49 protein-coding genes and 2 pseudogenes (2 of these 51 running past the window's edge) are annotated in these 57671 nt (G+C 41.9%); 25 read left to right on the forward strand and 26 right to left on the reverse strand.

Translation table 11 applies throughout. The features are described 5' to 3' along the window. The 8 genes and pseudogenes from hisC to ACU6U9_RS04780 form a co-directional block, all read left to right on the forward strand. A protein-coding gene (gene hisC / locus ACU6U9_RS04745; RefSeq protein WP_446733914.1) for a histidinol-phosphate transaminase crosses the window boundary here: on the forward strand, nt 1-1093 show its 3' portion. Its footprint begins 17 nt before the window's first position; 1093 of the gene's 1110 nt are visible here — the last part of the coding sequence; its start codon lies off the left edge, out of view; the stop codon is at nt 1091-1093. Next, nucleotides 1093-3317: pseudogene (locus ACU6U9_RS04750) on the forward strand (bifunctional prephenate dehydrogenase/3-phosphoshikimate 1-carboxyvinyltransferase). The gene hisC and the pseudogene ACU6U9_RS04750 overlap by 1 nt, the downstream one beginning before the upstream one ends. 80 nt (nt 3318-3397) lie before the next feature. Continuing rightward, complete coding sequence (gene cmk / locus ACU6U9_RS04755) at nt 3398-4087, forward strand: (d)CMP kinase (protein WP_446733915.1); 690 nt, start codon at nt 3398-3400, stop codon at nt 4085-4087. Between the two features lie 208 nt (nt 4088-4295). Continuing rightward, nucleotides 4296-5981, forward strand: coding sequence for a 30S ribosomal protein S1 (gene rpsA, locus ACU6U9_RS04760; RefSeq protein ID WP_446735055.1), 1686 nt, complete (start codon nt 4296-4298; stop codon nt 5979-5981). A gap of 123 nt (nt 5982-6104) precedes the next feature. Next, nucleotides 6105-7265 (forward strand): capsular polysaccharide export protein, LipB/KpsS family, encoded by a 1161-nt coding sequence (locus ACU6U9_RS04765; protein WP_446733916.1) that lies wholly within the window; start codon nt 6105-6107, stop codon nt 7263-7265. After that, entirely contained in the window at nt 7231-7644 is a 414-nt protein-coding gene (locus ACU6U9_RS04770) for a capsular biosynthesis protein (protein ID WP_446733917.1), read from the forward strand. Before ACU6U9_RS04765 ends, ACU6U9_RS04770 begins: the two co-directional genes overlap by 35 nt. Next, nucleotides 7641-9227: a hypothetical protein gene (locus ACU6U9_RS04775; RefSeq protein ID WP_446733918.1), complete on the forward strand. Its 1587-nt coding sequence runs from the start codon at nt 7641-7643 to the stop codon at nt 9225-9227. The genes ACU6U9_RS04770 and ACU6U9_RS04775 overlap by 4 nt, the downstream gene beginning before the upstream one ends. Beyond that, nucleotides 9227-9958, forward strand: coding sequence for a capsular biosynthesis protein (locus tag ACU6U9_RS04780; RefSeq protein WP_446733919.1), 732 nt, complete (start codon nt 9227-9229; stop codon nt 9956-9958). The genes ACU6U9_RS04775 and ACU6U9_RS04780 overlap by 1 nt, the downstream gene beginning before the upstream one ends. Here ACU6U9_RS04780 and ACU6U9_RS04785 read toward each other — a convergent pair. After that, nucleotides 9947-10981, reverse strand: a complete 1035-nt coding sequence (locus ACU6U9_RS04785) for a hypothetical protein (protein ID WP_446733920.1) — start codon at nt 10979-10981, stop codon at nt 9947-9949. The genes ACU6U9_RS04780 and ACU6U9_RS04785 overlap by 12 nt on opposite strands. Nucleotides 10982-11093: 112 nt before the next feature. Here ACU6U9_RS04785 and ACU6U9_RS04790 point away from each other — a divergent pair, with 112 nt between their 5' ends. The 5 genes from ACU6U9_RS04790 (at nt 11094) to ACU6U9_RS04810 (ending at nt 15476) form a co-directional block, all read left to right on the forward strand. Next, nucleotides 11094-12164 (forward strand): CDP-glycerol glycerophosphotransferase family protein, encoded by a 1071-nt coding sequence (locus tag ACU6U9_RS04790; RefSeq protein WP_446733921.1) that lies wholly within the window; start codon nt 11094-11096, stop codon nt 12162-12164. A 3-nt stretch (nt 12165-12167) separates the two neighbouring features. Then, nucleotides 12168-12563 carry an adenylyltransferase/cytidyltransferase family protein gene (locus tag ACU6U9_RS04795; protein WP_446733922.1) on the forward strand — a complete coding sequence of 132 codons (396 nt, stop codon included), beginning with the start codon at nt 12168-12170 and terminating at the stop codon, nt 12561-12563. Between the two features lie 160 nt (nt 12564-12723). Beyond that, on the forward strand, nt 12724-13008 hold the full coding sequence (gene ihfB, locus ACU6U9_RS04800; RefSeq protein ID WP_446733923.1) for an integration host factor subunit beta: 285 nt from the start codon (nt 12724-12726) through the stop codon (nt 13006-13008). 42 nt (nt 13009-13050) lie between these two features. Continuing rightward, the gene (gene pgi / locus ACU6U9_RS04805) at nt 13051-14724 is read left to right on the forward strand and encodes a glucose-6-phosphate isomerase (protein WP_446733924.1); all 1674 of its coding nucleotides are present in this window, start codon (nt 13051-13053) and stop codon (nt 14722-14724) included. Nucleotides 14725-15098: 374 nt separating this feature from the next. Then, a complete protein-coding gene (locus ACU6U9_RS04810) occupies nt 15099-15476 on the forward strand; it encodes an MAPEG family protein (protein WP_446733925.1) in 378 nt (125 codons plus the stop codon). Between the two features lie 23 nt (nt 15477-15499). Here the strand turns inward: ACU6U9_RS04810 and ACU6U9_RS04815 are convergent, their stop codons facing one another. The 3 genes from ACU6U9_RS04815 to hisA all read right to left on the reverse strand — a co-directional run bounded on the left by ACU6U9_RS04815 (nt 15500) and on the right by hisA (nt 19890). Further along, on the reverse strand, nt 15500-18100 hold the full coding sequence (locus ACU6U9_RS04815; protein ID WP_446733926.1) for a hypothetical protein: 2601 nt from the start codon (nt 18098-18100) through the stop codon (nt 15500-15502). Between the two features lie 376 nt (nt 18101-18476). Continuing rightward, nucleotides 18477-19130 (reverse strand): alpha-ketoglutarate-dependent dioxygenase AlkB, encoded by a 654-nt coding sequence (locus ACU6U9_RS04820; RefSeq protein ID WP_446733927.1) that lies wholly within the window; start codon nt 19128-19130, stop codon nt 18477-18479. Further along, entirely contained in the window at nt 19123-19890 is a 768-nt protein-coding gene (gene hisA / locus ACU6U9_RS04825; RefSeq protein ID WP_446733928.1) for a phosphoribosylformimino-5-aminoimidazole carboxamide ribotide isomerase, read from the reverse strand. The genes ACU6U9_RS04820 and hisA overlap by 8 nt, the downstream gene beginning before the upstream one ends. A 195-nt stretch (nt 19891-20085) precedes the next feature. On the opposite strand from hisA, the gene ACU6U9_RS04830 reads away from it, so the two are divergent. After that, entirely contained in the window at nt 20086-22557 is a 2472-nt protein-coding gene (locus ACU6U9_RS04830) for an ATP-binding protein (protein WP_446733929.1), read from the forward strand. Between the two features lie 83 nt (nt 22558-22640). Beyond that, complete coding sequence (locus ACU6U9_RS04835) at nt 22641-24074, forward strand: DEAD/DEAH box helicase (RefSeq protein WP_446733930.1); 1434 nt, start codon at nt 22641-22643, stop codon at nt 24072-24074. A 142-nt stretch (nt 24075-24216) separates the two neighbouring features. Here the strand turns inward: ACU6U9_RS04835 and ACU6U9_RS04840 are convergent, their stop codons facing one another. From ACU6U9_RS04840 to ACU6U9_RS04855, 4 genes are all read right to left on the reverse strand, one after another. After that, a complete protein-coding gene (locus ACU6U9_RS04840) occupies nt 24217-24423 on the reverse strand; it encodes a cold-shock protein (RefSeq protein ID WP_283786167.1) in 207 nt (68 codons plus the stop codon). Nucleotides 24424-24740: 317 nt separating this feature from the next. Next, nucleotides 24741-25679, reverse strand: coding sequence for an acyltransferase (locus tag ACU6U9_RS04845; RefSeq protein ID WP_446733931.1), 939 nt, complete (start codon nt 25677-25679; stop codon nt 24741-24743). 110 nt (nt 25680-25789) lie between these two features. Continuing rightward, nucleotides 25790-25957 (reverse strand): DUF2956 family protein, encoded by a 168-nt coding sequence (locus ACU6U9_RS04850; protein WP_446733932.1) that lies wholly within the window; start codon nt 25955-25957, stop codon nt 25790-25792. Then, nucleotides 25884-26126: a DUF2956 family protein gene (locus tag ACU6U9_RS04855; protein ID WP_446733933.1), complete on the reverse strand. Its 243-nt coding sequence runs from the start codon at nt 26124-26126 to the stop codon at nt 25884-25886. The genes ACU6U9_RS04850 and ACU6U9_RS04855 overlap by 74 nt, the downstream gene beginning before the upstream one ends. 190 nt (nt 26127-26316) lie before the next feature. On the opposite strand from ACU6U9_RS04855, the gene ACU6U9_RS04860 reads away from it, so the two are divergent. Beyond that, nucleotides 26317-27327, forward strand: coding sequence for a zinc-binding dehydrogenase (locus ACU6U9_RS04860; protein ID WP_446733934.1), 1011 nt, complete (start codon nt 26317-26319; stop codon nt 27325-27327). A 145-nt stretch (nt 27328-27472) separates the two neighbouring features. On the opposite strand, the gene ACU6U9_RS04865 is transcribed toward ACU6U9_RS04860, so the two are convergent. From ACU6U9_RS04865 to ACU6U9_RS04875, 3 genes are all read right to left on the reverse strand, one after another. Next, complete coding sequence (locus ACU6U9_RS04865; protein ID WP_446733935.1) at nt 27473-30262, reverse strand: bifunctional aconitate hydratase 2/2-methylisocitrate dehydratase; 2790 nt, start codon at nt 30260-30262, stop codon at nt 27473-27475. A gap of 682 nt (nt 30263-30944) precedes the next feature. After that, nucleotides 30945-34100 carry an efflux RND transporter permease subunit gene (locus tag ACU6U9_RS04870; protein ID WP_446733936.1) on the reverse strand — a complete coding sequence of 1052 codons (3156 nt, stop codon included), beginning with the start codon at nt 34098-34100 and terminating at the stop codon, nt 30945-30947. Between the two features lie 2 nt (nt 34101-34102). After that, a complete protein-coding gene (locus ACU6U9_RS04875) occupies nt 34103-35344 on the reverse strand; it encodes an efflux RND transporter periplasmic adaptor subunit (protein WP_446733937.1) in 1242 nt (413 codons plus the stop codon). Nucleotides 35345-35542: 198 nt separating this feature from the next. Between ACU6U9_RS04875 and ACU6U9_RS04880 the strand changes: the two genes are divergently transcribed. Continuing rightward, entirely contained in the window at nt 35543-36493 is a 951-nt protein-coding gene (locus ACU6U9_RS04880) for a LysR family transcriptional regulator (RefSeq protein WP_446733938.1), read from the forward strand. A gap of 66 nt (nt 36494-36559) precedes the next feature. Here ACU6U9_RS04880 and ACU6U9_RS04885 read toward each other — a convergent pair whose 3' ends face one another. The 6 genes from ACU6U9_RS04885 to ACU6U9_RS04910 all read right to left on the reverse strand — a co-directional run bounded on the left by ACU6U9_RS04885 (nt 36560) and on the right by ACU6U9_RS04910 (nt 42319). Next, nucleotides 36560-37357 carry an oxidoreductase gene (locus tag ACU6U9_RS04885; protein WP_446733939.1) on the reverse strand — a complete coding sequence of 266 codons (798 nt, stop codon included), beginning with the start codon at nt 37355-37357 and terminating at the stop codon, nt 36560-36562. 1 nt (nt 37358) lies between these two features. After that, entirely contained in the window at nt 37359-38720 is a 1362-nt protein-coding gene (locus ACU6U9_RS04890; RefSeq protein WP_446733940.1) for an aldehyde dehydrogenase family protein, read from the reverse strand. A 122-nt stretch (nt 38721-38842) separates the two neighbouring features. Continuing rightward, nucleotides 38843-39148 carry an ArsR/SmtB family transcription factor gene (locus tag ACU6U9_RS04895; RefSeq protein WP_446733941.1) on the reverse strand — a complete coding sequence of 102 codons (306 nt, stop codon included), beginning with the start codon at nt 39146-39148 and terminating at the stop codon, nt 38843-38845. Nucleotides 39149-39410: 262 nt separating this feature from the next. Next, complete coding sequence (ccoG, locus tag ACU6U9_RS04900; protein ID WP_446733942.1) at nt 39411-40736, reverse strand: cytochrome c oxidase accessory protein CcoG; 1326 nt, start codon at nt 40734-40736, stop codon at nt 39411-39413. A gap of 136 nt (nt 40737-40872) precedes the next feature. Next, on the reverse strand, nt 40873-41448 hold the full coding sequence (locus ACU6U9_RS04905) for a sigma 54-interacting transcriptional regulator (RefSeq protein ID WP_446733943.1): 576 nt from the start codon (nt 41446-41448) through the stop codon (nt 40873-40875). Continuing rightward, nucleotides 41411-42319 carry a sigma 54-interacting transcriptional regulator gene (locus ACU6U9_RS04910; protein WP_446733944.1) on the reverse strand — a complete coding sequence of 303 codons (909 nt, stop codon included), beginning with the start codon at nt 42317-42319 and terminating at the stop codon, nt 41411-41413. The genes ACU6U9_RS04905 and ACU6U9_RS04910 overlap by 38 nt, the downstream gene beginning before the upstream one ends. 207 nt (nt 42320-42526) lie before the next feature. Here ACU6U9_RS04910 and ACU6U9_RS04915 point away from each other — a divergent pair, with 207 nt between their 5' ends. After that, nucleotides 42527-43408 (forward strand): Dyp-type peroxidase, encoded by an 882-nt coding sequence (locus ACU6U9_RS04915; protein WP_446733945.1) that lies wholly within the window; start codon nt 42527-42529, stop codon nt 43406-43408. Nucleotides 43409-43493: 85 nt separating this feature from the next. On the opposite strand, the gene ACU6U9_RS04920 is transcribed toward ACU6U9_RS04915, so the two are convergent. After that, complete coding sequence (locus tag ACU6U9_RS04920; protein ID WP_446733946.1) at nt 43494-43772, reverse strand: hypothetical protein; 279 nt, start codon at nt 43770-43772, stop codon at nt 43494-43496. Between the two features lie 140 nt (nt 43773-43912). Here ACU6U9_RS04920 and ACU6U9_RS04925 point away from each other — a divergent pair, with 140 nt between their 5' ends. Further along, complete coding sequence (locus ACU6U9_RS04925; protein ID WP_446733947.1) at nt 43913-44824, forward strand: LysR family transcriptional regulator; 912 nt, start codon at nt 43913-43915, stop codon at nt 44822-44824. A 115-nt stretch (nt 44825-44939) separates the two neighbouring features. After that, nucleotides 44940-45770 (forward strand): pirin family protein, encoded by an 831-nt coding sequence (locus tag ACU6U9_RS04930; RefSeq protein ID WP_446733948.1) that lies wholly within the window; start codon nt 44940-44942, stop codon nt 45768-45770. Between the two features lie 64 nt (nt 45771-45834). On the opposite strand, the gene ACU6U9_RS04935 is transcribed toward ACU6U9_RS04930, so the two are convergent. Beyond that, the gene (locus ACU6U9_RS04935) at nt 45835-46032 is read right to left on the reverse strand and encodes a hypothetical protein (protein ID WP_446733949.1); all 198 of its coding nucleotides are present in this window, start codon (nt 46030-46032) and stop codon (nt 45835-45837) included. A gap of 166 nt (nt 46033-46198) precedes the next feature. On the opposite strand from ACU6U9_RS04935, the gene ACU6U9_RS04940 reads away from it, so the two are divergent. Continuing rightward, complete coding sequence (locus tag ACU6U9_RS04940) at nt 46199-47308, forward strand: ATP-NAD kinase family protein (protein ID WP_446733950.1); 1110 nt, start codon at nt 46199-46201, stop codon at nt 47306-47308. Between the two features lie 109 nt (nt 47309-47417). Here the strand turns inward: ACU6U9_RS04940 and ACU6U9_RS04945 are convergent, their stop codons facing one another. From ACU6U9_RS04945 to ACU6U9_RS04955, 3 genes and pseudogenes are all read right to left on the reverse strand, one after another. Further along, nucleotides 47418-47930, reverse strand: coding sequence for a glycine cleavage system protein R (locus ACU6U9_RS04945; RefSeq protein ID WP_446733951.1), 513 nt, complete (start codon nt 47928-47930; stop codon nt 47418-47420). 134 nt (nt 47931-48064) lie between these two features. Further along, nucleotides 48065-49093, reverse strand: coding sequence for a methyl-accepting chemotaxis protein (locus tag ACU6U9_RS04950; RefSeq protein ID WP_446735056.1), 1029 nt, complete (start codon nt 49091-49093; stop codon nt 48065-48067). Nucleotides 49094-49282: 189 nt separating this feature from the next. Next, nucleotides 49283-49612: pseudogene (locus tag ACU6U9_RS04955) on the reverse strand (PAS domain-containing protein); the annotation flags it as partial. Nucleotides 49613-49744: 132 nt separating this feature from the next. Between ACU6U9_RS04955 and glpK the strand changes: the two are divergent. Both glpK and ACU6U9_RS04965 read left to right on the forward strand, forming a co-directional pair. Then, nucleotides 49745-51223, forward strand: a complete 1479-nt coding sequence (gene glpK / locus ACU6U9_RS04960) for a glycerol kinase GlpK (protein ID WP_446733952.1) — start codon at nt 49745-49747, stop codon at nt 51221-51223. Between the two features lie 1069 nt (nt 51224-52292). After that, complete coding sequence (locus tag ACU6U9_RS04965; protein WP_446733953.1) at nt 52293-53420, forward strand: diguanylate cyclase; 1128 nt, start codon at nt 52293-52295, stop codon at nt 53418-53420. A gap of 3 nt (nt 53421-53423) precedes the next feature. Here the strand turns inward: ACU6U9_RS04965 and ACU6U9_RS04970 are convergent, their stop codons facing one another. Further along, complete coding sequence (locus ACU6U9_RS04970; protein ID WP_446733954.1) at nt 53424-54323, reverse strand: hypothetical protein; 900 nt, start codon at nt 54321-54323, stop codon at nt 53424-53426. Nucleotides 54324-54594: 271 nt separating this feature from the next. Here ACU6U9_RS04970 and ACU6U9_RS04975 point away from each other — a divergent pair, with 271 nt between their 5' ends. Continuing rightward, nucleotides 54595-55755, forward strand: a complete 1161-nt coding sequence (locus ACU6U9_RS04975; RefSeq protein ID WP_446733955.1) for a Na/Pi symporter — start codon at nt 54595-54597, stop codon at nt 55753-55755. 10 nt (nt 55756-55765) lie between these two features. Further along, the gene (locus ACU6U9_RS04980) at nt 55766-56026 is read left to right on the forward strand and encodes a hypothetical protein (RefSeq protein ID WP_446733956.1); all 261 of its coding nucleotides are present in this window, start codon (nt 55766-55768) and stop codon (nt 56024-56026) included. Nucleotides 56027-56098: 72 nt separating this feature from the next. Here ACU6U9_RS04980 and ACU6U9_RS04985 read toward each other — a convergent pair whose 3' ends face one another. The 3 genes from ACU6U9_RS04985 to yfaE all read right to left on the reverse strand — a co-directional run. Further along, the gene (locus tag ACU6U9_RS04985; RefSeq protein ID WP_446733957.1) at nt 56099-56737 is read right to left on the reverse strand and encodes a hypothetical protein; all 639 of its coding nucleotides are present in this window, start codon (nt 56735-56737) and stop codon (nt 56099-56101) included. 139 nt (nt 56738-56876) lie between these two features. Then, a complete protein-coding gene (gene bcp, locus ACU6U9_RS04990) occupies nt 56877-57344 on the reverse strand; it encodes a thioredoxin-dependent thiol peroxidase (protein ID WP_446733958.1) in 468 nt (155 codons plus the stop codon). Between the two features lie 23 nt (nt 57345-57367). After that, nucleotides 57368-57671: the 3' portion of a class I ribonucleotide reductase maintenance protein YfaE gene (gene yfaE, locus ACU6U9_RS04995; RefSeq protein ID WP_446733959.1), read on the reverse strand. It continues 167 nt past the right edge of the window; 304 of the gene's 471 nt are visible here — the last part of the coding sequence; the start codon falls outside the window, past its right edge; it ends in the stop codon at nt 57368-57370.

Below are 57671 nucleotides of genomic sequence, written 5' to 3' on the forward strand. Positions count from 1 at the left end.
AAAGTACGCCGTTTCAGGTATTCAAAAATTAAGTCCCTATCAGCCAGGAAAGCCAATTGATGAGCTTGCTCGTGAATTTGATTTGAACCCTGAAGATATCGTAAAGCTAGCAAGTAATGAAAACCCTTTGGGGCCAAGTGCCAAGGCACTTGTGGCGATCGAGAAAGAACTAAAGGGTCTGACCCGTTACCCGGATGGTAATGGTTTTGAATTAAAAAAAGCATTAAGTGATAAATTAAATGTTTCAATTAAACAGCTGACACTTGGTAATGGCTCCAGTGACATACTTGAATTTATCGTCAAAACGTTTGTAAATCCAGGAGACGAAGTGATCGTTTCTCAGCATGCATTTGCTATTTATAGTTTGGTTACGCAAATGCAAAACGGTAAAACTGTTCAGGTGTCGGCTAAAAACTGGGGTCATGATCTTCAGGCTATGGCGAAAGCGGTTACCGATAAAACAAAAATAATCTTTGTTACAAATCCTAATAATCCAACGGGTACTTATAGTTCTAAGGCTCAACTGGATGCCTTTTTATCTAAGGTTCCGAGTCATGTAATTGTTTTATTGGACGAGGCCTATTTTGAATATGTTGATAAGTCGGATTACCCTAATGGCATTGATTACCTGTCTGCCCACCCTAATTTAGTTGTTACTCGTACATTTTCAAAAGCTTATGGTTTAGCTGCATTACGAGTTGGTTTTGGTGTAAGTAGTGAAGAACTTGCGGATTTGATGAATCGCGTACGCCCACCGTTCAATGTTGATTCACTTGCATTGGCCGCAGCCGTGGCTTGTATAAAAGATGAGAGTTATGTGCGTCAAAGTAAAGAATTAAATGATCAAGGCATGTCGCAACTGGAGGCGGGTTTTGATCAGTTAAATGTAAATTGGATACCTTCAGTCGGTAATTTTATTTGTTTCGAAATTCCTGGCCGAGCCATGAGTATTTTCCAAGGGTTATTGGAAAAAGGTGTGATTATTCGCCCTGTGGCTAATTATGAAATGCCAGATTACTTGCGTGTTTCAATTGGTACGCAACAAGAAAATCAACGATTTTTGTTGGAGTTAAAAGGCTTGTTGGCAGGGTAATGGCGCATTCTATTTCGACGGTTGCTATTATTGGTCTGGGTCTCATCGGAGGCTCTTGGATTAAATCACTGCGAGTGCATTGTGCTGGGTTAGACGTTGTTGGCTTTGATCGTAATATTGACTCAATGGAACAAGCTCGGGCACTTGGTATAATTGACCGTTTTAGCTTAAGCGCAAAAGAAGCGGTAGTGGGTGCTGATCTTATTATTTTGTCAGTTCCTATTTTGGCTGTTCGCGATATATTGGTCGAGATTAAGTCAGGGCTATCAAAAAGTGCACTGCTTACTGATGTGGGGAGTGTGAAAGGTTGTGTAGCTGAAGATATTCGTGATGTTTTTGGTTTTGATCTCCCTAATTTTGTTCTTGGTCATCCTATTGCTGGAAGCGAGAAAAGTGGCATTCAGGCTGCTGATAGTCTGCTTTTTAAAAACCATAAAGTTATTTTAACACCACTGCCAAGTACCAATTCAGAGGCGGTTAGGGTCATTGCTGACTTGTGGGAGATTGCTGGTGCTAAAGTTGAATTGATGGATGTTGAGCACCATGACGAAGTGTTAGCGGCAACCAGTCACTTGCCGCACTTGCTGGCGTATTCATTGGTTGATACGTTAGCGCATAATCATGAAAATAAAGAAATATTTAATTATGCCGCAGGTGGATTTAGAGACTTTACTCGAATCGCGGCGAGCAGTCCCAAAATGTGGCACGACATCTTTACTGCAAATAAACAGGCTGTGCTTGACGCTTTAGATCTCTTTACCCATGATTTGGGAAATCTAAGACAAGCAGTGGCTGAATCAGACAGTACAACCATGATGGGTGTTTTTACCCGGGCCAAGGTTGGGCACGTGATCATTTCTCTAAAATTTTGGCCCGCAGAGCCTATGTGGAACCTATGAAAACCCAACAAATTAATTATATAGCAAGCCCAGGTGGCAGCCTGACTGGAACTTTTCGAGTGCCTGGTGATAAATCCATTAGCCATCGCTCGATTATGCTTGGCTCTCTTGCCAATGGGACCACTGAGGTTTCTGGGTTTTTAGAGGGGGAAGATAGCCTCGCTACGTTACAAGCTTTTCGTGATATGGGGGTTGTAATAGAAGGCCCTCATCGAGGTCGTGTGACAATTCACGGTGTAGGCTTACATGGCCTGCAGGCGCCACCTAATACTTTATACTTAGGGAATTCAGGCACGTCTATGCGTTTGTTGGCTGGATTGATGGCTGGTCAAACATTTGATGTGGAAATGACAGGTGATGAGTCGTTATCAGGTCGTCCGATGAATCGTGTGGCTAACCCATTGCGAGAAATGGGGGCGCAAATTGAGACGGCGGCTGAGGGTCGTCCGCCTATGTTGATAAGGGGTGCAAAACCTCTTACCGGAATTACTTATACGCTGCCAATGGCAAGTGCTCAGGTTAAGTCATGCCTACTATTGGCCGGTTTATATGCAGATGGAAAAACAGTGGTTACTGAGCCTGCTCCAACACGGGATCATACGGAGCGTATGTTAAAAGGGTTTGGTTATAACGTTGAAGTTAATGGTGATACTGTGACGGTTGAATCTGGTGGTGAGCTTACGGCTACTAATATTGATGTTCCTGCTGACATCTCCTCTGCGACTTTTTTTATGGTAGCAGCGAGTATTGCACCGGGTAGTGATATTACCCTAGAGCATGTGGGGATTAATCCAACTCGTATAGGCATTATTAATATTTTAAAGCTAATGGGTGCAAATTTAGAGCTGTTGAATCAACGCGAAGTAGGTGGGGAGCCGGTTGCCGATATTCGCATTCGTCATGCGCAGCTTAAGGGTATTAATATTCCCGAAGATCAGGTGCCGCTAGCGATAGATGAGTTTCCTGCTATTTTCATTGCAGCTTCATGTGCTCAAGGTCAAACCGTTTTAACTGGCGCTGAAGAATTGCGTGTTAAGGAGAGTGATCGTATACAGGCCATGGTTGATGGCTTGCAGGTTTTGGGTGTTGATATTAAAGGCACGGAGGATGGTGCTATTATTAACGGCTTTGGCGACAGTGGGGCGTTTGGTGGTGGTGAAATCGTCACTCATCATGATCACCGCATCGCAATGTCTTTCGCAATTGCATCTTTGAGGGCTTCTAAGCAAATAAAAGTGCTTGATTGTGCTAACGTGGCAACGTCATTTCCAGGGTTTATTGAATTGGCATGTAACAGTGGTATGAATGTGGTTGTTGAGTCATAAAATATCGCTCACCCTGATTTATATTGGTTTATGGGTGTAAAAAGAATAACAGGTCAGTGTGATGACTATAAGGATGCAGCATGAGTCAGGTTAAGTCGGTACCTGTATTGACAGTGGATGGCCCTGGTGGGGCCGGTAAAGGTACAATTTGTTATATGGTTGCCAAAAAGTTAGGTTGGCACCTTTTAGACAGTGGCGCGTTATATCGGTTGACTGCGGTTGCGACTCAAAAGCATGGTGTTGAGCTTGAAAATGAAGCATCGGTAGCGGTTTTGGCTAAGCACTTGGATGTGCAGTTTATCCCTCAAGAAGATGGTTTGGTTAAAACTATTTTAGAGGGAGAGGATGTAAGTCAAGATATTCGAACAGAAGAAGTAGGCTCAATGGCCAGTAAAGTGGCGGCATTGCCCCAGGTGCGTCAGGCGCTGCTTGAGCGCCAGCGTGATTTTGCACAGTCACCTGGTGTTGTAGCCGATGGTAGGGATATGGGAACCGTCGTGTTCCCTAATGCGCCAGTAAAAATCTACTTAACAGCCTCTCCAGAAGAGCGCGCGAAGCGTCGCTTTTTGCAATTACAGGAAAAAGGGTTTGATGCTGATGTGGTTAAGATATTAGCTGAAATACAAGAGCGCGATGAGAGAGACATGAATCGTGATATCGCTCCTCTTAAACCTGCCCAAGATGCACTTGTAGTTGAGTGCACTAATATGAGTATCGATCAGGTGTTGGACATTGTGATGACTGAACTGAAGCGCAATAGTCTCCTTTGATTTAACATAAGTTTAGCGAGCAGCTACTGGGTATGATTGAGTGATTTGCCTTGGATGGCTAATTACTTGGTTTTCCTTACTTTCTGCTGTACAATTCGCGCCCATATCTATTTGCATTTGACACACCTTGCCAGAAACGGTGTGTCAGGTGCTATTTAAAACAGACCCACTAACTGGCGTAGTGGTTGAGAACCTTTTAGGTAAATTAATGACTGAATCTTTTGCTGATCTTTTTGAAGAATCCCTTGTAGAGCTTAATATGCAAGCTGGCAGTATCGTTACTGGTACTGTTGTTGATATCGACTCTGACTGGGTAATCGTTAACGCTGGACTGAAATCTGAAGCGGTAATTCCACGCTCACAGTTCCTTGACGACAAAGGCGAGCTAGAAGTTAAAATTGGTGATGAAGTTCCTGTTGCACTTGAAGCGGTTGAAGATGGCTTTGGTGAAACGAAACTTTCTCGTGAAAAAGCAAAACGTGCTGAATCTTGGATTGAACTTGAGAAAGCATTTGAAGCGCAAGATGTTGTTACCGGTGTAATCAACGGTAAGGTTAAAGGCGGCTTCACTGTAGATGTAGCGACTATCCGTGCGTTCCTACCAGGTTCTTTGGTAGATGTTCGTCCAGTACGTGATACTGCGCATCTTGAAGGTAAAGAATTAGAATTTAAAGTTATCAAGCTAGATCAGAAACGCAACAATGTTGTTGTTTCTCGTCGTGCTGTTCTTGAAACTGCAAACAGCCAAGAGCGTGATGAGTTGCTAGCTAACCTTCAAGAAGGTCAAGAAGTGACGGGTATCGTTAAGAACCTAACTGACTACGGCGCGTTCGTAGATCTAGGTGGTGTTGACGGACTTCTACACATCACCGATATGGCTTGGAAGCGTATCAAACACCCAAGTGAAATCGTTAACGTTGGTGATGAGACGCTAGTTAAAGTTCTTAAATTTGACCGTGAGCGTAATCGCGTATCTCTAGGTCTTAAGCAACTTGGCGAAGATCCTTGGGTTGCAATCAAAGCTCGTTACCCAGAAAACACCAAAGTTACAGCTAAGGTTACAAACCTTACTGACTACGGTTGTTTCGCAGAGCTTGAAGAAGGCGTCGAAGGTCTTGTTCACGTATCTGAAATGGATTGGACTAACAAAAACATTCACCCATCTAAAGTTGTACAAGTTGGTGATGAAGTTGAAGTTATGGTTCTTGATATCGACGAAGAGCGTCGTCGTATCTCTCTAGGTGTTAAGCAGTGTCAAGTTAACCCTTGGGAAGAGTTCTCTAGCAAATGCAACAAAGGCGATAAAATCAGCGGTAAGATCAAATCGATCACTGATTTTGGTATCTTCATCGGTCTTGATGGCGGTATCGACGGTCTAGTTCACTTATCTGATATCTCTTGGCACGAAACTGGCGAAGAAGCCGTTCGTAACTACAAGAAAGGCGATGAGCTAGAAACGATTATTCTTTCTATCGATCCTGAGCGTGAGCGTATCTCTCTAGGCGTTAAACAGCTAGAGCGTGACCCATTCGCTGAATACGTAGCAGAAAACGATAAAGGCACCATCATCAAAGGTAAGGTTCTATCTGTAGATGCGAAAGCAGCTATTGTAGAAATTATGGAAGGTGTTGAAGCGACTCTTAAAGCATCTGAAATTAGCAAAGACCGTGTAGAAGATGCACGTAATGTGTTGAAAGAAGGCGATGAAGTTGAAGCTAAGATCATTATGGTTGATCGTAAGAACCGTACTATCGCAGTTTCAGTTAAGAGCAAAGACGAAGTAGAAGAGAAAGAAGTAGTTAAAGCTCACGGCCAAAAAGCAGCGCCTGAAGCAGCGGGTCCAACCACCATTGGTGATTTGATCAAAGAACAGCTTAAGTCTCAAAACGATTAATAGTTAACTCATTAGCTATTTAGTTGTAAAAAAACCCAGCTTAAGCTGGGTTTTTTTATGGCTTATAAATGAAATAAGGTATGATTAATACTTATTTATCCCTACTAGTAGAGGAGGTAAACATTGAGTTTAGATGTGCTATTTATCTCATCAAGAGGTTCGCAATATCGCTATTATCAGTCTTTGGCTGAAAATACAGGTTTTACTGCTTTAGTTGCTACACATTTCCCAGGCTATGGCTTTAAGTTATTTAATACCGGATTGACGCGATCAATAATTGATGAAGGTATTGCATTTCATTTAGAGCGTAAATACAGAAAATACGGTAGCCATTTACCAAGCAAACTTTTTTTTAGTGCATATAGGTTCTTTTCAATTTTTTATTTTTCAATTATCTATTTAAAATTTCGTTATTATTTTGGGAAAAAGAAGCCGAAAATAATTTGTATTTGGAATGGGCATCGTTTGCCTGAAATGGCAATAAAAGCAGCAGCAAAAGGTTTCGGTATTAAAATAGCCTATTTTGAAAATGGATTGCTGCCAAATACAACGACAATGGATTTCTCCGGTGTCAATTCACATTCATCTCTGCCTAGCGATCCTAATTTTTATTTAGATTATTACCGTAGTTTGAGTGGCACTGATTTAGTTGATATCGATAAAACACTCGTTGCAAGAAAACCACACAAAAAAAGGGAGTCTTTAGTTTTTAAGGAATTTGACTTATCAAAAGACTATTTTTTTGTACCGTTTCAAGTGAATTTCGATAGTCAGGTTATTATTAATTCACCGAGAGTGAATTCAATGGAAGCTTTTTATCGTTTACTAGAACGTGCTATTGACGTGATGGGGGAGGGTTCCCCTGTTTTCTTGGTTAAGGAGCATCCGTCTGATGTAAGGACGTATCCAGAACTACATTGTAAAAACCCAAAAATTATATTTGTAAATAATAATACTGAAGAATTGATTGAAAATGCTCAGGCTGTAATTACATTAAATTCTAGTGTGGGTATTGAGGCTGTATTACTTTCTAAGAGGGTAATTGTATTGGGAAGTGCTTGCTATTCTGTAGCTGGATTAACCGATGTGTGCACATCAAAAGAGGAGTTTATTAGCTATTTAAGTGAGGTCGATGTCGTTGAGCCTTTAGCTGAGTTGAGGCTTGCATTTTTTACCTATCTCATTAAGGAATACCTGTTGCCCGGTGCATGGCAGGGGATGCAGAATAAAATAGAGCAAAGTCATCTTTGTGAATTTGATAAAAAAATTAATTTGGAAATTTAATTTGAAGCGTTTAGTGATGGATTTAGATGACACAATTACATCTGGATTTGATGGAGATTATACCGCTGTGGGTGTTAATAATGACGTAGTTGAAAAACTGCATGAATATAAGGATTTAGGCTTTGAAATTGTGATTAATACTAGTCGAAATATGCGCACATATGATGGTAATGTTGGAAAGATTAATGCTAATACTTTACCTGTAATATTGAAATGGTTAGAAGATAATAATATTCCATACGATGAAATATACACGGGAAAGCCCTGGTGTGGTACGGAAGGATTTTACGTTGATGATAAATCAATACGGCCATCTGAGTTTGCTAAGTATTCTTATGAGGAGATTCAAAGGTTGCTTAATAATGAGACTCAAAAGTGATTATTATTGCTTCTGGAAATTATATTAAAGATGAGATGGCTGCAGAATTGGGGCGGATTCCTCCTGCTTTTCTCCCTGTTGGGAATCGTAGGCTGTATGAACATCAAGTTTCATTATTAAAGGGTCTCCAAGAGGAAATAGTTTTAACTTTGCCATGTGATTTTGAAGTTCCAGTTTATGATCAATATTGGCTTAGCAGAGCTGGTGTTACCGTCATACAAGTTGATTCAGATTTGGCACTTGGAGAGTCCTTAGTGCAGGTTTTGTCTCAGGTTCTGGGCAGCAAGAAGCAAGCTTGTTTATGTATATTATTTGGGGATACGTTATTCCCTGAAATTTCAAGTCAAGATGATGTCTATTCAATTGGATATCAGGAAGAATACTATCCTTGGGGAGTTGCTATTGGCATTGGTAATGAACTGAAATTTACTGATGGAGTTGAAAGTGTAGATCTTTCGTCTGGAGTCCTCAGCGGTTGGTTTAAGCTATCAAGTGTGACTGATTTTTTTGAAGCGTTAAGTAATTCAAACGGTTCTTTCTTTAGTGCTTTGACTCAATATGCAAAGAATAATAGGATGAATGCGATTGAATTTTCTGATTGGTTGGATTTTGGACATTTGCACACTTATTTTCATTCAAAAGCTAAACGTACTACTGAGCGAAGCTTTAACACTTTAAGAATTCAAAATAGGCGCGTTTTAAAGAAGAGCGAGGTTGATTCTAAGTTAGCTGCTGAGGCGAGCTGGTTTGAAAATATACCTAGCCAATTAAGGTTGTATACGCCTGTTTATCTTGGTAAGAATAAAAAAGACACAGGGGTCTCTTATGAAACTGAGTATATGTATCTATCTACTCTTAGTGAGTTGTTCGTTCATGGAAGGCTTCCTGATAAAGTTTGGACAAAAATTTTTTTATCTAGCTATGAATTTTTGCAAGAAGCGTCTAGTTTCAAGCCTACAGAAGATATAAATGCTAGCATTAAGCTTTTACTTGTCGATAAAGCTCTATCTAGAATTGAATTGATTGCTTTAGATGAGGCACTTGATATAAATTTACCTGTTGTTGTTAATGGTAAAAGCTTGCCGTCAGTTTCAGGTCTAGCTGAAATGTTAATTTCTAATGTGATAATTAAAGATAGCTTTCAGTGCCTGATGCATGGTGATTTTTGTTTTAGTAATATAATGTATGATTTCCGTGTGGGTTCAATAAAATTAATTGATCCTAGAGGAACGCTTGATGGTGAAACTTCGACTGTGTATGGAGATCTACGCTATGATTGTGCGAAATTTTTTCACTCAATTGTTGGATATTATGATTTAATTGTTGCTGGTCGTTATGCAATTACCAATCATGGGAATAATGAATTCGATTTCTTAGTTTATGTTGATGAGCGGCAGGTTTCGATTAAGGACTTATTTTTAGAGTCCAGTTTTAGTTTGTTAATTTCGACAAAAGAAGCATATATTCACACAATACTTTTGTTCTTATCTATGGTTCCTTTGCATTCAGATAGCTCCTCTAGGCAGCTGGCTTTGTTGCTTAATGCATACCGTTTATACATTCAATACGAAGATTTAAAATAATGATCGTTATACCTATGGCAGGGCAAAGCTCTCGCTTTTTAAAGGCTGGATATAGTAAGCCTAAATATCAGCTTGAAATTAATCACAAGCCTTTGTTTGATTATTGTATTTCTAGTTTTGAGTATTACTTTCATACTGAGTGTTTTATTTTTATTGTGCGGTCATGCGATGAGAAAAATTTTGTAGAGACTCGTTGCAAAGTACTAGGTGTGCAGAAGTATAGGGTTGAAGTATTAAGCGCATTGACAAGAGGACAGGCAGAAACTGTTTATCTTGGCATTAAGGGAAGTAAAAAACTTGATGATAACCTGATTATTTTTAATATTGATACGATAAGGCATGGTTATCGTATACCTGAAATGGATGATGATGTTATGGGTTATCTAGAGGTATTTGAAGGTGAAGGTGAGGGTTGGTCATTTGTTGAACCTATTCTAGGGACAAATAAAGTGGCTAGGACAACTGAAAAAGTAAGAATTTCAACTCTTTGCTCTACAGGGCTTTATTTTTTTAAGCGAGTCGATTTATTTAATGAGTTTTTTGAAAAGTTCTCTGAGATTGAAACAAGTTCTTTGCAAGGTGGCGAATATTACGTTGCACCAATGTACAATTTATTGATAGAAGCCAGTATGAATATTACTTTCCATCAAATAGGTTTAGATGATGTCATATTCAGTGGTATTCCATCTGAATATGAGGCGATATTAAATAACCCTAAGCTATTGTTTTGAATATAGCTCGGGGAATTTTAATTTTATGTATTCCTGTATATTTTTGTTTCTAGCTAGATTAGTCAAATTACTTTTTATTGGGATTTCATGGCTTTTAAGTGACGTAAATTCATGTCTAAGTAAGCGTGTTTCGAAATCATGATTAATGACTTTTAATTTGCATACGTTTTCTAGATATTCTTTCAGTATTCTTTCTGGAAGAAATCCTTTTTTTCCGAAGTCGTAGCTAAAAGATTTAGGGAACCAGTCATAAAGGTTGAAGTACTGCTCCATTGATTCAGGATTACCTATAGCAAATTGATCGGAGTAGCCTCCGTGTTCATTGTAGTTTGGGTCAATAAATACAGTGGATTTCGAAAAGGATTCTAGCTCAAGTTGCTTCCTGAAAAATGTATCAAATCGGCATCTGCAGATAGCATCATATTTTTTGATATTTAGCGTGTTCTCTTTTAATGCATGAAAGCTTTTTTGAATGCCAAACCACATTGGATATATATTTGTATTAGCGACGGGTATTGTTACATTATGCTTTAAATGTAGGAACCCAAAGGATTTGATGCCTTTTATTTCAAGCTCGTTGAAGTCATTATCTGAATATTCTAGTAAATATTTAGGTGAATAGTTTTCTCTGATAATACTTGAGGTTGCATGTGATTTATTGGCTATAAAAATGTCTATTTTATGTCCATGAAAAAATCGATGAAATGAACTTATGCAGTGTTCAAAGGTTCTGGGTTCACCACTAATGCATACTGCTATTTTTAGCTGTTTCTTGGGGGTTGTTAGTTTTTCCTGATCGGATGCCGTTATGATAGCAAGAAATTTAGAGTAATTGCTGTTAGAGAGGTTATCTTTGTGTTTTCCTAGCCATTGGTAAAGCTTGTTAGGGTGTGCGTATTTAGTTAATAGATCAATTGTATTGATTGTTGGTGTACTTAAGGACATGTAGGTATCGGTAATTTTGGTAATTGCTTGGTGTTTTTGTCTTTTTTTAAGTTTGAAAAGAAGTTTTTCTAGAAGCATGTAATTACCATTTAAGAGTATTTATTTTAATACGTTTCTTTCATTTATATCATGTTTAAGTTGAAACTCAGCTATTATAGTAACAATTTCGATAGGAAGTTAGGGTGTAAAATTGAAAGTTTATTTTGATGTACAAGAATTGTACTATCTGCCCCAGTATATGCCTATTAATAAAGAATTGGGTAAGCATGGTATTAGCTGTGTATTTGTATTGCATTCAAGTGTTTCTGAGGCCATGCCTTCTATACTGGCTGATGCTGGGGTGTCAAATGATTCGGTAGTTCGGGTTAATAATTATAGTGATGCAGTGACTCTTTATATGAAGCAGAAGCCTAACTGGCTGATACTTGGAAATAGTTTCGATGATATCAACCTGCTTTCAGATCAGACAAAAACAGCCCTAATTAGTCATGGAGTTGGGCCGAAGGCTTGTTATTATACAGTATCTGACACACATACTGATGTTCGCTTTGTTGAAGGCCCTTATAGAACTGAACGTTTGAAAAATATGTACCCTGAACAAGTCTTTATTGATACAGGGTACGCAAAATTAGACCCTGCCGTTAATGGTGAGTTATCTAAACTAAAGCCTTCTGATTATGGGTTAGACGACGCTAAAAAGACGATTCTCTACGCGCCAACCTTTTATCCTAGTAGTATTGAATGCTTTAGTCGTTCTTTTCCTGAGGATTTTGAAGATTATAATATCATTTTAAAGCCTCACTATTTCTCACTTTCAATTTTAAAATATAAGAAGCAAAAGTCTTTATTAGAGCACTGGTCTTGTTACGATAATGTGTATTTAGCGCCTAAAGAAGAGTCAAATATACTTCCATTTATGGCTGTTTCTGATGTGTTAATTAGCGATGCATCCTCTACTTTATTTGAGTTTGCGGCGTTAGATAAGCCGGTTGTATGGTGTGATTTTTTAAAATTGCGTTGGGGCTATCGTGGTATTTTGAAGTTTCGTTTTAAAAAGAGAATGGATCAAGATCTTTATAAATACGCTGATATTGCTGTTCATGCTAAGTCTTACCGTGAGTTAAAAAAAGTTGTAGAGTCTCAAATAGACTATCCAGAGCAATATTCTGCCCAGAGATCTAAGCATACATTGTCATTAGTTGGCGTTGTGGATGGAGATGCAAGTAAGCGTATTGTTGAGTACTTGCTTAAATATAAGTGATTTATGACCAAACGAATTATTACTTTTGGCACCTTTGATGTATTTCATGTCGGTCATGTAAATATTTTAGAGCGAGCAAAATTAGAAGGCGATTACTTAGTTGTAGGCGTGTCTTCTGATGAATTAAATTTTAAAAAAAAGAAGCGATATCCTATTTATAGTCAACAAGATCGCATCAAAATTTTGCAATCGTTAAAATTTGTTGATGAGGTTTTTGTTGAAGAGTCATTAGAGCTAAAGGGTGAGTATATTCAGCAATTCAATGCGGATCTCTTGGTTATGGGTGATGATTGGGTTGGAAAATTTGATGATATGAAGCGTTTCTGTGATGTTAAGTATTTGGCAAGAACCCCTTCTATCTCTACAACTGAAATAATCGAAGTGGTTAAAAGTATTTAGCTTTATAAAGTTAAAATGCGAATTCATCAATAAATTCAGCCACTTAGCTTGTATCCTGTATAAAAATAAGGCAAAGTTTGAAAAGTGGCTAAATAAGCTGGTTTTAAGATGTACAACTTGGCAGCCTGATTTATGTAATTTATAAGGGAGTGGCCCTTCTATGACAAAATCTGAGCTAATAGAGCGTATTACAGATAAACATCCAGAGTTATCGAATAAAGATATCGAGCTGGCTGTTAAAACCATCCTGGACACAATGTCACAAGCATTGAGTCAGGGCGATAGAATCGAGATTCGAGGCTTTGGAAGTTTTTCATTACATTTTCGTAATCCTAGGGTGGGTCGTAATCCTAAAACGGGTGAATCCGTGCATTTAAAAGGTAAGTACGTTCCACATTTCAAGCCTGGTAAAGAATTAAGAGAACAAGTTAATCACCCTGAATAATTATAATAGGGTGTCTTAACACTTATAAAATTGAGTGGATATATGGATAATCCGGCGTTTAGCCTTTTGACATCTTTACCTGAATATTTAGCTTTAAAGACGCATTTTACAGATATATTGCCGCTGAAGATGCGTGAACAATTTATTGATAACCCTGATCGATTCCATGATTTCACTCTATTTGCCGCTGATCTGAACCTTGATTACTCAAAAAATCGCATAACCGACAAAACAATCCCCCTTTTATTACGTCTTGCTCATGCTCGTGAATTGCCGTCAGCGATTACCGCAATGTTTGAAGGTCAATTAGTTAATCGAAGCGAACAGCGGCCTGCTCTTCATACTGCGTTGAGAAATTTTTCAGACGAACCTGTATTTGTCGATGGTATAGATGTGATGCCTGAGGTAAGAGCAACGCTTACACGTATGAAAGAGTTCTGCTGGCGTATTCGAAACCAGCATTGGCGGGGGTTTAGTAATAAGCCATTTACCGATGTGGTATCAATCGGAATCGGCGGCTCGTTTTTAGGCCCTAAGCTTGCCTCTCAAGCGTTAAAACCTTATTGGGGTAAAAAAATTAATTGTCATTATTTGGCCAATATTGATGGGTCAAACCTAACGGAAGTTCTTCAAGATTTAAATCCTGAAACCACTCTATTTATTGTACAAAGTAAGAGCTTTGGTACCCAAGAGACCCTAAAAAACGCAACAGAGTGTCGTCAATGGTTTTTAGATAATGGCGGTAAGGACAGTGATTTACCGCGTCACTTTACTGCGGTTACCGCCAATGTCAAAAAAGCCAAAGAATTTGGAATAAGTGAAGATAATATCTTTCCAATGTGGGATTGGGTTGGTGGTCGTTATTCACTTTGGAGTGCGATTGGCCTGCCTTTGATGTTAACAATTGGACATGAGAATTTTCGTCAGCTTCTACAAGGAGCGTACGAAATGGATTGTCATTTTAAGACAGCGCCTTTTGAAGAGAATATGCCTGTAATTATGGGGTTATTAGGTGTTTGGTATGTGAACTTTTTTGATGCGCAGAGTCACGCGATTTTACCTTATGATCATTATTTACGTGGCTTGCCTGCGCATATTCAGCAATTGGATATGGAGAGTAACGGTAAATCGGTTAACGTCAATGGTGTTAAACTTGATTATCAAGCTGGCCCGATTATCTGGGGTGGCGTTGGCAGTAATGGTCAGCATGCGTACCACCAGTTATTACATCAGGGAACACAGTTTGCGCCATGCGATTTTATTTTACCCTTGATGACTCATAATCCTGTGGAGCATTTCCATGAATTACTTGTTAGTAATTGCTTAAGTCAAAGCCAAGCTTTGATGCAGGGGAAGTCGTTAGAAGAAGCACAAAGTGAACTATTAAGTGCAGGCTATAGCGGGGCCGAGCTCGATGTGTTGGCTGCCCAAAAAGAAATCCCAGGGAATCGACCAAGTAATACCATTTATTTTGATAAAGCGACCCCAAAAGTAGTAGGTGCATTAATTGCACTTTATGAGCATAAGGTGTTTGTTCAGGGTCAAATCTGGGGTGTAAATAGCTTCGATCAGTGGGGTGTTGAATTAGGGAAGCAGTTGGGCGACCAAGTGCACTCAGCATTATTGAATGAAGCGGAAGAGGGAGTTGAGGATAAATTTGATGCTTCAACAGCGGGTTTGATCAAAGCCTTTCGCAGTATGAAAAATAAACTTTAATCTACAGATATAACCGCCTTGGTTACTTGCAATAAAATACTGGCTAAATTGGGCCAGTATTTTAATTATATGTGTAATAATCAAAGCGTTGACCAGCCCTTATAATCTTAACTTTTCTGATTCATCAAAATTCAACCTATTCATTTTCTGCTTTATTGGAATAACTAATATTCATTTCTATTTTTGATTTCAAAAAATCATGTGCCATGTTTTGTGAATGACGTAACTTCAAGCGTTTTATATATCATAGAATAAGTCAGAGTTTTTATTCTATGAGTCGTTAATTTTTGAGGAAAAAATGATTACTTGGCTGATGAAGTGATATTTGATAGTTTGATTGATCATTTTTAATAATAAAATAAAAAGGAATACAAATGACGATTGCTTATTGGTGCGTGTTTACCGCCATTGTATTACCACTGCTGTTTACGTCTTTAGCTAAATTCACTGGCAGGTTTGGTCCTCGTGCTAATTTGGCGCCTAGAGAGTATTTGGATTCGCTCGACGGTTATCGTAAGCGAGCAAATTGGGCGCAATTAAATACTCATGAATCGACTCCTGGTTTTATGGCTGCGGTGATTATTGCTCAGCAAATGCAGGGTGTTCAAAATATGATTAATAGCCTAGCGATAGCGTATATCATATTAAGGATTGTTTATGGTTTTTTATATATGGCGAACAAAGGTGTACTGAGAACACTGGTGTGGACGGCTGCTCTAGGATGCGTACTTGGGTTGTTTTTTACTTTCTAACAATAATTATGTGTCTTATGCGGTTATTCAATATCACTAAAATTAAGTGAGTTTAAATCAATACCGTCGCTAGAAGGGCTGCTGCTAGGGGTTTTATCCTTGATGATTAATTGTTTTAGCTGGCAGCCTTCGTAAGATAGGCCTGTGTCATTGTGCGTAAAATCATAAGTAAAGTATTCGCTGGTATTAATTGTACCAAGCTGGATGCGCCCGTTGAGTTCGTCTTCTAAGCAATTACTTAATTTGACAGAAATGCGTCCTTGCTCTGGGTAAGTCTCAGCTGTGACGTTGCCCCATGAGATTTCATTTAGCGATAATCGTTTGTTGTAGATAGGGAATAAAGCAGGATAGCCATCAATTAAGCAGCGTGTGGTTAATTTTCCGTTTTTACCTAGGCTTACAAAATTAATATGGCTTGTAGTCGCGGGCTCTTGTAAAAATAAATTTTCAGTGTGCATTCGAGAAAGGGCTACATTGTTTGGCTGATAATTTATGCTCATAGCTTCAATTTCACAAATTTGGTTGGTATCTACTTCTTGCTTAATGCATTTTTTAAAGCCCTTTGAATTTTGTGCGAATATTGTAGAGCAAACATTATAGTGAGCCACTTTGCCTAAGTTTTCGATTTGAATGTTGTCGATTAATATGCCGTAGCTATCAGGCAGCCCATTATCTAATAATATCATTCTGCTGAATTTGTTAGTGGCTGTAATTTCTATGTTTACGTTTTCAAAATCATTAAAGGCGGGTGGGAAGTGCTCCACCGTGCCTGCAAAGCCCATGACAAAATGACGATATGCATTAGCCGGTTGGTTATTGTAAGTGCGCATACTATAAGCAGCACTTAAGCGATAACGATAGCCAACCTGTGTCGGGATGAAAGAGCGCAGCTTAACGGAAGCCGGTTCATTACCATTGATATTGCAGTGATATAGATCGCTGTCTAATTCAGCAATCATATTATCAGATGTACCTGCTTGGTAAGTGCTTGCGCGACCCACTTCTATTTTAGGAGGGCATAATAGGTTGGCTAATGCTTTTGTCATCTCGCTGCGCTCATATCCAAGTGCATCAGCAAGCAGTTTACGAGTTCGATTCGTCCATTGTAGATCGAATAAAATTTCGCCATCATGTATATAGTCAGATTTATTAGGGCTATCAGGTAAGTTGAAATCAGTTAAATACCAACTGCTACCATTTTCAAATGAATCGAAATCTTGTACAAACATTAATATGCTAGATTCAGGTAGTGTAGGATCCAGTGGCGCAATATCATCTTCATTTAAATAACCGTCACCATCAATATCGCCATCACTGTTATTGCCGACCCCGTCGTTATCTAAGTCAGCCCACTCTGTGGCATCGATCGGGAACAGGTCATTATCATTTAAATAGGTATCACCATCTATATCATCATCGCTATTATTGCCGATTCCATCGTTATCTAGATCAGCCCATTCTGTTACATCGTTAGGAAATACATCGTTGTTATTTAAGTGTGTGTCGCCGTCTATATCGTTATCGCTATTATTGCCGATGCCGTCGTTATCTAAGTCAGCCCATTCTGTTGCATCGTTAGGGAATGCATCATTGTTATTTGAGTGTGTGTCGCCGTCTATATCATTGTCGCTATTATTGCCGATGCCATCGTTATCTAGATCAGCCCACTCAGTTATATCTCTAGGAAATGCATCGTTGTTATTTGAGTATGTGTCGCCGTCTATATCATCATCACTATTATCACCGATGCCATCGCTGTCTAAATCACTCCACTCTAACGGGTTATTAGGAAAGGCATCCATATCATCATTTATACCGTCGTTATCTTGGTCTGAGTCATTAGGCGCGGCTAAAGGCAGTGCTGGTTCATCCCCTTGTGATATGAAGTTTGAAGCTAAAGCTTGACCGAGCTTTTGTTGTATTTCTAACTCACTTAACCCTGGGAATGCCTGTTTTATAATGGCTAATATTTCATCTGTATTTAGAATCTCTTCTTTACTGTCTAATGTTGCATCCAAATTAATAGGCGAAGAGGTATCTGTATTAAAGTTAGCAATACTCGAATTATCATGAATTCGTTGAAATGAAATTGCCATGCTAGTGTTCGAAATCTTAAGGCTATTTGCATTATCAGTGCAGTCGAGTATTAAATCATGAGTGGTCGTGGTGAGGGTTTCGTCTGTGCATTGCGGAGTAGATGATTCATTAACCTTGCCCTCATACTCAGTTATGCAGCTATCAATTAATTTTAATGAACCCGATGTTGCTTTGTTTTCACTGGTTAACGTAGCTACCCAAGACTCCGTGACTGCATCAGTGGTTTGGTTATTCTCACTGATCCATGTTCTTAGTTTTAAACCTGCATAATTAATTGAATCTTCGCCTAGATTGACGAATTCACTAATATCTTTAGGTTCGGTAATAATAATAAATGTTTGGCTTGGTGCGATGGAATAGGTTTGACCATCTATATTGATGAACTGAGTATCTGCTTGCCACGTGCCTTCTAAGCAGGCGTGCTGATCTAAAATGTCTTTTGCATTCTCAAGTAACTCACTTGTGCTCGAACCGTCGCTACAGGCGGTCAGTATAAGCAGTATGCAGAGCGTACTTAATAATTTCATGCAGGCCTCTCAATTAATTCTCAGCATATTTGTGATCTGGGTTTGTTTGAAATAACACTAAGCTATATAAAAAATTCTGTTAATTTCGTTTTCATGTAAATATTTGTAATACTTTGTAAATCAGTTACTTACAAAACTTTAAAAAGATAAAAACTGAGGGAGGTTGTCTATATCAGTTAGTTATATGCGAGTCTAAGAACTATGAGGCGCTTGATGAGATACAGAAGGTTGTTCGTAGAGGGTTGAGACGGTTATTACTGCTAAATGTAATGTGCGTAAGTTTGTTGTGCGCTTTGGTATGCTCAGGGCTTAATTTTTTACGTTGGCTAGGTAATGAATAAGGTGTTTAGGCATTGTATTAATATGGATAAGCTGATTAATGGCTTTTACGCAGGGTGAGATTAAAGCGCTGTGAAAGGTTGGGTTGTAATATGTCGGCTTTGATGGGTTTTACACCGTGATAAAATGAACGCGATTGGCCTGATAAAATAATAACATCGCCATCCTCTAATAGAATATTTTTAGCTGGGCTATTTCGTTGCATTGAAAAAACTTGGAACACGGCAGGTAAGCCGATGGAAATAGAGACAATTGGCCATGATAAGTCCAATTCGTCTTTGTCTTGATGGCGGCCCATAGCGAGTCCAATATCATAGTGGTTAATTAAACAAGCGTCGGGTTTGAATGAGGTTAAACCGGCAAGTTCACAAGCTTCTTTATGAATTTTTAAAAGTGCATCAGGCATGGCGGGCCATGACTTTTGGCTTGTAGGGTCGATAGGACTGTAACGGTAGCCATTTGAATCTGAGATCCAGCCATATTGTCCGCAATTGGTCATCTTCACTTGGGTAAGATGGCCCATTGGTGTCATCATTTGGCGTAACGGTGCTTGCTCTGTAATAAGTGAAATTAAATGTAAACATAATTCACTGGGTGCGAATTGTTTGATGTGAAATATGCCATCCCCTAAGTTGTGTACCTCAGGCTGACTGCCTGAGGGTTGAAGGAGGGGAGTGAATAAATCAGCCATGATTATGCTGTTGATTCCATTCTATGCATTGGTTAAGCGATACGCCATTGCCACCAAAAATATCTAATGCGCTGCCAATGGTGAGATCAACCTTGCCGTTCGAAAGTTTGTTTACGAGTTTCAAGTCATCAAGGCTACGGGCACCGCCTGCGTAAGTGGTGGGGTTGTATGAGTGTTTACCAAGCAAGGTAACTAAATCTTTATCAATACCTCCTTGTAGCCCTTCGACATCCGCAGCGTGAATTAAAAACTCAGCGCAGTGCGCGCTTAATTCTTTTAATGTTGCGGCATCGATGATGGTTGAGGTAACGGTTTGCCAGCGATTTGTTGCAATCTGCCAGCCTTGTTTCGTGCGGCGGCAGCTTAGGTCAAGAATCAGTTTGTTCTTGCCAGTTTCTTGCTTGATCGCTTCTAGGCGCTTAAAGCTGAATTCATTATTGTCAAAAAGAGCAGAGGTCACTATTACATGGCTGGCGCCTGCATTTAGATAGTGCGCAGCATTTTCTTTGTTTACGCCTCCGCCAAACTGCAAGCCATTAGGCCAGCTTTTTAGAGCGGCGACAGCCGCTTGCTCATTACCAGCCCCTAGGGCAATAACATGCCCACCTGTTAGGTTATGCTCACGGTAAAGGTTTGCGTAATAAGCACTGTCATATGAGCTAACAAAGTTAGTGGTGGCCCCTTTATCATTCAGGCTGCCGCCTACTATTTGTTTTACTTGGCCATCATGTAAGTCTATGCAAGGGCGAAATTGGGTCACAGAAGGTACTCACTACTGAATTTTCTTGATTATAACGAACTACTAGGGCTTTTTCAGGCTTCTTATGTGCTTGCTGTCTTGGTTTTATTGTTTTTTAAAAGCCTAATTATGGCTTTTAAAGTCTACTTTTAGCTTGAATTGGAGCAATAGGTGCATTCAGGTCTTCTATAATATTAATGTGTTTATGAAAAGATAATGAAGCAGGTGTTTGTGTCTTCAAAAGAATCACTATTAGGGCGAGCCGCAAACGCCATGAACTTAAAATGGGTGTATGTCGACGCCCAAATGATTTATAGGCAAGTGAGCGAGCAATACTGTGCTTGGCATAACACAACTAGGCAGAATGTGTTGAATCGCCCTGTGCGGGATGTGGTGACACCAGAAACGGCTAAATGCCTAGAGCCTAAGTGGTTGATGGCGTTATCGGGTGAAATTGTTAATTTTGAAACCACTATATTCAGAGTGGGTAGCCATTATGGATCCCATGTGAAGGCCACGTATGTGCCACGTAAACATGACGGTAAAGTGATTGGGTTTTATGCATTTTATGATGATCAAACAGAAGAAAGTAAGGCGATTGATACGCTGAGAAAGCTTCATATGATCACTGCGGATTTTAATTTATCCCGCGATGACAAGATTTATAAAATACTAAAGCTGGGTACCGAGGTGTTTTCTCTCCCACTTGCTTTGATTAGTCATATTGTGGACCAAAATTATGAAGTGATGTATGCGGTCGTACCTGATGATGCTGTAAAGCCTGGCGATACCTTCGATTTGGGCGTCACTTATTGCACCCATACCATGGCAGCCGATGGTCCCATCGCATTTGATCACGCTGGTAAAAGCAGGATTCGCTCACACCCATGCTATGAAAACTTTGGGTTAGAGAGTTATATCGGGATTCCAATTTTAGTTAACGGCGATTGCTATGGCACGCTAAATTTTTCTAGCCCTGATATCCATGATACGTCGTTTACTAAGCATGATTTTGAGTTGATTCGTTTGTTCTCACAGTGGATTGGTAACGAGCTTGCACGAGCTGAAGAGCAGCGGGTTTTGAATATTCAAAAGCAGCTGCTTGAAACAATGAGCGATAAGGCCCGAATTGGTACTTGGGAATTAATCGTGGCAACCGGAGAGTTATTTTGGTCTGACATGACAAAAAAAATTCATGAGGTGCCAAGAGACTTTATACCTCAGTTGGACTCTGCAATTCATTTTTATAAAGAAGGCCGGCAGCGTCAAAATATAATGGATGCAGTCGATCGCTCCATGACAAATGGCGGTGCTTGGAATTTAGATGTTGAATTAACAACGGCTAAAGGAAATTTAATTTGGGTTAACGCCATGGGTCAAGCAGACATGGTAAATGGCGATTGTGTTCGCTTATTTGGTTCTTTTCAGGATATTGATGAGCGAATAAAGAGCCGTAATGCGTTAGAGCAAGCCATGTTGCAAGCAGAAGCGGCAGTAAAGACGAAGGGTGAGTTTCTCGCCAATATGAGTCATGAAATTAGAACACCCATGAATGGTGTTTTAGGCATGCTCAGCAGTGTGTTGGATGGATCTTTATCCGATGACCAGCGTTACAAGCTTGGTTTGGCTCAGCGTAGCGCAGAATCATTATTATCCGTTATTAATGACATTCTTGATTTTACTAAGGTAGATGCTGGTAAGTTGGATCTTGAAAGTGTTGAGTTTGACTTATTGGGTTTTTTAGCTGAATTCAGTGAGTCAATGGCCCCGCAAATATTAAAAAAAGGTTTGCGGCTAAAGCAAGAATTCTCGCAAATAACACAGCGCAATGTAAAAGGGGATTCAAATAGATTACGGCAAATTTTAACTAATTTAATGGGTAACGCGATTAAGTTTACCTCTTATGGCGAAATTACGTTTGACGTTGCGCTTGAACATGCTGATCAAAAAGAGCGGTGTACCATAAAAATTAGCGATACAGGCATTGGTATTCCTGAAGAAAAAGTTGGTTCTTTGTTTGAGGCCTTCACTCAGGCTGATGCCTCTACAACGCGAAAATTTGGCGGTACCGGTTTGGGGTTGGCAATCTCAAGACAATTATGTCAACTAATGCAGGGCGATATTCATGTAACAAGTACTCAAGGGCAAGGAAGTTGTTTTGCCGTCACTGTATATTTTGACTCGCCATTAGTGCCTATTGGTGTCTGTAAAGAGGAACATGGGCAATCAAGGGTCTCATTTGTGCCACCTGAAGTGGTTAAGCAAAGAAACATGGGCTTAGGCGGTGCTTTTTCAAACTGCAAAATCTTATTGGTTGAAGATAATTTTATTAACCAAGAAGTTGCAAAAGAACAGCTTAGTCAATTATCAGTTACGCCGGCGTTAGCTGAGAACGGTCTTGATGCCCTGCGTATATTAAAAGAAGCTGAGCATTCATTTGAATTAATTTTAATGGACTGTCAAATGCCCGAAATGGATGGCTATGAAGCAACAAAAGCGATTCGAGCCGGTGACGCAGGCGATGCGTATAAATCGATCCCTGTGATCGCGCTAACGGCTAATGCTATGGCTGGGGATAAGGATAAATGCCTTGCAGCCGGAATGAATAATTATCTAAGTAAGCCAATGTCGTTACAGTCGTTACAGGCTATGCTGAGTAAATACCTTTTGTCGTGCCCAGATGGGTAAAAAGGCTAGAATGTATCAGGTGAATCCTATAAGCTTCACGCCCGCAAATTCTGGCTGATTTTTAGCCGACAAAGAGAGATGTTATGAGCTTTGATTCCCTGGGTTTATCGCCAAAAATTTTACAAGCCCTACAAGAGAAGGGTTATACCGAAGCTAGCCCAATTCAAAGCCAAGCAATACCTGCTGTTTTAAGCGGAAAGGATGTAATGGCCGCCGCTCAAACGGGCACAGGTAAAACAGCGGGTTTCACGCTGCCTATTTTGCAGCGCCTTCTAGGTGGTTCTCGTGCTAAAAGTAACCATATTCGAGCGCTAATCTTAACCCCAACACGTGAGCTTGCTCAGCAAGTTGCCGATAATGTTGCTACCTATTCTCAGCACTTACCCCTTAATAGCACAGTTGTTTACGGCGGTGTAAAAGCGAATCCTCAGATGATGCGTCTGCGTGGTGGTGTTGATGTACTAGTGGCAACACCAGGTCGATTGCTTGATCTATTTAATCAAAATGCCATTAAGTTTAGCCAAGTCGAAGTGCTGGTATTAGATGAAGCAGATCGCATGCTCGATATGGGCTTCATTCATGACTTGAAAAAAATTCTCTCGTTACTACCAAGAGACAGGCAAAACCTGCTGTTCTCAGCAACATTTTCACCTCAGATTAAAGACCTTGCCAAATCCATGGTGAATAATCCGGTTGAAATTTCAGTGAGCCCTGCAAACAGCACGGCTACAAGCGTTAAACAGTGGATTTACCCTGCTGATAAAAAAGCTAAATCTGAATTGTTATCTTATTTGATTAAAATCAATAAGTGGGAGCAGGTTTTGGTGTTCTCTCGTACCAAGCATGGTGCAAATAAGCTGACAAAATTCCTAGAGTCAGAAGACATAAGTGCGGCCGCTATTCATGGTAATAAAAGCCAGGGCGCCCGTACTAGGGCATTGGAGACATTCAAGTCTGGTGAGATTCGCGTACTTGTGGCCACAGACATCGCCGCCCGTGGTATTGATATTAATCAGCTGCCTCAGGTGGTTAACTTTGATTTACCAAATGTGGCAGAGGATTATGTACACCGTATTGGTCGTACTGGTCGTGCGGGCGCCACAGGGCAAGCGGTTTCGCTAGTGAGCCATGATGAGTTTAAAGAGTTGAGTGCGATTGAAAATTTAATCGGGCGTGAATTGGACCGTGAATATATTGTTGGCTTTGAGCCTGTGAATACATTACCAGTGTCTCGACTGGATACCCGTCCAGCTAAGGCTAATAAACCGAAAAAGCCTAAAACATTCAAATCTGATCACCAAGATGGCCAGCGTAGTGGTGAGGCAAAAAGAGGGCATAAGCCACAAGGTAAAAACAAGCAGCATGTTGCCAGTGGTGATTCTAAGGCGGGCTCTGATAGGGCTAAAAGTAATGGCCCGGGTAAGCGTAAACCTGCAGCATCACCTAATACAGGAGGAGCACAAAAATCGTCAGGTGGGCAACCGAGTCGACGTAAGCCGTCATCCGCACCAAGGTAGGTAGTAGGCGCTCAAAATAGAAAAAGCTAGGGCTTTCGGGTCCTAGCTTTTTTTGTGCCTGAACGATAGGCATAAAAAAAGGGTAAGATTAAAATCTTACCCTTTTTTGTTTCAAGCTTTACCTTGCGGTAAACACTGAACCTTATAGAGGAACGATGTTTTCAGCTTGAGGACCTTTTTGGCCTTGAGTTACAGTGAACTCAACTTTTTGACCTTCAGTCAAAGTTTTGAAGCCAGTACCAGTGATCGCACGGAAGTGAGCGAAAACGTCAGGGCCATTCTCTTGTTCGATGAAACCAAAACCTTTAGCTTCGTTGAACCATTTTACAGTGCCAGTAACAGTAGACATAATAATATCCAGATTTTTTCAGTGTAATTTAGTCTGCAAGCAGACGAGTTTTGCTGGAAGTTTTTGCTTTGAATTATGAAAACAGGTACGAAGACTAAAAACAGGACATCGCAGTGGTGTACATAAATATAAGACTTACTTTCAAGCTAGACTGAATTATATGCAGCCCTGCGCGCTTGTCAATGAAAGCTTGGCTTAATATAGCCAATATCGCATTTAAATTATGGAAAGCGCTGAAATAGAGTGGAAAGTGGGAAATGTGATCAACGTATCGTGGGAAAAGAGCCTAAAATGGCTAGGCTCTTTCTATCGTTTAGCTAGTTTTTGACTAATTGAGAGTGATCGATTTTAACGCTTTGGGCATGGTCATGCAGCATTCGCTCAATATCTCTATCTTTTTGCTGCCAAAGTTGTGTGACCCATTCTTGAATCTCGTTACGTAATACCAAGTCGTTTTGGTAATCCCCTTGGCTAAAGTGCTGCGGAATCGGAACTGAGTTTACCTCTACAAGAATGTGATCGATACGACCACACATCATATCCCAAAAAGTAGGCGTATTACCGGGATAAACAATGGTGGCATTACTGAGCGCGTTAAATTTATCGCCAAGTGCTTGGATGGTAAATGCAATGCCGCCAGCCTTTGGTTTCAATAAATGCTTGTAAGGAGACAGTTGAGATTGATGCTTTTCTTTAGTGAACCGAGTGCCTTCTAAGAAATTCATAACACTAGAGGGCTTTTTAGAGAATTTCTCACAGGCTTTTTGGGTTTCTTTTATATCGTCGCCGGCCTTCTCAGGGTGTTTTTTTAGAAACGTTTTTGAGTAGCGCTGCATAAAAGGAAAATCCAGTGCCCACCACGCTTGCCCAACAATTGGTACATAAATGAGTTCTTTTTTTATGAAAAACTTAAGGAAGGGCGCTTTTTTATGAAACAACTGAAACAGCACAAAAATATCAACCCAGCTTTGATGGTTGGCGGTCAATAGGTACCAATCTTTAAGGTTTAACTGATCGACGCCGCTGACATTCCATTTTGGTTGGTAAACCCAATTGATCCACCACAAAATGCCTTCAAGCCACATGCTTGCAATAAAAATGATACACGGGTCAATCACGTGCTGTATTAGCTTTTGAGGGGCGATCATTTTAAGCAAAATGACGGCGTATAAAAACACACCAAGAATCATGGTGTGGGCCAGAAGCGCAAGGGCACTAATGACCCCGATAGCGTGATAATAGGCTTTATTTAGCATGCTAGGTTCCATAGGTGCGCTCATTCCATTGGCTGTTTTACGAATTCATCGGTTAGCTAGATCATATAATGGTTACATAGGATTATGACAATAGTAAAACATAATGTAGGTTATTGGTTTTGGCTATAAAACATTGCAAAGCCAGCCCATGATGCGACCAATAATAGCCAAGGTAGCATAATAGCCGGTAGGTGTTTTTTGGCCTTAGGCTCGATTACTGGCTCGGTATTTTCTTGTTTCGCTTTTAATGTTTTTTTCGAGTTCTTTGTCTTTTTCACGTGCTTTGGCTTTTTGTTGTTTTTTATATAGCTCAATACCTTTCGCCACGCCTTGGGAGATGAGCTTGGTCTGTTCTTTAGTTTGCCCCGGTTTTTGAGCACCCTTGGCAATGGCTTGTGCCTCTTCTAGTGATTTATCCGATACGGCTTGCTTTGAATACTTTGGCATGTGGGTAATTGTCTATATATGTGAACAATGATTATTTTAATCTGATGCTTGGCTAACAAAAGATACAAGGCCTGAGTATATCGGCTTAATTTTCGATCTGATACAGGGAGTTGACGACTACAGGTTAGAGCTTAATCCCTTTGTGTTCTTGTTTTCGGGTGTGTCATGATTCGTAGAATTAGGAGATGTTATGAAAACACAGGTTTGGTACACCCCAAAAGCGGGTGCTATTTCTCGCTTGACCCAGCAAGAGCGCACGCTAAACCAACTCGTAAATGGGCAGGTAAGAGTCAAGGTAAGCAGCGTGGGTTTAAATTTCGCGGATATTTTTGCGATAACGGGTTTATATAGCGCAACACCAAATGGACCGTTTATTCCGGGTTTGGAGTACAGCGGGGAAGTAATTGAAAGTTATGGGTCAAAATTTAAAGTAGGGGATCACGTTATGGGAGTCTCTCGCTTTGGTGGTTATAGCACGATCATTGATACCCAAGAGGCTTACTTAACAGCACTGCCTAAACACTGGAATCATCAACAAGGTGCGGCTTATTTAGTGCAAACGTTAACGGTTTATTATGCGTTAACCGAACTGGGTCATATAAAACCCAATCACACTGTGTTGATTCACAGTGCTGCTGGCGGTGTGGGTTTGCAAGCTATGAAACTCGTAAAAGCCATGGGTGCGAATCCTGTGGGAACGGTTAGCTCTCAGAAAAAAGCAGATTACTTAAAAGAAGTGGGTTTTGATCACGTTATCGTTCGTCAGGCTCAATTCAGGCAACAGTTAGAGCAGCACAATGTTCAATTTGATTTAGTGCTAGATGGCGTGGGAGGCGCGGTGCAAAAAGCCAGTTTTGATGCGTTAAAGCCAATGGGTCGCCTGATTGTATTTGGTGCAGCTGAATTTACCCCCGGTAAAAATCGCCCTAATTATCTATCCGCCATTTTAAAATTTTTAAAACGCCCTAAATACGATGTGATGGATATGATTAGCGATAATAAATCGGTGATGGCGTTTAATCTGATTTGGTTATGGGAGCAGGTGGATTATCTTTCCCAATTAATTGAAGACATGCAAAAAATTGAAATTGATCCGCCTTATGTTGGGCATGAATTTGACTTTAATGATGCAAAAGCGGCAATAGAATGTTTACGGTTGGGCAATACTATCGGAAAAGTTGTTTTGAATGTAGGTGATTAAAACAGCGGTTATGTTAGTAGGTGAGTAAATCTATTTACGCAGAATAATGAAAGCCGTAGTTCAATATTGTTTACGAAAAAAGCCCAAGTCATTTACATAACTTGGGCTTTTTTGTGTCTAACGTTAAAGCGTTAAGCTAATCAGCTTAAAGCATTTTAACCGGAATAGACGGTACGCTTAGGTCTTCTGAAGGTGGTGCGAAAGACGTCAGGTTAATACCATCAACCGCTTCTTTGTACTCAGCAATTGTTGGGAAACGTCCAAGCATCGTCGCTAGTACAACCATTGGCGTAGAACCTAGTAGAGATTCACCTTTCTTCTCAGCAGTATCTTCTACAACACGGCCTTGGAAAAGACGAGTAGAGGTGGCTAATACGGTATCGCCTTTCTCTGCTTTCTCTTGGTTACCCATGCATAAGTTACAGCCAGGGCGTTCTAGGTACATGATGTTTTCGTATTTAGTACGAGCCGACTCTTTAGGGTCTGCATCGTTGAATTCGAAACCAGAGTACTTCTCTAGAAGAGCCCAATCGCCTTCCGCTTTCAGTTCATCAACGATGTTGTACGTTGGTGGCGCGATCACTAGCGGTGCGTTGAACTTGATTTCTTTACCTTGTGCTTCTAGGTTACGGAACATTTGAGCGATGATTTTCATGTCGCCTTTGTGAACCATACAAGAACCAACAAAGCCTAAATCAACTTTACGGCCGTCGTAGAAAGAAGCAGGACGGATAGTATCGTGCGTATAACGCTTAGATACGTCTTCGTTGTTTACGTCTGGGTCAGCAATCATTGGCTCGTCGATCAAGTCTAGATCAACTACCATTTCAGCGAAGTAGTGAGCGTTGTCATCAGGAGCAAGTGCTGGCTCTTTACCAGACTGGATGCCAGCAATACGCTTGTCAGCAAGATCGATAAGACCTTGAAGCATGTTGTCACGGTTCTCCATGCCTTTGTTGATCATGATCTGGATACGCGCTTTAGCCAATTCTAAAGATTGAACCAAGGTATCATCAGTAGAGATACAGATTGAAGCCTTCGCTTTCATTTCTGCCGTCCAGTCAGTGAAGGTAAACGCTTGGTCAGCAAGCAAAGTACCAATTTGTACTTCGATTACGCGGCCTTGGAAAACGTTTTCGCCAAACTTCTTAAGCATTTGTGCTTGAGTAGAGTGAACAACATCACGGAAATCGATGTGGTCTTTCATTGTGCCTTTAAAGGTCACTTTAACAGACTCAGGAATTGGCATAGCACATTCGCCCGTTGCCAATGCGATTGCAACCGTACCCGAGTCAGCACCGAACGCGACGCCTTTAGACATACGAGTATGCGAGTCACCACCAATGATGATTGCACGATCGTCTACAGTGATATCGTTCAATACCTTGTGGATTACGTCAGTCATTGAGTGGTAAACGCCTTTAGGGTCACGAGCGGTAATAACACCAAAATCGTTCATGAAGCCCATTAGACGAGGAATGTTTACCTGCGCTTTTTTGTCCCAAACCGATGCAGTGTGACAACCAGACTGGTAAGCACCATCAACACTTGGAGAGATAACCGTAGCGGCCATAGACTCAAGTTCTTGAGACGTCATCAAACCAGTGGTGTCTTGAGAACCGACGATGTTTACTTTAACGCGAACGTCAGAACCTTCGTGTAGAGGTGTCTTAGACGCAACACCAACCGCGTTACGGTTGAAGATTTTTTCAACAGCGGTCAAGCCTTGGCCAGGAACAGAGATTTCTTTAGAAGGTGCAAATACTAGAGGCGTTTCAATACCTAGCGCTTCAGCGGCTAATGTTTGCAGCTTCTTACCGAACGTCAGTGCGTAAGAGCCGCCCGCTTTCATGAATTCAACTTTCTGTGGAGAGAACGCATCAGCAACGTCTACTAGCTCTTTATCACCGTTGTAAAGCTTTTTAGTTTGAGTATCGATAGTAAGAACGGTACCGGTTGCTACCGAGTAAACTTCTTCTAATACTGCATCGCCATTAGCGTTAAGAACCGTATTGCCGTTAGCGTCTACTTTCTTAACCCAGTTTTTAAGGTCAAGACCGATACCGCCAGTTACACCAACAGTCGTTAAGAAGATTGGCGCGATACCGTTAGTACCGGCAACAACAGGCGCCATGTTAACGAAAGGAATGTACGGGCTTGCTTTTTCGCCGGCCCAAAGTGCTACGTTGTTTACGCCAGACATACGAGAAGAACCAACACCCATGGTGCCTTTCTCTGCGATTAGCATCACTTTAGCGTTTGGATGCTTTTTACCAAGAGCAACGATTTCTTGCTGTGCTTCAGGGGTGATCATGCATTGGCCGTGAAGTTCGCGGTCAGAGCGAGAGTGTGCTTGGTTACCAGGAGAAAGAAGGTCAGTAGAGATATCACCTTCAGCGGCGATGTAAGTGACTACATCGATTTTTGCTGGAATTTCAGGAAGCTTGGTGAAAAATTCTGCTTTCGCGTAGCTTTCTAAGATGTCTTTAGCGATGGCGTTGCCGGCTTTAAGTGCATCGATAAGGCGAGAAGTATCAGCTTCGTATAAGAATACTTGAGTCTTAAGCACTTCAGCAGCGGCTTTAGCCGATGCATCGTCAGAAAGTGCAACATCTAGAAGAACAGCAACAGATGGGCCGCCTTTCATGTGAGATAGAAGCTCGATCGCAAATTCAGGCGTAATTTCTGTAACGGTTTCTTTGCCAAGAACGATGTCTTTTAAGAACGCCGCTTTAACGCCAGCAGCACTTGTTGTACCAGGAATCGTATTGTAGATGAAGAAGTTAAGAGACGCTTCGCGGTGCTCATTACCAGTGTCTTTGATTTGGGCAATGATTTCAGATAACAGGTCAGCGCCATCAATTGGTTTTGGGTTCAAGCCAAGGTCGTTTTTACGAACCTCGATTTCTTGTAGGTATTCTGAATACAAGCTCATACGAATCTCTCACTCAATGTTTTAGTAATGATTATCAAACACCGCTTTTATATTAGCAGTTTTATCCACGCTTATTAGTGCGAGGCTTTCCAGCAGATTGATTAGACATTCATCATCTGCTGGTTGGTAATTAACTCACTCAACGGGGCCAGCGGTTTGCTCTACATTGATAAGAATGCTTCGATCGATACGTTGTCTAACGTGTCGAGGTATACATTCAATGCAGTCCCTTCCTCATTGAGTTACCTGTGATTTTTATGTCGTGCCTGCTTTAGGCGCTTTATCACGGGTTAACCAATTAGACATTTAGCCAATTTGGTTATGTAAAAATAGCCGACGAATTATAGTTGAGATAAGCCTATAAATTAAGATAAGCCTAGACCCTTTTCGCCATAAATGCAGGTAATCTGGGTTATATTCGCTATTGATTTGGTGAATGTTGTTTGAATAGTAACCATTAGTCGTGAATAGGCTGATTTTTCAATCAAATGGGGGTCAAAACAGTGCCTGACCTCGAAAGGGTGGAATATTACAGGTTTGGTGAGAAATGCAAAAAAATGAAAGGTTTTGACGTATTTATTACATATTGCTTTGGTTCTATTGCACTCAAGGTAAATGAATACGGTGTATATCTATTGTTGAAAAACAATGACAGAGCGTACTCTGTCATTGTTTGTTTTTATTACGACATTGTTTCGTCGTGATCTGTTTTTTCTACATGATTTTTACGTAATAAGTAGTAAAAAACGGGTGTCAGTATAAGGCCAAAAATCGTCACGCCAATCATGCCGGAGAATACGGCCACGCCCATTGCTTGTCGCATTTCAGCGCCCGCACCCGATGAGAATACCATTGGCACCACACCCATAATGAACGCAAAAGACGTCATGAGTATTGGACGTAAACGCAAGCGGCCAGCTTCTTTTATGGCCTCAAGAGCGGTTGCGCCTTTATCTTGAAGTTCTTTTGCAAACTCCACGATCAGTATGGCGTTTTTGGTTGCGAGCCCCACCAAAACAATAAACCCGATTTGTGTGAATATATTGTTATCACCGCCCGATAGAATCACACCGGTTAATGCGGACAGTAGCGTCATAGGTACAATTAAAATAATAGCCAGCGGTAGCTTCATACTTTCGTACTGAGCGGCTAGTACCATAAATACCAGTAAGACCACCAGAGGGAAAATAATCAGCGCCGCGTTACCGGCTAAAATTTGCTGATACGTCAACTCTGTCCATTCGTAGGTCATGCCATTGGGCAGCGTTTCGGAGAGTATTTGCTCCATAGCGGCTCTTGCTTCACCTGTGCTTACGCCGGGTGCTGGTGAGGCGTTCACTTCAGCGGTGGTGAAGCCATTGTAATGCATAACTCTGTCTGGACCTGAGCTGTGGCGTACATCCATAAAGGAGCCAAGTGGAATCATTTCACCTTTATCGTTGCGTACTTTTAGCTGTGCAATTTGCTCGGGGTCCTGTCTGAATTGTTCATCGGCTTGCACGTTTACTTGGTAAGTGCGACCAAATTGATTGAAGTCATTCACATACGCGGAGCCTAGATACGCTTGCATGGTTTCAAATGCGGTATCGATTCGTACGCCTTGGCTTTTGGCTTTTGTTCGGTCCATGTCGACGTCAATTTGTGGCACGTTAACTTGGAAGCTCGTAAAGATGCCGGTCAAACTTGGGTGCCCCCAAGACTTTTGAATCACTTGTTGCGTGACGGCATACAGTGCTTCATAGCCCATATTATCTTTGTCTTGAATTTGCAGGCGGAAACCACCAATTGTGCCCAAACCAGAAACCGGTGGCGGTGGGAAGATGGCAATAAACGCATCCTGAATACTGCTGAATTGCCCATTTAATTGGCCTGCGATTGCACCCGCGGTTAAGTCGGGTGTGGTTCTTTCGTCAAACGGTTTTAACGTCACAAACACAATGCCGCTATTTGGGCTATTGGTAAAACCATTGATGCTTAAACCAGGAAAGGCAACCGCCGATTCTACGGCAGGGTGGTCCAGTGCAATGCTCGACATATCACGGATGACTTTCTCTGTGCGGTCCAGTGATGCGGCATCAGGCAGTTGCGCAAACGAAATCAAATACATTTTATCTTGGCCCGGTACATAGCCAGTTGGCGTTGTACTGAACTGGTTATACGTAATTGCCATTAAACCCGCATAAAAAACAAGCACGATACCGCTTAAGCGAACTAATTTACCGATGCCTTGTGTGTAGCCTTTGGCTGCACGGTTAAATAATCGGTTAAACGGTGCAAATACCCACTTGCCAAAAATGCGATCCATAACGCGAGTTAAGCGATCTTTAGGGGCGTCTTCGCCTTTTAATAATAATGCCGATAATGCAGGGCTCAGCGTTAACGAGTTAATCGCCGAAATAAACGTTGAGATCGTGATCGTCAGTGCAAACTGTTTATAAAACTGGCCGGTCAAACCTGACATAAAGGCAGTGGGAATAAATACCGCCGCAAGAACAAGCGTGGTCGCAATAATGGGCCCTGTCACTTCTTTCATGGCTTGGCGCGTCGCGGCAACGGGTTTTAAACCTTCTGCAATATTTCGTTCGACGTTTTCTACCACCACAATAGCGTCATCCACGACGATACCAATGGCCAGTACTAAACCAAATAACGAAAGGGCGTTAAGTGAAAAGCCTAACAAGTGCATGACAGCAAAGGTGCCGACCAATGAAATGGGAACAGCAACTAACGGAATAATAGACGCGCGCCAGTTTTGTAAAAATAAAACCACCACAAGCACCACTAATAATAATGCTTCAAATAATGTGTTTACAACGGCTTGAATCGAGCCACGAACAAATACAGTAGGGTCGTACACAATTGAATAGTCGACGCCTTCAGGGAACGTTTTTTTCAATTCAGCCATAGTGGCTCGCACGTCATCAGAAATTTGAATGGCGTTAGAGCCGGGCGCTTGGAAAATAGGCAATGCAACGGCTTGTTTGTTGTTAAGCAATGAACGCAGAGCATATGAATCGGCACCTAGCTCAATACGCGCCACATCGCGCAAGCGTGAAATCTCGCCGCTGTCGCCCACTTTAATAATGACGTCACCAAACTCTTCTGTGTTGGTTAAGCGGCCTTTCACATTAATTAATAGTTGATAGTCGTTACTGCCAGTAGGTTGTGCGCCAAGAACACCAGCTGCCGCTTGTTTATTTTGCTCGCGTAATGCCGCAACAATGTCACCTGGGTTTAAGTTTAGTGCGGCGACTTTTTCTGGGTCTAACCAAACACGCATGCTGAATTGACCTGCGCCAAATAATCCCGCTTCGCCCACGCCGTCAATACGAGCAAGCTCATCTTTGACGTTTAAGTTGGCATAGTTAGAAAGATACAACATGTCGTACCGATCATCGGGTGAGGTTAAATGCACCACCATGGTTAAATTAGGCGATGATTTTTTTGTAATAACCCCTAAGCGTTGAACTTCTTGAGGCAGACGAGGCAGCGCTCTAGCCACACGGTTTTGTACCAATACTTGTGCGTCATCTGGGTCAGTACCAATGGCAAACGTTACGGTTAATGACATGGCGCCATCAGAAGTGGCTTGTGATGACATGTAAATCATATCTTCGACGCCGTTGATGGCTTGCTCTAATGGCGATGCAACGGTATCTGCAATCACTTTTGGGTTAGCGCCGGGGTAAGCCGCTGTTACCACAACCGTGGGCGGCACCACTTCTGGGTATTCTGTAATGGGTAATTTCCAAACGGCTAGGGCGCCAGCAATGAAAATCAGTAAAGAAATAACAGCGGCAAAGATCGGCCGTTGTATGAAAAAATAGGAAAAGTTCATGGTTAGCCACCTACCACGTCATTGGCTGATTCATTCGTAAGCACTGTTAAACGCGCGGTCGTATCATCAACCCGTGATTGTTGTGCTTGCAGTAAGTCTAATGTTGCTTGGTCTGTCATAGGAACGACAGTCGGTGTGGTTGGTGAGCCTGGGCGAACACGCTGTAAACCGTTTACAACAATGCTTTCGTTTGGCGATAAACCCGATTTTATGATGCGCAAACCGTTTAGTTTTTCACCCATTTCAATCGCGCGATACTGCACGTTATTGTCTTTATCGAGCACCAATACAAATTTATTTTTAAGGTCGGTATTAATCGCTTTGTCATTAATCAAAATGCCTTCATAAGGTGCGCTACCAATAAGTTTAATGCGAGCAAATAACCCAGGAATAAAGTCGCCTTTGCTATTATCAAACACTGCACGGCCACGAATGGTACCGGTTGTTGGGTTAACTTGGTTGTCAATAAAATCGATGTAGCCTTCGTGCGGGTAATCGGTGTCATTGGCAAGAGACATGTAAACTGGGTTTTTTACATCTCGAGAGCTTGGGCGTGTGCCGTCTTTTGCGAGTTGCATGTACTTAAGAAACGTTTTTTCATCGGCATCAAAATAGGCGTAAACCTTATCGACAGATACGATGGTGGTTAGCAGTGTATTGCCCGCTGCTACTAAATTACCCTTGGTAATCATGGCCCGTGACACACGGCCAGAAATAGGCGCGGTAATTTTGGTGTAACCTAAGTTGAGTTTTGCCACTTCAAGCGCTGCCGATACTGAACGTAAACGGGCATTGGCTTGTTCTAAATCAGCTGCACGGCTATCAAATGTTTCAATTGAAATGGCGTTTTTACTGCTCAATTCGTTCGCGCGCTTGTAGCTGCTTTTTGCTAGTTTTAAGCGACTTTTTGCCTCTTCTAACTCGGCCGTTAGGCGTCTCACCTCGGCGCTAAATGGGCGGCTATCAATGTTAAATAGCACATCGCCTGCGTTAACAAGTGACCCTTCTTTAAATGCAATAGAATCAATAAAGCCAGAAACACGCGGGCGCAGTGATACGCTTTCTGGTGCTTCTAATCGACCCGTAAACTCATCCCATTCTGTAATACGCTGGTGGATAACCGGAGCAACAGAGACATTGGCGGCTGGTGGGGCGCTTTGAATTTGGGTTTCATCCCCACAGGCGCTGAGTAAGCTGAGGCTGCCAAGCAATAAGCTGGCTTTGACTATGTGGTTTAATCTCATGTGGAGATTCCTTAATTGAATTCAGGTCAGCAGGCTTTGACACCGGCTATTAAATAGATATATTTATATTTTGACACACAATTCATAATTTTTGAGTGATGATTTATGGAACACTGAATTCGAATTTGATTGGATTACGCTGCTGTGATCATGAATTAAGCTAAGTAGCGCCATTATCGGTGAGTAAGAGGGCAGTTTATGCGCCACCAAGAAATGAGTTTATTGATCATATTTGACGCCATCATGACAGAGGGCTCCATTACGCTGGCGGCTGATAGACTAGAGTTGACACAGCCTGCGGTCTCAAATGCGTTGTCTCGTATGCGCCAAGCGTGGAATGATGAACTCTTTATTAAAGACGGCCGAAATATTCAGCCTACGCTGTATGCACAAAATCTATGGCGACAAATTAAAAACCCTTTAAATGAGTTAGCTGAGGCCATCGACGGGGATGATTTTGATCCCAGTTCGTCAACCCGTACATTTAGGGTGTCAGCATCGGATACGATTATCGATACCGCTTGGGGGCCATTAAGAAAAATCATTGAGCAGCATGCACCCAATGTTAGCGTGCATGCGATTCCATTTACCATTACCAATGGCGCTCATTTATTGCACCAAGCAGAAGTGGATTTGGTCATCGGTGGTGTTTTAAAAAGTTGCAGTACTATATTAAGTGAATCGTTATACACGCCTTGTTACACCTGTGTTATGCGTAATGATCATCCGTTATTAGAAGGTGAATTTACGTTAGAGAAATTTGCAGCGGCCGATCATTTATTGGTGTCACTATCGGGAGATGCATCGGGCTTCACTGATGAAGAGCTTAGTTTGCATGGATTACACAGACGAGTGGCTATGACGGTGAATCATTTTTCGGCGGTGCCTAAGCTGATTAAAGAAAGTGATTTAATTGCCATCGTACCGTCAACAACGGTTGAAAAATCTATTTTTAATGGTGAAATTTCGGTATTAGAACCACCTATTCAAATCCCCCCTAAACACGTGAGTTGTTATTGGCATCAACGCCAAAATAACGATAAAGGTTTAATGTGGTTACGTGAAACCATAAGCGCCATTATTAAAGAGCATGCGGATGCGCACCTAGTCGAGTTAAAAGCTCGAATTTGTAATCAATGCTCTCACTAAAAAATACATTTTCAGCCCCGATTTTATTGATAAAAACGGAGCTGTATTGGTTATTTACAACATAATTTACAATTCAAATAATACATCGCTGCGAATGATGTATTTAATACCAGAATGTATTTCTTGTGAGCTATGCAAACGGTGAAGCGGGTGCATGCCATGGGGGAAGCACAATACGCCGCCAGTCGGTGTGCGTACATCCACGGTTTTTGTGCTGCCGTTGTATTTAGCTGGTAGCAAAGGATCGTCTTTGTTGACAATAAACTGGGTGTTACCACCTTCAAAATCTTCGGTTAAAAATATTAAAAAGGTCATCTGGCTAAAACGATCACCAAATGCATCGCCATGCAATTGCTCGTTAATGACTCGGCTGCCAGGCCAAGCACCATCTGTGTGAGTTTTGAAAAAATCCCCTTTTTTATAGCGATAAAAACGGAAGCGCCCATTTAATCCGAGTGCTTTAGAGCCGTTAAAAATATTTTGATCATCGGTAAAAAGAGGTTGGCAGCGTTGCCAAATGGTATCAATGGTGAGTTCATCTGCGACCCATGTGACATTGTCGTTGTGGCGAACATGACGGGGCAACGACACGGCGGCATCAGGTAAGTAGCCTAATGACTCTGTGATATTGATAAATTGTTGGCATTCTTCTTTGGTGAGTACATTTAATAATTGAAAAGCACCGGGCACTGCGTCAATGTCGATACGTTGTACATTGTTATGCAAATCTTGTTTTAATTGAGCCGGGTTTGCATCTCGATTAGCCCACGTTGGCAAGGCCGGGTGTTCGGCACCGGGCTCTTTCGCCACGACATAAAAAGACTCAGTATTAGTGGCATGATGTGTTTGGCTTTCTGTGTTCATGTTATTTCCCCACAACCGTTGTTTGTGCAAATTGACGATGGCCTTCGGCTGAGCCATGAAAACCAAAACCACTTTGTTTGGCGCCGACCCAAGGCGCATCCCCTGAGCCACCCGGGCCTTGATTGATACCGATCATGCCGGCTTCTAATTGTGCGGCGATGGCATCCACATTTTTATAACCAAATACCGCCGCGCCTAGTCCGTAATTTGAATCGTTGGCCAGTGCGATGGCGTCTTCAATATTTTTATAGCGTCCAATGGCCACAATGGGGCCAAAGGTTTCTTCTTGTGACATGACCATGTCTGGTGATAAATCGGCAATAACCGTTGGTTGAATAAAGGGCGCTGCATATTCGGCATGGCCTAATAAAATACGCGCGCCTTTTTCTTGTGCATCTTTAATATGGGCTAAAATATTTTGATGTTGCTTAGTGTTAATAATTGGGCCGATATTGACGTTTGGTTCATTCCAAGAACCGACTTGATACTGCCTCGCAATTTCAACAACTCGTTGTTCAAAACGTTCAGCAATGGTGTCATCAACATAGATGCGTTCGGTCGATGTACACATTTGCCCGGCATTTTCAAAGCTGCTGGCAACCGCAAAGCGAGCGGCTTGTTCTATATCGGCGTCAGCCATGACGATCATTGGGTCGTTGCCACCTAACTCCATCACTAATCGTTTTAATTGGGTTGCAGCGTGGGCCATAATGTCTTTGCCCGCTTTTTGTGAGCCCGTAAAGGCAATTAATTGCACATCACTCTCTACCAGCGTTTTGCCAGCGGTACCATCGCCATGAACAATATCGAACACACCCTCAGGTAGATGTGTTTTTAAATGTTCAAAAAAGGCTTGTGCGATCAAAGGGGTTTCTTCAGATGGTTTTAATACAACTGTGTTACCGGCCACCAGTGCTGGCACAATCAAGTTATTGGCCATCATAATTGGGTAGTTCCACGGTGAGATAACCGCCACAACACCCAGTGCCTTGTAATGTAAGGTTGTGCCACTGCCAAGCGATTTACTGCTCAAGGCTTTTTGTACGGAGTCTGCGTAGTAGCCACCGCTAAAAATAGCGCCTTCCACTTCGCCCATTGCACGGCGTAAATCTTTGCCCATTTCTTTGCTCAGCAATTCACTCAATTGATTTACATGGGGCTTAATGTGCGCGTAGGCGGCTTTGATTCTGCGTACTCGATCACCAACCGGTAGGGACTGCCATTGTTTTACGGCTTGTTGTGCGTTTGCCACTGTATTGTGGATATCAGAGGCACAGCTTATTGGCAACTGGCCAAGTATCTCGCCAGTACTTGGGTTAAAAGAGGTTAAAAATTCAGTGGTTTGATTGATTGTTTCCATCATGGCTTCCAGTTTCTAATGTGTAATTCTAATATTTAGATATCTATAAATTTCGATATTCAATGATCTAAAAAAACCTAAGTGAATGTCATCATCCGTAACTTAGGTTTCGTTTATATGTTTGATTAAAGCTCTGTTTTTAATGCGCTTAAAAAGCGCTGAATATTCGCTTCATCTCGTTGATAGTAAGTCCAAGCGCCGATTCTATTTGAGCGAACCATACCGGCTCGCTGCAATGCGGCTAAGTAGACAGATACCGTCGATTGAGAAAGCCCCGCTTTTTCTTGTATAATACTGACACAGACCCCTTCTTTGTCGGCATCAACCAATTGTTCAGCCACATCAAAGTTCGCTTTAGGGTTTTTGAGCCAGCGGACGATATCCATACGCAATGGGTTACCAAGCGCTTTGATCACTTCATTCAGATCCATTTCATCGTCTTATGATATTTAGAATTCTCGATATTACGATTTAGAGGTCGATTTGTCGAGACTTAGATGTCACGCAGGTATTTAGCAATGCGGTTAATGAGCAAAATATGGACGTTTACCAGCCAAAGAGCGATTCGCTTTTTTGGCTGGTAAGTGGCTGACGGGTGTTTATTAAAGGTTTCTTGGTGCGAAAAAGGTGCCCTCAAGGGCGTCTTGGATGACGCCATTGTGTTTGATTAAAATTTCAATGGATTGCTTACCTTCAATTGGGCATTCCACTTGGCAAGAAACCCCTGAGTGCTAAACCTGCCTTTTGCCCTGGAATGATGTGCAGCTCGTCGCTCCCTGAAATAAACAACCCTGGATGGTTTATTGCCACTGTAAACGCCGCAGTTTGCGCTGTTTTATTGAGAATGTTGAGCGTGAATGCATTGCTGACATTCAGTTCGCTATAAAAATATAAGTGGCCGCGGTCACGACTTAAATGAAATTCGTAATCGTCTTTTGTAAAAATTTGCATGGCAAACAAAGACACAGATACGGTTAGGGCCAACAAATAACCCCATAGGCGTGGTCGTTGTTTAGGTAGCCAGTTTTTCAGCTGTTCAAGTTTTGTCTGTGTGTTGGGAGTATTAGCGGCTTCGTTACTAAACTGAATAAGCCCTTTGGGTAAGCTTAAGTTGTCCATGATGCTGTCGCATGCGTCAATGCAGGCGCCGCAATCAATGCAGGCATATTGTAAGCCTTGACGAATATCGATACCCACAGGGCACACTTGCACGCATAGCTTGCAGTCAACACAATCACCTGTTGCACTGTTTTCAGACGTCGACTTTTTATGCTTACGCGGTTCACCGCGATCAACGTCATAACTGACTTTTAAGGTTTTTTTGTCAACCATGACCGATTGAAAGCGAGCATAAGGGCACATATGCAAACACACTTGCTCACGCAACCAGCCTGCGTTGATATAGGTCAGCAAGGTAAAAAAACATAACCAAAAAATAACTTCATGGTTGGCTGATGCCGTCACGATTTGTTGCCAAAGGCCCATGCCTGTTTCAAAGTAGGCCACGAAGGTAAACCCTGTAATAAAGGCAATCACGAGCCAAATAACATGCTTACTCAATAGAGCTGGCAGGTTGCGTTTTAAAAATGACTTTTTATGATCTTTGAGTCGTTTATTGCGTGAGCCTTCGGTTTTTTCTTCGACCCATGTAAATATCATGCTCCAAACCGTTTGTGGGCAACTAAAACCACACCAAATTCGACCTGCAATATTTGCCGCAATAAACAGCGCAAAAGCACTGCCCATGGCAAGCCAAGTCAGCATGAGTAGGTCATCTGGCCAAAAGGTTATACCAAATAAATGCAGCACATGTTTATCAAGATCCATCCATAATAATGGGGCATCATTGATCGTGAGCCATGGCGCAAGCAAAAACATAAAGATGAGCGGCGCGCTACTGAAGCGGCGGATAAGTTGATAACGTCCTTTTGCTAGACGTATGGCCTCATTGTGAAGTGTGGCATCAACAATAGGGCGGTCTTGGTCATCAAGGTTTGTAGTGGGAATGAGTTGGGACATACTGCTTTTTTCTCATCAAAAAGGGTTTATTCTGCTTACCCTTCAGCAAGGCGTGTTCCAACTACACAACCTTGATGGTACGGGGCCTGAACCGTTTTTGATGAGTAAAAGCGCGACATGTAGTCACGATATATCGTTACTTGGTAATTAAGCCCAGTTTTTTCATACGTGAGCGCAGTGTGCTGGCGGGTAGACCTAATAGGTGAGCGGCACCTTGTTCGCCTGCTATCTTGCCATTGCAGTATCGTAATGCGTGTTCAATATGTTGTGCTTCCGCTTGTTGCAATGAAACGGGTTTGTTTTGATTACAGGCGCTGCTTGCATGGGCGGTGTTGGAGTGCGGCATCGGCATTAAATGAAATAAACCGGTTTGGTGCAAAATGGCGCTGTGTTCAACCCAGTTTTGTAATTCACGAATATTGCCTGGCCAGTCATAATGGCTTGCCCATTTTAACGACGGCATGTGCAGGCCTTGATAGGGCTTGTTCATGTTTTGAAACGCTTTTTGCGCAAAGCCATTGATCAGCATGGGCAAGTCAGGTTTGCGTGCATTAAGTGAAGGGACATTAATTGCGAACACATTTAAGCGATAATATAGATCCATTCTAAACAAATTTTGGTCAACCGCTTGTTTTAAATCTTTATTACTGGCGGCAATAATTCGCACGTTTACTTTAATGGTTTGCGTGCCGCCGACTCGTTGCGAATTCACCTTCTTGTAGCACACGCAGTAATTTTACTTGTGCGTCCATGGGCAGTTCGCTGATCTCATCAAGAAACAGCGTGCCATTGTGTGCCAGTTCAAAGCGACCAATTCGGCGTTGAATCGCCCCAGTAAATGCGCCTTTTTCATGACCGAATAGTTCGCTATCAACCAGTCCTTGCGGGATCGCGCCGCAGTTGAGTTTGACCATGGCATGTTGGCTGTGGTTGCTTTGTTCGTGAATGGCGCGCGCCACAAGCTCTTTACCGGTACCGCTTTCGCCAAGTATTAAAATATTAGCAAGTGTCGGTGCCGCTAATGCAATTTGTTCTTTTAGGTGTTTGATGGGTTCGCTTTGACCAATGATTTCACTTAGAAAAACAGAATCGATTTCTTCTTGCAGATAATGATTTTCGGCTTGTAGTTTTTCTTTTAAAAAGCGGTTTTCAGTCAAGGCGTGTTTAAGGTTGTCTTCAATGCGTTTACGTTCGCTGATGTTTTTAAATACAACTACGGCCCCATGAATTTTATTGTCTAAAATAATGGGAGTTGCACTGTATTCAACTGAAAAGTGAGTGCCGTCTTTACACCAGAACACTTCGTTTTCTTTGGTACGGGTAATGCCATCTTGTAAGCATTGATAAATTGGGCACTCAGTTTGAGGGTAGTGGCTGCCGTCAGCATGACTGTGATGATGAAAACCATGGATACTTTTGCCGATTAAATCCTCATCGCACCAGCCGGTGAGCTTTTCAGCGGCTGGGTTGACGAATGTGGCGAAGCCATTTGCATCTAAGCCATAAACCCCTTCAGACATGGATTCCAGTATTGATTGGTAGCGCTCTATTAATGTTTGGGTATTGAAAGGTGGTGACGACATATCAAATAGCAATCAAAAAGAAAAACATATTAGTATTTTAGGTGATATTTAGCGAGTTTTGTAATGAATTGAGCAAATAGCAGTCGTTTTTACCAATAAACACACGGCTTGAGTGGTTTATAATAATGAAAGTTGCATTGGGCTAAATTTGCATTATTGTCGTATAGCTTTAAGTGTTATCGAATAAAAAGACGTAAGGATTAGATGATGGATTTGAGTATTGTACAAACGGGTATTTTTGATGATGTACCTTTACATGGCCGGTTTTTATTTTTTCAGTTACGTCATGGGGCTACAGGTGATGAAGTAAAACAGTGTTTAAAGGGGCTGGCCTCTCAAGTTGACGGCACTTCGGTTGTCATGGGGTTGGGTGACGCTACATTGAATGCACTCAATGTTGAGCATTTAGAATCATTGCACTTTCCTAGTTATGACACCCGTGGGGTACAAGTACCATCGACTCCTGCGGCCTTATGGCTATGGCTGCGAGGTAATGACTTAGGCGAAATGACATTGGCCGCACAATCATTACTCGCCACGGTAAAAGCAACGTATGAACTGGACAATGCCATTGATTCATTTAAATACAAAGATGGCCGAGATTTAACGGGTTATGAAGATGGTACTGAAAACCCGGAAGGGGATGAGGCCTTTGATGCTGCTTTTAGTCAGCAACCAGCGGGCGCTTCTTATGTGGCGGTTCAACAATGGCAGCATGATTTGGCGCATTTTAAAGCCCAAAGCCAAGATCATCAGGATGAGACCATTGGTCGTCGCTTAAGTGATAACAAAGAGATGGACGATGCACCAGAATCGGCTCACGTTAAGCGCACAGAGCAAGAAGCGTTTGATCCCGACACATTTTTGCTGCGCCGCTCTATGGCATACGGTGAAGGTGTAAATGCTGGTCTTGTCTTCCAGTCCTTTTCGTTTAGTACGCAATCGTATTCTAAAATGCTGGCTAAAATGGTGGGTGAAGAAGACGGTATTATAGACGCTTTGTTTAGCTTTACGCGTCCGGTGACGGGGGCGTTCTTTTGGTGCCCACCAATGAAGGATGGTCAGCCAGATTTATCCTCTATTTTTTAAGCAATTGAAAAGTGAATGCAAACAAAAAAGCCGATGATGCAAATCATCGGCTTTTCTTGTTTTTACACCATGGCGTTAATGATGCTTATTTGTTGCCCCAAATTTTTGCAACCGCGCGCTCATTGCCCAGTAAACCCACTACAAAGCACACCAGCGAGGCACATGAAAACACCACCACGGGTATTAAGAAGCCATACCCTTCACCGTTCCACGTAAATACACACACCAATACGGCCAGTAGGCTAAACAATGAGGCTACCGCCAGTAAAATGGTGCGTTGTGACGCTTTATAGTTGAAGGCATCATCGCCGGATTCAAATACAGTCAAGATAGGGGCGAATAGTGTTCTTAGGAATGCTTTCATGGCGTGATACTTCTGAATGTAAGGAGATTGTGGCTATTTTGCGCAAAAAACCATGAGGACACAATGGCTACAGACATTCACAGTTGCGTGTGGTTTGATTAATTCTATTAATCTTTACTTGCCTTTTATAGGTTTGGCTTATGAATGTGACCGTTAAACAACTGCGTATTTTTATTGAAGTGGCGCGTAAACGTTCCTTTGCGGCCGCGGCTAAACAGCTGCATTTAAGTCAGCCCGCGATTTCGTTAGCGATTCAGAATTTAGAGCAGCATATTGGCGGTAAGCTGTTTGATCGTAATACCCGCCACTTGGAATTAACCCCAGAAGGGCAGTTGTTTTATCCCACAGCAACCAACTTATTAACGCAATGGTCAGACGCATTAGAGGACGTAAATAATTTATTTACACTTCAGCGTGGCAAATTAAATATGGCGGTCATGCCATCGTTTGCCTCTAATGATTTACCTGACATTGCTGCCCTCTACCATAAGCAATACCCGCATATTAATTTAGCCATCAATAGTATTGTGATGGATGACGCCATTGAAAATGTACGCAAAGGGCGCTGTGAATTAGCGATTATGTTTGCTGGGCAAAACATGCAAGGGGTCGAATTTACGCCTTTATTCAGTGATCAATTTATGCTGATTTATGCGCAATCCTATGCATCTCAATTAGATGGCATAAGTGAATTAAATCGTCTGAAAACGTTATTAGGCTTACCCATGGTTGCTATGGATAAAGATTCGAGTGTACGTGGCTGGGTCGATGATGTTATTCAAACCTATGGCGTGCTGCCTAAGATTGTAGCCGAAGTGAATCAGCTAGAGACGCTGGGGCGGTTAGTTGCTAAGGGTATGGGCGTTGGGATTGTGCCGAGTTTATGCCGAGAACAAATGCAGTCTTTTGGTTTAATTATGCAACCTTTACCCGCAGAATTATTAACGCGCGAAGTGGGCATCGTCACGCCAATGAACCAAGGTTTATCAAGTGCAGGGCAAGCAATGATCAGTGTGTTGGCTGATTTTTATGCGCATAAAAAAAGTAAATAACAGCCCAGTGCCATGCAAATTTATGTATCAACCATTTCGATACATTACTGACAATTTATGAATCATTCTCTTAATCAATCTCCTTTACACTGAATTTAACATTGGAGATAAGCTCATGCGTACAATACAAACATTATTAAACCCTCAAGATGCCGTGGATGGTGCTGGCGTTAAAATCAAACGACACAGTACAGTACGACTGGGTTTAGCAGACCCATTTTTAATGCTGGATGAAATTCGCAGTGACGACCCTGATGATTTTATTGCTGGGTTTCCAGCACATCCTCACCGAGGTATTGAGACGCTCACGTATATGCGAGTGGGCGGCATTCGACACGAAGATAATATGGGCAATACTGGGCAAGTGCTGAGTGGCGGCGCGCAATGGATGCGTGCTGGGCGAGGGGTTATTCATGGTGAAATGCCGTTAAAAGAGCATGATAAAATGCACGGCTTTCAGCTTTGGATTAATCTAAATAGCCAAAACAAAATGATTGATCCGGATTACCGTGATGTGCCCAAAGAAGAGATTGTTCATGTTCAAACTAAGGATTACCTTGCCCATGCATTGGCGGGTAAGTGGTATTTGGGTTCTAAAACAGTCACAGGGCCTTTGGATCGACTTGAAGCAAACAGCGCCATATTGGATTTAGAGCTCAATGAGCAAGGCAGTTTTGAGCAGGATATTCCGGATAACCATCATTTAGTGGTGATGGTCTATGAGGGGGATATTCAAGTGGGCGATGATGAAATTAAGCGCCCACAAATGGCATTGTTTTCACAAACAGGCCCATTAACAATACGCTCAAATAATGGCGGTAAGGCGTTAATTTTACATGGCTTGCCACATAAAGAGCCTATTGTGAATTATGGGCCATTTGTGATGAACAGCGCTGCGGAGATTGAGCAAGCTATTCAGGATTACCAAAACGGGGTGCTGGCTTAGCCATTATTTAGTGATTATAAAAAAGGCACTAGCTGCCTTTTTTATGGGTTCAATTTTTTGGTTGCTACTGGAAAGGTGAGTCTTGTGGCTCAGATTTGTGTACCCAGCGAATATCCATCCCAATAATCGTCGTGGTCACGAGTAAGATTGCGCCGATGGCATAATGCTGAACTTGTACCGTAATAAAAACAGTACCGGCAAAAAGAAAGATAAATAAAAGTGTAAATATGGCTAACATAGCCTTTTTGTGTCCACTGCCCATGGGAGTTCCTATTTATTTTTAGAGTTGTTAAGTGACTAATATACCTAGGTGTTCATGTTTGTAAGGTAAAAAATTGTAATGAATATGTAATCGAATTGTTTAGTGATTATTACGCAATGTTCGATAAATCCAGTATTATAGCGTCCAAATATTAGGTGGATGTAACATGTTTAAGCTGGGTCTGATTATTAATCCCTTGGCCGGTCTAGGGGGCAGCGTTGCGCTGAAAGGCAGTGACAACATGGCTGAGCAGGCGTTGGCGATGGGCGCGAAAGCCAAGGCCGGTTTGCGAACCATGACGGCGTTGTCTGTTTTAGATGACCTTCGTGATCAGATTAGTGTGTTTACGTGCCCAGCGGACATGGGTGAAAACGTCATGCGTGAATTAGGCTGGGAACATACGTTAGTTGGTATACCGTATACGCAGACATCCTGCGCACAAGATACAAAAAATGCGGCAATAGCACTTAAAGAGCTGGGCATGGACCTAATTGTGTTTGCTGGTGGTGATGGCACCGCCCGCGATGTATGTGAAGTGATCGAAGATGCCTGCCCTGTGTTGGGTATTCCTGCTGGTGTGAAAATACACAGTGGTGTGTATGGCATTACCCCACGTGCTTCTGGTGAAGTGATTCGGTTGTTGGTCACAGGTCAGCTGGTGGATTTGAAGTCGCAAGATGTGCGAGATATTGACGAAGATGCATTTCGTAATAATCAGGTAAAAGCGAAACTGTATGGCGAAATGATGGTGCCTCAAGCAGGGCAATATGTTCAATCGGTTAAGCAGGGCGGCATTGAACAAGAAGAATTAGTATTAGATGATTTAGCGGCTTACCTTGCTCAAGAACTTGAACCAGACGTGCTCTATTTGGTCGGTTCAGGCAAAACCACACAGCACTTTATGAATTATCTGCATCAGCCTAATACGCTGTTAGGCGTTGATGCCATGCTAAACGAAGAAGTGATTGCTGGTGATGTGAATGAACAGCAAATTTTAGCATTACTTGAACAGCACCCCGATGCGCGCATCATGGTGAGTGTGATTGGTGGTCAAGGTCATGTATTTGGTCGAGGTAATCAACAGCTCAGCAGTGAAGTGATTAGAAAAATAGGGCGAGAAAATTTAATTATTTTATCGACTAAAACCAAATTATCACAATTAGAAGGGCGCCCACTGATTGCCGATACCTCAGATGTGGCGCTAGATACATCATTAGCAGGGCATATTGAAGTGGTAACGGGTTATCAAGATATTGTGCTGTACCCAATACAATAAATTCATAATGGCAGATAAGCGTTAAACAAAAGAATAGTTAAAACGGGCACAAAAAAAGGAAGGCATCGCCTTCCTTTTTATATTGAGCTGGTCGTTTGTTAGGTCTTTATTAGACCTTGGCTATTTCAACCATTAACTCGTTGCTGAGTTTTTCAAGTACATCACGTACGTCATCAAAATCAACGGATTCAGGAATATGCACACGTGCTTTGGTTTTGAACAGTGGCTCTGCACTCATGGCAGCACTTTCAAATTGGGTGTTTAATTCTAAAACGTTCACGGCAAGCGCGGATAATACTTGAGCCACATCTTTTACGATGCCAGGGCGGTCGTTACCAATAATACTGAGTTTTGCGTTGGCTTGGCTATCTTGTGCTTTATCATTTGAATATTCAGTATTGATGATCCAGCCAGATTGCTTTAATGCATTTAATGCACGTTCTAAACCTGCGACGTTTTGTTCGGTGATTTGTACTTTTACGATACCCGCAAATTTGCCGGCGAGTTGTGTCATGCGGCTTTCTAGCCAGTTACCCTGGTTGTCTTTAATGATGCCTGACAGGGTATCAATAATACCTGGGCGATCGTTGGTCATGATGCTGATAATAAAAAATGAAGACACTGGGCTACCTCTTATTTTAATTTGGCGATAACCACACTATATCTTAGGGATTGATTTGATGAAAGCCAGTGCTCTGCAAGCCCTATGAAAGCGCTTGTTATTTAGCAGTAAGAAGCGGCCTGTTCTTAAGCCAATTAGCGAAAGCGCTCGATAATATTGAACTGTTCATCCACTAATTTGGTTACTTTGTTTGCGGCCGCTTTTGAGCTTTTAGCGCTTTTCGTATTGTCTTGTGCGCTTTGGCTGATGATCTCCATGTGTTTGCTGATTTCTTCAGACCCTAAGCGCTGCTCTTTAACGGCTTGACTAATCGTGTTCATTTGTTGATTGATGTGCTCAACACTATTACGCACCTCTTCAAGGGTGGAGTAGGTTTTTTGAATTTGGTCAGCATTGTCAGCGGCTTGTTCTCGGGATTTATCCATGACCTCTGTAGCGCCTTGTGCGCCATGACGTAATTGATCAACAATGCGTCGAATTTCTTCTGTAGATTCTGATGTTCTGTTTGCTAATGTTCGTACTTCGTCGGCTACAACGGCAAACCCACGACCTTGTTCACCGGCGCGTGCCGCTTCAATAGCGGCGTTTAATGCGAGCAAATTGGTTTGTTCGGCAATGGCCTGAATCACCTCAAGAAAACTGTGAATAGATTCTGAGTGTTCTGCTAAGTTTTGCACATTACCGCTGGCTTCATTAATCGTATGCACCATTGTTTCCAGTGTGCTTTTGGCTTTTTGCATTTGGCGTTCGCTGGTGTGAGTATCGCTCTTGGCTTTTTCTGTTTGCTCGGCGGTTTCGGTAACGGAGTCTGATATTGAATCAAATTGAGTGGTGACTTCTTGAAAGGCAGCGGCGAACATCGTGGCGGCATCAAGTTGCTCGGTGAGTTTGATTAGGCTGCTTTGAGCTGCATTGTGGCTGATATTACTGGCTTCTTGAATCGGGCTGCAGGTGTCTTGGATTCGCTCTCTTAGCGTCACAAGTTGGCTCTGCATATGATCAAATGCCATGAGTATTTCGCCCACATCATCGTTGCGTCCTGTATAGATGTAGGCCGCTAACGGATCGCGTGTAATGGTGCGTGCTTTTTTAAGCACTTTTTTTAGATTGCGTAAGGCTTTGCCTTGCACAAACGCTAAAGCGGCCACTGGAATCAATGCCATGAGAGGGGAGAAAAAGTGAGTGATGGCAATGGCTGTTAAGCCTAATAACACACTGAAAACTTGGGCTAACGGTAGACTACGTATTTTGTCTTTAGAAGGAAGGGCGGACTTCCCTTTGTTTAAACGACTGTAGACTTTTTCGGCCCGCTCTACTGATTCTTTGGTTGGCTTGTAACGAACCGATTCATAGCCAACGATTTCACCGTTTTCTTTCACTGGGGTAATGAAGGCGTCCACCCAGTAATAGTCACCATTTTTACAACGGTTTTTGACAATGCCTTTCCATTGCCTGCCTTTTTTGAGGTAGTCCCATGCTTGCTTGAAGGCGGCGCCTGGCATATCTGGGTGGCGTACAATGTTATGGCTAGATTTGACTAATTCTTCTTCTGTAAATCCACTGACATTAAGAAAATCTTGATTAACATGTTCAATTTGCCCCTTTAAATTAGTAGACGATATGATGCGCTCGCGGCTCTCGACTACTCGTTCATTATTTGTAATGGGCAGATTTTTTTTCATAGGGAATTCACTAAGCTTAATCCGTTATGGCTTCTGATTTTAAGATTAGCTTAAAATTGCTAAAGTGAAATGTAAAATTGTCAGGCATAATGGCAGCCTAATTTGTCCATAATAATAATATTAGGCATTTCCATGAGTCAGTTTATTCTCGCTATTGATCAAGGTACCACCAGTTCCCGCGCCATTGTATTTGATGCAAAAGGCAAAATAGTCGTCCAAGTACAGGAAGAGTTCCCTCAGCATTTTCCTCAGTCTGGTTGGGTTGAGCATAACCCAGAAGATATTATTGAATCGGTGCTATCTGTTTGCAAAGGCGCTTTAGCCAAAGCGAATTTAATGGCCGCGGATATTGCCAGTATCGGCATTACCAATCAGCGTGAAACCACCGTGGTGTGGGACAAGCAAAGTGGTGAACCGATTTATCCCGCTATCGTATGGCAGGACAGACGCACAGCCGATTTATGCTCGCAGTTAAAACATGAAGGCCTAGAAGACAAAATTAATGATAAAACCGGTTTGTTATTGGATCCGTATTTTTCAGCGACCAAAATCAAATGGATTTTAGATAACGTGGATGGTGCGCTAAATCGGGCGCAAAAAGGTGAGCTGGCATTTGGCACCATTGATACGTTTATTTTATGGCGTTTAACGGGTGAGCATAAAACCGATGTAACCAATGCGTCACGCACGTTGCTGTGCAATATTCATGATTTAGTATGGGATGATGAGTTACTGTCTATTTTTGATATCCCAAAATCCATGCTGCCCACCATTCATGCTTCAAGTTGTGATTTTGGCCAAACCCGTGCCGATATATTCGGCTCGCCCATTCATGTGGGCGGTATTGCCGGTGATCAACAAGCAGCACTAATAGGACAAGCATGTTTTAAAGATGGTATGGCGAAAAGCACATATGGAACCGGCTGTTTTTTAATGCTCAATACCGGTGCTACACCGCGTAAAAGCCAGCATCGTTTATTAACAACTGTTGCGTACCAAATTGGTGATGTGACCCATTATGCTTTAGAGGGCAGTATTTTTATGGCCGGTGCGACCATTCAATGGATTCGTGACGGCTTAAAGTTGATTCAACATGCCAGTGAAACGTTGGACATGGCACAATCTGTTGGGGCCAATAACCAAGTGTACCTAGTCCCTGCGTTTACCGGATTAGGCGCGCCTTATTGGGACCCACATGCGCGTGGTGCAATTATGGGTTTAACCCGTGATACGGGTATTGCGGAGATTGTGACCGCAGGTCTGCAAAGTGTGTGTTATCAAACTCGTGATTTATTAGAGGCCATGAAAAAAGATGAAGCCATGCCAACTAACTTAAGAGTCGATGGCGGCATGGTAGTGAATGATTGGGTGGTGCAATTTTTATCCGATATTCTGGATTTGCCCATCGAGCGTCCTGTCATTACAGAAACAACTGCCTTGGGTGCCGCGTTTTTAGCTGGTTTAAGCAGCGGTGTCTTTAGCAGTATTGAGGAAGTGTGTCATCTTTGGCAGGAGCAAACTCAGTTCGAGCCAGTCATGGCCGATGATGAGCGAGATAAACTGTATAGCGGTTGGCTCGATACAGTCTCTAGAGTGCGTACCAGCGAATAAAAAGATTGCACTAAAACGTTAAGGCCCGTGAATGATTCGACGGGCCTTGAATAATAAATTGTATTTCGAATCGACTAGCGCGTTTAAATTATCTTTCACTTTGTGATCTAAGTTTTTATTATCATTAACTTCTAGTGCATTTCCTTTGCCGTTTATTTCTTTAACATCGACACCGTATAAACCATTATCGATAATGTTTGCCGTTTTTAGTGCGGCATCTAATACGGCTTTTGGTGCCTCAAAAGTGTGCGGTGTTTCAAAACCAGCTCAAAAGAAACGCTTAGCTGTATGATTATAAATTTACTAATGGTTACGGGTCATTAGATATACCGATGTGCCAATTAAAATCAGTGAATAAATATTCTGACACTAATAAAAATGTGCTGACTTAAAATAGTTTATCTAATTTAAGTTTGAGTTCTTGTGGTCTGATACTTTATATACGTTTTTCCCATGTTTTCCGTTTTTGTTGCTAAGCGATAGTTGTGGTGATCAGTGGTCGTTTTTTTATGAATAAACAATGCATTGTAATTGGCTAATTTTTTATTTCATCTTTGCTAGCCTTTGTGCATTAATGCCATGTTTCTCCGCCGCGTTAATAAAGTTTTTAATGGCTTATTTTATGACTAGGGGGTACTTTTTCGACAATGCTATATAGTTTCTATTTAATCGCACCATAGTGAATAAAAGTTGTCGTTAGTATAAGCAATTTTAATAATAAGGTATGACGTTGCTGTGTTTTTATTCGTTAGTAAAAAATAATCATAAGCGGTGTTTTGTTTATGTCAAAATAACAAAGCTGTGTGTACTCTTGATATGGCGCAATTTCAGGTTTTTATGGCCATGTATAGTGCGGCTCATTCGGCTTGCTCAAAAGCGGCCATGATTCTAGGTTAGCCTGACAGTATTGTCTGACATTGCATCAATATGTCGTTCGTCATTAAAATATGATGAGAGAAATATTCTTTAGAACGGTTGGTTAGATACCGTTTCCATCGTTTACTCAAGCGAGTAAGATGGCCGCCCATAAAAATAATACCCGCGCAGCTCGTTGCGCAAAGGGAGGACCATGCTGCAATCCCAAAAGCAGGCCTTACGTTTAAGGCGCACTGTGTTGTCTAACATGGGTGTGTTCTCTTTGTTGTTGCTGTGCTATTTGGCCGCACAATTGGGTTACTCTGCCATAGAGACAACCAATGTCGTGATATTGTCGCTGATTATGTGGCTAGGCCATATTGTGTTTGTCATTGTTATTCTGTTTTCCGGCAATTTGCGCTTTAAAGATGCAAGCTTAACGTTGCCGCAAATGGTGTGGGTGGCAATTTGGTTAAGTATTCTTATGTCGTTCTTGCAAGATATTCGGCCTTTAATGTTAATGGGTTATCTTCTGGTTATGTCTTTTGGTGCGTTTAGGCTATCTATTAAAGGCCTTTATGGTTTTACCATCTTTACTTTAGTTTGCTACCTTTCTAGTTTGGCCTGGGTGTTTCACCAGCGCCCAGATGATATTTATTTGTCTCAAGAATTTTTTGTATTTGTGGGCTTTGTCTTGGCTTTGTTTGGCGTTGTTTTAATGGGGAGTGAGTTTAGTAATTTACGACTCTCATTGGGCAATCGCCATCGAGAGTTAAAGGGCGCGATCTCTCGTATTGAGGAGTTGGCGATTACCGACGAGCTAACGGGTTTGTATAATCGCCGCTACCTTATGCAAATGCTTAGTCAGCAGCGTGCGTTGGCGAACCGCAGTCGTTATGGCTTTGTGGTGTGTTATTTAGACCTTGATCATTTTAAAAAGGTTAATGATGTTCATGGCCATCCATTTGGGGACAAAGTACTAAAAGCATTTGCGAATTTAATGACAAATTGTCTGCGCGAAGTGGACTTAGGTGCGCGCTTGGGCGGTGAAGAATTTGTACTGATCCTAGCCGATACCAATCTTGATGCTGCATGCGGTGTGTGCCAAAGAATGGCAGATAAGTGGCGAGCGCTTCATTTTAGCGAAGCGCCTAATCTTCAATTGACCTTGTCTGCAGGCATTACTGAATTTAAATCCCCTGAAAGTATCGAGAGCGTATTAGAGCGTGCTGATAAGCTGCTTTATGATGCCAAGCATAAGGGGCGTAACTGCATTGAAGTTGAGCAACAAGAACGGCAAGTCCCATTTAATTTTGATGCAGGGTGCAAATTGCCTGCCTAAGCACTAGAAATAGTGCCTTATTGCGATGAAGCCACTGAATTGTGTGAAATTTAGTTTTTCATGTTCAACGAATTCAGGCTGAAATTGCGATTGAAATATACTCTGATATTGATAATGAATACTGGGTACCAAATACCAGTAGGGCGCTAAATAATATCGATAATGCCAATCGAGTTTTAAATCCAATTGATAAACAGTACTTTCTAATGATGATAGGGCGCGATGCTGGGTGGCATCGTTGCTAAAGTCAGTGTCGAGTTGTGCTAGATTCAGACGCCATTGAAAGTTTAAGCCACGGTCGTCTTTTATTCGTCCCAAACTGAAGCCAAAGCCCGTGAAACGCCCATCGAACACAGTAGCATTGGTTGAGCTTATTGTGGCACTGACCGGGCTGGTTTCTTCCGAGTAGAACAAGCCGATAATATTGAGCGGCCCTTCGTCTTTTATACTTTCATACCAATATGCCTGGCCGCGTAAAAATTGCCGCTCAAGCAAGACGGTATCTCCGCTGGTGAGGGATTGGGCAAGGCCTGATTCATCGATGTATATTTGATTGCTGCCGATTACCGTTTCGAGAGTGTTTTTCTGCCATTCAAATTCTAGCCAAACCCCTTGGTGAGTATGAAACTGATATAGCGAAGCATGAACATCTAGATCAATGTGGTTAGTGCTTTGCTGTGCTCGCGCTTTTGGGCCTCGTGCCATCCAGCCTGTTGGCTGTTTTCGGTAGGCTTGCATATCAAGTGAGGCACCATAGGTTTGCTCTTTGTCGTCAGCGGTATCGATAAGGTATTGGTGTTGAATTTGGTTAATACCACTATAAACGCCGAAAAACTCAGCCCATGAAGTATGGCAGTGCAGAATAACGGAGAGCGCAAGCATGTAATGAAAGGGTCGCATCATAGAATATATATCGACCAAGCCCTTAAAATATTCACTTCTGTTACATAAGTTTACAAAATACCTTATAAAAGAAACGGTATTGACTTAAGTGCTAGGCTATATTAGCCACATCAGTTTTGTTTAAAAGCTGATCATTGTGTGACTCCTTATTTTATTTGGCGCCTTTTAGGCGCTTTTTTTTTGCCTTTTATCTAAATAGAGGTGGGTTTAGAACTGTACTAATGGAGACGCAGTGTTAAACTTGCGCCAAATTTTTAGATAGGGTTCTGGCATGACTGAATCTGCTGAACAACAACTGACTAACACCACTCAAAAGCGTATTTTAAGCTGGCTAATTTTATTAGCGGGTATATATGCGATCTTACTCTCGGTGGGCTTGGTCGGCTCAGGCTTTAAGTGGGTATCGGGTGGCTCTGAAGGCGCAAGAGAGCTTTTCGCCTTTGCTACAAATCCATTCCTCGCACTTCTAATCGGTATTCTTGCAACATCCCTCGTACAAAGCTCTAGCACCGTTACTTCTGTTATTGTTGGTTTGGTTGCTGGCGGCTTGCCTATCGAAATTGCGATTCCTATGGTCATGGGTGCCAACATTGGTACGACTATTACCAATACGTTGGTGAGTTTAGGCCATGTGCGCAAAAAATCGGAATTCCGTCGTGCTTTCGCAGCCGCTACGGTTCATGACTTCTTTAACCTTATGTGTGTGGCGATTTTCCTTCCGCTTGAAATTATCTTTGGCTTCTTAGAGAAAGCCAGTGCTTGGCTTTCAACGCATATGATTGGCGCAGATTCTATGAGCATGAAGGGCTTTAACTTCATCAAGCCCATTACCAAGCCTGTTATCAGTGAAATTAAATCACTGTTAGGTGTGTTCCCTGATAAAGTAGCGGCAATTACGCTTATTGTTTTGGGTATTCTATTAATTTTCGTATCCATTACGATTATTGGTCGTGTGCTTAAAGGCCTTATGGTTGGTCGCGCTAAGAAAATTCTACACGGTGCCATTGGTCGTGGCCCAATCTCTGGTATTGCCAGTGGTGCGGTTGTGACTGTGTTGGTTCAATCGTCTTCAACGACCACCAGTTTAATGATTCCGCTTGTTGGTTCTGGCGTATTTAAGCCTCGCGATATTTATCCGTTCACATTAGGTGCTAATATTGGTACTACCATCACGGCGTTATTAGCGGCAACGGCTGTATCAGGCGTTGGTGCAGTGGTTGCTCTGCAAATTGCACTTGTACACTTAATGTATAATTTGCTGGGTGTCATAGTGATATACGGTATTCCTTTCCTCAGAGAGATACCTTTAAAAGCAGCCGAGCGTTTAGCCGAAGTAGCAACAAAGCGTCACTCTTTAGCGGCACTGTACGTACTGAGTGTATTCTTCCTGCTGCCGGGCTTGTGTGTATTTATTATGTCTAGCATGAGCTAAGGAGATAGCTATGGGTAAGAAACGAATTAAGGAACTGCAAAAACAGGTCAAGGATGCAAAATCGACGCTGGCTGATTTAGAAAAAAAGGCCAACAAAAAGATTTTAAAAGCGCAACATAAAGTGATTGAAGATCTCGAAAATATGATCGGTCAAGAAACTTTGCGTCGTGAAAGCTTGTTAGAATTAAGCGAAGAAGCTTGGCAAGAAGCCAAAGAGCTTATGGATAATTTAATTCAGAAGGTTAAAAACGTAGTGAAATCGAATAAATAATTCGATTTCACTAAAAAAGCCCCTAAGTAAGCAGCTTACTTAGGGGCTTTTTTTTTGCTCGTCGAAAATGGATTAATTTAGGCCCATAAACCATTGCTTGTTTTGAGGATGCTTAAAGCTGATGTCCGTAGCGAGCTGTTTGACCTTTGGGTCGGTGAGGTAAAAATGAATTTGTTGTGTAATTTGCTGAGCGATATTGCCGTAATTAAAGCTTAAAAAGTTTTCACCATCATGAAACTGCACACTGAAGTCGTCAGTGGTATGAATGCCTTGGTGCTGTAATTGTTTTGCTAGGTTTTGAGTGACGTTACGGTAGGCCAGTTCTTTTAATAAAAAAGGCAGGCAGCCGGGTATATTAAAAGACCATGCCTCACGGTAGAAATCAGCGTCTAATGATTTTGCTTGTTCAATAAATAAGTTGGTAATGCGGCTACCTGCATTTGCTTCAAATGGAATGCTGCTTGGGCAACGATAACGGTATTGGATGTTATGGCTGGCGTCGTCGTTGACATGGGTTTGCATGGATGCAATTAGTTCGTTGTCTAAGATGACCTTGAAGCGAGTCGGCCATAGCTTGTCTTTTGATGTGTAGACGCGGATTTTTTGAATTTTATTGAGGCCGTGCTCGCAGCGTGCGGCATTGTCAGCCAGTGTGACACAAAGATATTCTGCAAAGCGGTCAAAGTCGTAATGTGCATTTAGGTTGGCCATGTTTCCTCCGAATGAATGGGAGTCTTATTCTTAAACGTAATAATCAGACGTTTTTTATAATAAGATCTACTCTGTCTGTGATTCAAACTTAAGTATAGACAGAGTAGCGTAACAGGCTTATTTAGATGAATAATTTAATTTATTCACCTTTTAAGTAGTTCAATACATCCTCGTGGTGAGTCTTGGTTTTGAACTTGTCCATAATATGAATCAGCTTGCCTTTCTCATCAATAATAAAGGTAATGCGGTGAATGCCATCATATTCACGTCCCATGAACTTCTTAAGGCCCCACACGCCGTATTTTTCGGCAATCGTGTGGTCCTCATCCGATAAAAGGGTGAAGTTAAGCTCGTCACGTTCTTTAAACTTTAGAAGGCGAGCTGGCGCATCAGGACTAATTCCAAGTGTTACGACATTCAGCTTATCGAGTTCTTTTTTGCTGTCTCGTAGACTGCACGCTTGTGTGGTGCAGCCAGGCGTCATGGCTTTAGGGTAGAAATACAACACGACGGTTTGCCCACGAAAATCCTTCAAGGCTACTTTGCTGCCGTTTTCGTCTAGTGTGGTGAAGGCAGGAGCTACTTTACCAATGGTAGGGCGAATCATAGGGTGTCCTTTCGGTGTTTAAGTTAACCTTTAAGCTTGAGTTTTAACGCAGTCTTGGGGACGCAGCAGCAGGGTAATATCTCACCTTCATTGATCCAAGCCATAGGCTCTTGCAGGTAAGCCACTTTGCCTTCGACTAAGTCCGTGCGACAACCACCACAATAGCCTTCTCGGCATTGGTAGGGCAGTTGAACACCTTGTGCCTCTAAGCTTTCAAGTAAATTATTGGCATAGTGAAACGCTAAAGGCTCAGCGATGCCGTCTATTTGCAGATTGTATACGGGTTTCTCGAAGCCTTGGATTTCAAGTTGTTGGTCATCTTGAGGG

Source organism: Pseudomonas sp. HK3 (assembly GCF_052920985.1).

Coding starts and splice junctions, on each gene's coding strand:
- ACU6U9_RS04885 (WP_446733939.1), bottom strand. CDS start 37,357: ATGAACACAGAAAGCCAAACACATCATGCCACTAATACTGAGTCTTTT.
- ACU6U9_RS04845 (WP_446733931.1), bottom strand. CDS start 25,679: ATGCTAAATAAAGCCTATTATCACGCTATCGGGGTCATTAGTGCCCTT.
- ACU6U9_RS04840 (WP_283786167.1), bottom strand. CDS start 24,423: ATGTCTACTGTTACTGGCACTGTAAAATGGTTCAACGAAGCTAAAGGT.
- bcp (WP_446733958.1), bottom strand. CDS start 57,344: ATGATTCGCCCTACCATTGGTAAAGTAGCTCCTGCCTTCACCACACTA.
- ACU6U9_RS04950 (WP_446735056.1), bottom strand. CDS start 49,093: ATGGCATTGATTCCAGTGGCCGCTTTAGCGTTTGTGCAAGGCAAAGCC.
- pgi (WP_446733924.1), top strand. CDS start 13,051: ATGGATAATCCGGCGTTTAGCCTTTTGACATCTTTACCTGAATATTTA.
- ACU6U9_RS04880 (WP_446733938.1), top strand. CDS start 35,543: ATGCGCCACCAAGAAATGAGTTTATTGATCATATTTGACGCCATCATG.
- ACU6U9_RS04865 (WP_446733935.1), bottom strand. CDS start 30,262: ATGAGCTTGTATTCAGAATACCTACAAGAAATCGAGGTTCGTAAAAAC.
- ACU6U9_RS04920 (WP_446733946.1), bottom strand. CDS start 43,772: ATGAAAGCATTCCTAAGAACACTATTCGCCCCTATCTTGACTGTATTT.
- ACU6U9_RS04875 (WP_446733937.1), bottom strand. CDS start 35,344: ATGAGATTAAACCACATAGTCAAAGCCAGCTTATTGCTTGGCAGCCTC.
- ihfB (WP_446733923.1), top strand. CDS start 12,724: ATGACAAAATCTGAGCTAATAGAGCGTATTACAGATAAACATCCAGAG.
- ACU6U9_RS04830 (WP_446733929.1), top strand. CDS start 20,086: ATGAAGCAGGTGTTTGTGTCTTCAAAAGAATCACTATTAGGGCGAGCC.
- ACU6U9_RS04820 (WP_446733927.1), bottom strand. CDS start 19,130: ATGGCTGATTTATTCACTCCCCTCCTTCAACCCTCAGGCAGTCAGCCT.
- ACU6U9_RS04970 (WP_446733954.1), bottom strand. CDS start 54,323: ATGATGCGACCCTTTCATTACATGCTTGCGCTCTCCGTTATTCTGCAC.
- ACU6U9_RS04910 (WP_446733944.1), bottom strand. CDS start 42,319: ATGTCGTCACCACCTTTCAATACCCAAACATTAATAGAGCGCTACCAA.
- rpsA (WP_446735055.1), top strand. CDS start 4,296: ATGACTGAATCTTTTGCTGATCTTTTTGAAGAATCCCTTGTAGAGCTT.
- ACU6U9_RS04855 (WP_446733933.1), bottom strand. CDS start 26,126: ATGCCAAAGTATTCAAAGCAAGCCGTATCGGATAAATCACTAGAAGAG.
- ACU6U9_RS04870 (WP_446733936.1), bottom strand. CDS start 34,100: ATGAACTTTTCCTATTTTTTCATACAACGGCCGATCTTTGCCGCTGTT.
- ACU6U9_RS04965 (WP_446733953.1), top strand. CDS start 52,293: ATGCTGCAATCCCAAAAGCAGGCCTTACGTTTAAGGCGCACTGTGTTG.
- cmk (WP_446733915.1), top strand. CDS start 3,398: ATGAGTCAGGTTAAGTCGGTACCTGTATTGACAGTGGATGGCCCTGGT.
- ACU6U9_RS04810 (WP_446733925.1), top strand. CDS start 15,099: ATGACGATTGCTTATTGGTGCGTGTTTACCGCCATTGTATTACCACTG.
- ACU6U9_RS04985 (WP_446733957.1), bottom strand. CDS start 56,737: ATGGCCAACCTAAATGCACATTACGACTTTGACCGCTTTGCAGAATAT.
- ACU6U9_RS04935 (WP_446733949.1), bottom strand. CDS start 46,032: ATGGGCAGTGGACACAAAAAGGCTATGTTAGCCATATTTACACTTTTA.
- ACU6U9_RS04930 (WP_446733948.1), top strand. CDS start 44,940: ATGCGTACAATACAAACATTATTAAACCCTCAAGATGCCGTGGATGGT.
- ACU6U9_RS04975 (WP_446733955.1), top strand. CDS start 54,595: ATGACTGAATCTGCTGAACAACAACTGACTAACACCACTCAAAAGCGT.
- ACU6U9_RS04815 (WP_446733926.1), bottom strand. CDS start 18,100: ATGAAATTATTAAGTACGCTCTGCATACTGCTTATACTGACCGCCTGT.
- ACU6U9_RS04860 (WP_446733934.1), top strand. CDS start 26,317: ATGAAAACACAGGTTTGGTACACCCCAAAAGCGGGTGCTATTTCTCGC.
- ACU6U9_RS04780 (WP_446733919.1), top strand. CDS start 9,227: ATGATCGTTATACCTATGGCAGGGCAAAGCTCTCGCTTTTTAAAGGCT.
- ACU6U9_RS04915 (WP_446733945.1), top strand. CDS start 42,527: ATGGATTTGAGTATTGTACAAACGGGTATTTTTGATGATGTACCTTTA.
- ACU6U9_RS04890 (WP_446733940.1), bottom strand. CDS start 38,720: ATGATGGAAACAATCAATCAAACCACTGAATTTTTAACCTCTTTTAAC.
- ACU6U9_RS04940 (WP_446733950.1), top strand. CDS start 46,199: ATGTTTAAGCTGGGTCTGATTATTAATCCCTTGGCCGGTCTAGGGGGC.
- ACU6U9_RS04895 (WP_446733941.1), bottom strand. CDS start 39,148: ATGGATCTGAATGAAGTGATCAAAGCGCTTGGTAACCCATTGCGTATG.
- ccoG (WP_446733942.1), bottom strand. CDS start 40,736: ATGTCCCAACTCATTCCCACTACAAACCTTGATGACCAAGACCGCCCT.
- ACU6U9_RS04925 (WP_446733947.1), top strand. CDS start 43,913: ATGAATGTGACCGTTAAACAACTGCGTATTTTTATTGAAGTGGCGCGT.
- ACU6U9_RS04785 (WP_446733920.1), bottom strand. CDS start 10,981: ATGCTTCTAGAAAAACTTCTTTTCAAACTTAAAAAAAGACAAAAACAC.
- ACU6U9_RS04980 (WP_446733956.1), top strand. CDS start 55,766: ATGGGTAAGAAACGAATTAAGGAACTGCAAAAACAGGTCAAGGATGCA.
- glpK (WP_446733952.1), top strand. CDS start 49,745: ATGAGTCAGTTTATTCTCGCTATTGATCAAGGTACCACCAGTTCCCGC.
- ACU6U9_RS04795 (WP_446733922.1), top strand. CDS start 12,168: ATGACCAAACGAATTATTACTTTTGGCACCTTTGATGTATTTCATGTC.
- ACU6U9_RS04835 (WP_446733930.1), top strand. CDS start 22,641: ATGAGCTTTGATTCCCTGGGTTTATCGCCAAAAATTTTACAAGCCCTA.